37 protein-coding genes, 2 tRNA genes, 3 rRNA genes, 15 pseudogenes and 1 riboswitch (1 of these 58 running past the window's edge) are annotated in these 57,671 nt (G+C 41.5%); of the genes and pseudogenes, 44 read left to right on the top strand and 13 right to left on the bottom strand.

What is annotated here, in order from left to right; genetic code table 11:
* Positions 1-755: the 5' portion of a hypothetical protein gene (locus ACSLFW_RS00285; RefSeq protein WP_436554162.1), read on the bottom strand. 37 nt of this gene lie to the left of the window's left edge; only the first 755 of its 792 coding nucleotides appear in the window; its start codon is at positions 753-755; its stop codon lies beyond the left edge, outside the window.
* Positions 756-903: 148 nt separating this feature from the next.
* Between ACSLFW_RS00285 and ACSLFW_RS00280 the strand changes: the two genes are divergently transcribed.
* The 4 genes and pseudogenes from ACSLFW_RS00280 to ACSLFW_RS00265 all read left to right on the top strand — a co-directional run bounded on the left by ACSLFW_RS00280 (position 904) and on the right by ACSLFW_RS00265 (position 4,899).
* Positions 904-1,530 carry a GLPGLI family protein gene (locus tag ACSLFW_RS00280; RefSeq protein WP_436554161.1) on the top strand — a complete coding sequence of 209 codons (627 nt, stop codon included), beginning with the start codon at positions 904-906 and terminating at the stop codon, positions 1,528-1,530.
* Positions 1,509-1,868 carry a GLPGLI family protein gene (locus ACSLFW_RS00275; protein WP_436554160.1) on the top strand — a complete coding sequence of 120 codons (360 nt, stop codon included), beginning with the start codon at positions 1,509-1,511 and terminating at the stop codon, positions 1,866-1,868. The genes ACSLFW_RS00280 and ACSLFW_RS00275 overlap by 22 nt, the downstream gene beginning before the upstream one ends.
* A 68-nt stretch (positions 1,869-1,936) precedes the next feature.
* Positions 1,937-4,677: pseudogene (locus ACSLFW_RS00270) on the top strand (carboxypeptidase-like regulatory domain-containing protein).
* 30 nt (positions 4,678-4,707) lie between these two features.
* Complete coding sequence (locus ACSLFW_RS00265; protein ID WP_436554159.1) at positions 4,708-4,899, top strand: hypothetical protein; 192 nt, start codon at positions 4,708-4,710, stop codon at positions 4,897-4,899.
* A gap of 77 nt (positions 4,900-4,976) precedes the next feature.
* Here the strand turns inward: ACSLFW_RS00265 and ACSLFW_RS00260 are convergent, their stop codons facing one another.
* Both ACSLFW_RS00260 and metK read right to left on the bottom strand, forming a co-directional pair.
* Complete coding sequence (locus tag ACSLFW_RS00260; RefSeq protein WP_436554158.1) at positions 4,977-6,350, bottom strand: hypothetical protein; 1,374 nt, start codon at positions 6,348-6,350, stop codon at positions 4,977-4,979.
* Between the two features lie 85 nt (positions 6,351-6,435).
* A pseudogene (gene metK / locus ACSLFW_RS00255) lies at positions 6,436-7,686 on the bottom strand (methionine adenosyltransferase).
* Positions 7,687-7,923: 237 nt separating this feature from the next.
* Here metK and ACSLFW_RS00250 point away from each other — a divergent pair.
* From ACSLFW_RS00250 to metF, 7 genes and pseudogenes are all read left to right on the top strand, one after another.
* Complete coding sequence (locus ACSLFW_RS00250) at positions 7,924-8,580, top strand: hypothetical protein (RefSeq protein WP_436554157.1); 657 nt, start codon at positions 7,924-7,926, stop codon at positions 8,578-8,580.
* Between the two features lie 277 nt (positions 8,581-8,857).
* Positions 8,858-9,478: a T9SS type A sorting domain-containing protein gene (locus tag ACSLFW_RS00245; protein ID WP_436554156.1), complete on the top strand. Its 621-nt coding sequence runs from the start codon at positions 8,858-8,860 to the stop codon at positions 9,476-9,478.
* 464 nt (positions 9,479-9,942) lie between these two features.
* Positions 9,943-11,237 (top strand): annotated as a pseudogene (locus tag ACSLFW_RS00240) (O-acetylhomoserine aminocarboxypropyltransferase/cysteine synthase family protein).
* A 137-nt stretch (positions 11,238-11,374) separates the two neighbouring features.
* The gene (locus ACSLFW_RS00235) at positions 11,375-12,343 is read left to right on the top strand and encodes an alpha/beta fold hydrolase (protein ID WP_436557350.1); all 969 of its coding nucleotides are present in this window, start codon (positions 11,375-11,377) and stop codon (positions 12,341-12,343) included.
* 64 nt (positions 12,344-12,407) lie between these two features.
* Positions 12,408-12,511, top strand: a riboswitch (SAM riboswitch).
* Between the two features lie 272 nt (positions 12,512-12,783).
* Positions 12,784-13,788, top strand: a complete 1,005-nt coding sequence (locus tag ACSLFW_RS00230) for a homocysteine S-methyltransferase family protein (RefSeq protein WP_436554155.1) — start codon at positions 12,784-12,786, stop codon at positions 13,786-13,788.
* 82 nt (positions 13,789-13,870) lie between these two features.
* Positions 13,871-16,552: pseudogene (gene metH, locus ACSLFW_RS00225) on the top strand (methionine synthase).
* An 89-nt stretch (positions 16,553-16,641) separates the two neighbouring features.
* Positions 16,642-17,597, top strand: a pseudogene (gene metF / locus ACSLFW_RS00220) (methylenetetrahydrofolate reductase [NAD(P)H]).
* A 108-nt stretch (positions 17,598-17,705) separates the two neighbouring features.
* Here the strand turns inward: metF and gldA are convergent.
* Complete coding sequence (gldA, locus tag ACSLFW_RS00215; protein WP_436554154.1) at positions 17,706-18,602, bottom strand: gliding motility-associated ABC transporter ATP-binding subunit GldA; 897 nt, start codon at positions 18,600-18,602, stop codon at positions 17,706-17,708.
* Between the two features lie 209 nt (positions 18,603-18,811).
* Here gldA and ACSLFW_RS00210 point away from each other — a divergent pair, with 209 nt between their 5' ends.
* The 14 genes and pseudogenes from ACSLFW_RS00210 to kynU all read left to right on the top strand — a co-directional run bounded on the left by ACSLFW_RS00210 (position 18,812) and on the right by kynU (position 32,861).
* Positions 18,812-19,390, top strand: coding sequence for an outer membrane beta-barrel protein (locus ACSLFW_RS00210; protein ID WP_436554153.1), 579 nt, complete (start codon positions 18,812-18,814; stop codon positions 19,388-19,390).
* Between the two features lie 237 nt (positions 19,391-19,627).
* Positions 19,628-20,455: a prephenate dehydratase gene (locus tag ACSLFW_RS00205; RefSeq protein WP_436554152.1), complete on the top strand. Its 828-nt coding sequence runs from the start codon at positions 19,628-19,630 to the stop codon at positions 20,453-20,455.
* Positions 20,452-21,596 (top strand): annotated as a pseudogene (locus ACSLFW_RS00200) (pyridoxal phosphate-dependent aminotransferase). The gene ACSLFW_RS00205 and the pseudogene ACSLFW_RS00200 overlap by 4 nt, the downstream one beginning before the upstream one ends.
* Before the next feature lie 87 nt (positions 21,597-21,683).
* A pseudogene (locus ACSLFW_RS00195) lies at positions 21,684-22,765 on the top strand (chorismate mutase).
* 31 nt (positions 22,766-22,796) lie between these two features.
* Positions 22,797-23,777, top strand: coding sequence for a ribosome small subunit-dependent GTPase A (gene rsgA / locus ACSLFW_RS00190; protein WP_436554151.1), 981 nt, complete (start codon positions 22,797-22,799; stop codon positions 23,775-23,777).
* 3 nt (positions 23,778-23,780) lie between these two features.
* Positions 23,781-24,233 carry a D-aminoacyl-tRNA deacylase gene (dtd, locus tag ACSLFW_RS00185; RefSeq protein ID WP_436554150.1) on the top strand — a complete coding sequence of 151 codons (453 nt, stop codon included), beginning with the start codon at positions 23,781-23,783 and terminating at the stop codon, positions 24,231-24,233.
* 49 nt (positions 24,234-24,282) lie between these two features.
* Complete coding sequence (locus tag ACSLFW_RS00180) at positions 24,283-25,431, top strand: DUF3857 domain-containing protein (protein WP_436554149.1); 1,149 nt, start codon at positions 24,283-24,285, stop codon at positions 25,429-25,431.
* Positions 25,340-26,206, top strand: coding sequence for a DUF3858 domain-containing protein (locus ACSLFW_RS00175; RefSeq protein ID WP_436554148.1), 867 nt, complete (start codon positions 25,340-25,342; stop codon positions 26,204-26,206). Before ACSLFW_RS00180 ends, ACSLFW_RS00175 begins: the two co-directional genes overlap by 92 nt.
* Positions 26,203-26,715, top strand: coding sequence for a hypothetical protein (locus tag ACSLFW_RS00170; RefSeq protein ID WP_436554147.1), 513 nt, complete (start codon positions 26,203-26,205; stop codon positions 26,713-26,715). The genes ACSLFW_RS00175 and ACSLFW_RS00170 overlap by 4 nt, the downstream gene beginning before the upstream one ends.
* A gap of 21 nt (positions 26,716-26,736) precedes the next feature.
* A complete protein-coding gene (locus ACSLFW_RS00165; RefSeq protein WP_436554146.1) occupies positions 26,737-28,218 on the top strand; it encodes a transglutaminase domain-containing protein in 1,482 nt (493 codons plus the stop codon).
* 189 nt (positions 28,219-28,407) lie between these two features.
* Complete coding sequence (locus ACSLFW_RS00160) at positions 28,408-28,734, top strand: nucleotide pyrophosphohydrolase (protein ID WP_436554145.1); 327 nt, start codon at positions 28,408-28,410, stop codon at positions 28,732-28,734.
* Positions 28,735-28,941: 207 nt separating this feature from the next.
* A pseudogene (aroA, locus tag ACSLFW_RS00155) lies at positions 28,942-30,188 on the top strand (3-phosphoshikimate 1-carboxyvinyltransferase).
* 119 nt (positions 30,189-30,307) lie between these two features.
* Positions 30,308-31,357: a tRNA preQ1(34) S-adenosylmethionine ribosyltransferase-isomerase QueA gene (gene queA, locus ACSLFW_RS00150; RefSeq protein WP_436554144.1), complete on the top strand. Its 1,050-nt coding sequence runs from the start codon at positions 30,308-30,310 to the stop codon at positions 31,355-31,357.
* A gap of 191 nt (positions 31,358-31,548) precedes the next feature.
* Positions 31,549-32,861: pseudogene (gene kynU, locus ACSLFW_RS00145) on the top strand (kynureninase).
* 34 nt (positions 32,862-32,895) lie between these two features.
* Here the strand turns inward: kynU and ACSLFW_RS00140 are convergent.
* Both ACSLFW_RS00140 and ACSLFW_RS00135 read right to left on the bottom strand, forming a co-directional pair.
* Positions 32,896-33,207, bottom strand: coding sequence for a T9SS type A sorting domain-containing protein (locus ACSLFW_RS00140; RefSeq protein WP_436554143.1), 312 nt, complete (start codon positions 33,205-33,207; stop codon positions 32,896-32,898).
* 7 nt (positions 33,208-33,214) lie between these two features.
* Entirely contained in the window at positions 33,215-34,564 is a 1,350-nt protein-coding gene (locus ACSLFW_RS00135) for a fibronectin type III domain-containing protein (protein WP_436554142.1), read from the bottom strand.
* A gap of 258 nt (positions 34,565-34,822) precedes the next feature.
* Here ACSLFW_RS00135 and ACSLFW_RS00130 point away from each other — a divergent pair, with 258 nt between their 5' ends.
* Positions 34,823-36,160: an FAD-dependent oxidoreductase gene (locus tag ACSLFW_RS00130; RefSeq protein WP_436554141.1), complete on the top strand. Its 1,338-nt coding sequence runs from the start codon at positions 34,823-34,825 to the stop codon at positions 36,158-36,160.
* A gap of 39 nt (positions 36,161-36,199) precedes the next feature.
* Here the strand turns inward: ACSLFW_RS00130 and ACSLFW_RS00125 are convergent, their stop codons facing one another.
* The 3 genes from ACSLFW_RS00125 to ACSLFW_RS00115 all read right to left on the bottom strand — a co-directional run bounded on the left by ACSLFW_RS00125 (position 36,200) and on the right by ACSLFW_RS00115 (position 37,915).
* Positions 36,200-37,279: an NAD(P)/FAD-dependent oxidoreductase gene (locus ACSLFW_RS00125; protein ID WP_436554140.1), complete on the bottom strand. Its 1,080-nt coding sequence runs from the start codon at positions 37,277-37,279 to the stop codon at positions 36,200-36,202.
* Positions 37,280-37,301: 22 nt separating this feature from the next.
* Positions 37,302-37,463 carry an FAD-dependent oxidoreductase gene (locus ACSLFW_RS00120; protein WP_436554139.1) on the bottom strand — a complete coding sequence of 54 codons (162 nt, stop codon included), beginning with the start codon at positions 37,461-37,463 and terminating at the stop codon, positions 37,302-37,304.
* 83 nt (positions 37,464-37,546) lie between these two features.
* Positions 37,547-37,915, bottom strand: coding sequence for a DMT family protein (locus ACSLFW_RS00115; protein ID WP_436554138.1), 369 nt, complete (start codon positions 37,913-37,915; stop codon positions 37,547-37,549).
* Between the two features lie 434 nt (positions 37,916-38,349).
* Between ACSLFW_RS00115 and ACSLFW_RS00110 the strand changes: the two are divergent.
* The 11 genes and pseudogenes from ACSLFW_RS00110 to ACSLFW_RS00060 all read left to right on the top strand — a co-directional run bounded on the left by ACSLFW_RS00110 (position 38,350) and on the right by ACSLFW_RS00060 (position 46,468).
* Positions 38,350-39,189, top strand: a pseudogene (locus tag ACSLFW_RS00110) (MotA/TolQ/ExbB proton channel family protein).
* 51 nt (positions 39,190-39,240) lie between these two features.
* Entirely contained in the window at positions 39,241-39,858 is a 618-nt protein-coding gene (locus ACSLFW_RS00105) for an ExbD/TolR family protein (RefSeq protein WP_436554137.1), read from the top strand.
* Positions 39,859-39,876: 18 nt separating this feature from the next.
* Positions 39,877-40,411 (top strand): annotated as a pseudogene (locus tag ACSLFW_RS00100) (ExbD/TolR family protein).
* 22 nt (positions 40,412-40,433) lie between these two features.
* Positions 40,434-40,901, top strand: coding sequence for a hypothetical protein (locus ACSLFW_RS00095; protein WP_436554136.1), 468 nt, complete (start codon positions 40,434-40,436; stop codon positions 40,899-40,901).
* Between the two features lie 82 nt (positions 40,902-40,983).
* Positions 40,984-41,223 (top strand): energy transducer TonB, encoded by a 240-nt coding sequence (locus tag ACSLFW_RS00090; RefSeq protein ID WP_436554135.1) that lies wholly within the window; start codon positions 40,984-40,986, stop codon positions 41,221-41,223.
* 230 nt (positions 41,224-41,453) lie between these two features.
* Positions 41,454-42,397, top strand: a pseudogene (locus tag ACSLFW_RS00085) (PstS family phosphate ABC transporter substrate-binding protein).
* A gap of 11 nt (positions 42,398-42,408) precedes the next feature.
* Positions 42,409-44,121 carry a tetratricopeptide repeat protein gene (locus ACSLFW_RS00080; protein ID WP_436554134.1) on the top strand — a complete coding sequence of 571 codons (1,713 nt, stop codon included), beginning with the start codon at positions 42,409-42,411 and terminating at the stop codon, positions 44,119-44,121.
* 118 nt (positions 44,122-44,239) lie between these two features.
* On the top strand, positions 44,240-44,872 hold the full coding sequence (locus ACSLFW_RS00075) for a 7-carboxy-7-deazaguanine synthase QueE (RefSeq protein WP_436554133.1): 633 nt from the start codon (positions 44,240-44,242) through the stop codon (positions 44,870-44,872).
* A complete protein-coding gene (locus ACSLFW_RS00070) occupies positions 44,872-45,246 on the top strand; it encodes an energy transducer TonB (RefSeq protein ID WP_436554132.1) in 375 nt (124 codons plus the stop codon). The genes ACSLFW_RS00075 and ACSLFW_RS00070 overlap by 1 nt, the downstream gene beginning before the upstream one ends.
* A 55-nt stretch (positions 45,247-45,301) precedes the next feature.
* Positions 45,302-45,460, top strand: coding sequence for a hypothetical protein (locus ACSLFW_RS00065; RefSeq protein WP_436554131.1), 159 nt, complete (start codon positions 45,302-45,304; stop codon positions 45,458-45,460).
* A gap of 219 nt (positions 45,461-45,679) precedes the next feature.
* Positions 45,680-46,468 carry an aminotransferase class V-fold PLP-dependent enzyme gene (locus ACSLFW_RS00060; protein WP_436554130.1) on the top strand — a complete coding sequence of 263 codons (789 nt, stop codon included), beginning with the start codon at positions 45,680-45,682 and terminating at the stop codon, positions 46,466-46,468.
* A gap of 28 nt (positions 46,469-46,496) precedes the next feature.
* Here the strand turns inward: ACSLFW_RS00060 and ACSLFW_RS00055 are convergent, their stop codons facing one another.
* Positions 46,497-47,261, bottom strand: a complete 765-nt coding sequence (locus ACSLFW_RS00055; protein ID WP_436554129.1) for a membrane metalloprotease — start codon at positions 47,259-47,261, stop codon at positions 46,497-46,499.
* Positions 47,262-47,315: 54 nt separating this feature from the next.
* Positions 47,316-48,030: pseudogene (locus tag ACSLFW_RS00050) on the bottom strand (class I SAM-dependent methyltransferase).
* Between the two features lie 71 nt (positions 48,031-48,101).
* Here ACSLFW_RS00050 and ACSLFW_RS00045 point away from each other — a divergent pair.
* Positions 48,102-48,595: pseudogene (locus ACSLFW_RS00045) on the top strand (YkgJ family cysteine cluster protein).
* 80 nt (positions 48,596-48,675) lie between these two features.
* On the opposite strand, the gene ACSLFW_RS00040 reads toward ACSLFW_RS00045, so the two are convergent.
* On the bottom strand, positions 48,676-49,977 hold the full coding sequence (locus ACSLFW_RS00040) for an exo-beta-N-acetylmuramidase NamZ family protein (protein ID WP_436554128.1): 1,302 nt from the start codon (positions 49,975-49,977) through the stop codon (positions 48,676-48,678).
* A 91-nt stretch (positions 49,978-50,068) separates the two neighbouring features.
* On the opposite strand from ACSLFW_RS00040, the pseudogene ACSLFW_RS00035 reads away from it, so the two are divergent.
* A pseudogene (locus tag ACSLFW_RS00035) lies at positions 50,069-51,303 on the top strand (ABC transporter permease).
* A 171-nt stretch (positions 51,304-51,474) separates the two neighbouring features.
* Here ACSLFW_RS00035 and ACSLFW_RS00030 read toward each other — a convergent pair.
* Positions 51,475-51,696, bottom strand: coding sequence for a hypothetical protein (locus tag ACSLFW_RS00030; protein WP_436554127.1), 222 nt, complete (start codon positions 51,694-51,696; stop codon positions 51,475-51,477).
* A gap of 500 nt (positions 51,697-52,196) precedes the next feature.
* Between ACSLFW_RS00030 and ACSLFW_RS00025 the strand changes: the two genes are divergently transcribed.
* The 5 genes from ACSLFW_RS00025 (at position 52,197) to rrf (ending at position 57,343) form a co-directional block, all read left to right on the top strand.
* Positions 52,197-53,702: ribosomal RNA gene (locus tag ACSLFW_RS00025) — 16S ribosomal RNA — on the top strand.
* A gap of 94 nt (positions 53,703-53,796) precedes the next feature.
* Positions 53,797-53,869: transfer RNA gene (locus ACSLFW_RS00020), tRNA-Ile, on the top strand.
* A 121-nt stretch (positions 53,870-53,990) separates the two neighbouring features.
* Positions 53,991-54,064: transfer RNA gene (locus ACSLFW_RS00015), tRNA-Ala, on the top strand.
* A gap of 175 nt (positions 54,065-54,239) precedes the next feature.
* Positions 54,240-57,111, top strand: a 23S ribosomal RNA gene (locus ACSLFW_RS00010).
* A gap of 123 nt (positions 57,112-57,234) precedes the next feature.
* A 5S ribosomal RNA gene (gene rrf, locus ACSLFW_RS00005) occupies positions 57,235-57,343 on the top strand.
* The 16S, 23S and 5S rRNA genes sit together here with 2 tRNA genes alongside, the layout of an rRNA operon.
* The last annotated feature ends 328 nt before the right edge of the window (positions 57,344-57,671 follow it).

Raw genomic sequence — 57,671 nt, 5'->3', positions numbered from 1 at the left:
TCTGTAAAAATAGCTAAAATTTGTCCTTTGAGAAAAAAACTTTTGGCTGATTTATCAATATTATCAACAATGTAGGTTTTGTTGTTTTTCGGATCATTGAGGAATAATTTGCCGTCTTTTGAAAACAAAATCAGTTGTTCATTGGTAATTTGAATGGCATCAAAATCAGGCAATTTCCCTAAATTCGAAATCTTCCCAAATACATCACAACGGAACCAATTGTTGCTTTCATCAATCCATTGGAAATAATTAAAATCGGTCGTGTAATATTTGAAGTTCCCCTGAAAAGGCGGCGTTATAAAAGTGTAGGCATTTTTAAGGTAGTCGTATAACCCTAATTTCTGCGAAAGCGTATCGAAAATCCACAATCGGTTTTGCGACGCCATTCCGGTTGCCGAAACGATAATTGAAGGTTCAGTTTCGGACAGACTAATGCGTTGCGTTTCATTAAGCTGGTTATCAAGCGTAACAATCGTATTGAAATTTTCGTAAAAAAGCACGATTTTCAACGGATTGAGCAAATCAACTTTCGCTAATTTTCCATAAGACAGGTTCTTATATTCGACTGACTGACCATTTTTTAGCTTGAAAAATGCATTGTCTTTGATGAAGTAACTGAACCCGAATTCATCATTTCCGGCGAAGCTGCCTGCGTTAATTTTAAGTTCATCCATCGGCGAAACTAAAACCTGACGGGTTTGTCCGGAAACAAAATGAATCGTAAAGCAGATGAGGATGGCGAGTAGTTTTTTCATAAGTGCACCAAATTACGAAAAATCACGTAGATAGTAATTGGAAATAATTTCGAAGCGTAAAGATTTCCAATACATATATTTAACAAAACATTTGTAACAAAGCACGAGGCAATTCGTCATCTTTGTTATTGACTTTACAGCATTAATTATGAAAAAGATTGTATTCGTATTTATGGCATTTGCAGCAACAATGCACTTGCACGCGCAAAAGGATTTTCAGGGAATGGCGGTTTATGAATCAAAGACTTCCGCGCCAGATGTCAAGCAATTCATGGGTGGAAGGGAATTAACGCCCGACATGCAAAAAATGATCGAAGACCGCATGAAAAAAGCTTTGGAAAAAACTTTTATCCTCAATTTTGATAAATCATCTTCTATTTATAAGGAAGAAGAAAAACTCGACACACCCGGTCAGGATGGCGGAATGGGCGGCGGCCGAAGGATGATGATGTCATTCATGGGCGGCGGCGGCACTTTCTACAAAAATGTAAAAGACAAAAGCTATACCGTTGACCGCGAATTCATGGGAAAAGAATTTCTTGTAAAAGATTCGCTGAAGCATCTTAATTGGAAAATGGAAGCCGAAACCAGGCAAATCGGCGGATACACTTGTTACAAAGCAACGGCAATCGTTCCCGTAAATCCGACAGATTTCAGGAATATGCGCCCGAAAAAAGTCGAAGAGAAAAAGAAGGTGAGAAGGCAACGGAAAAGAAAGATGACAGCAAGACCAATTTCATGGATAATTTCGAAATGCCGAAAGAAACTACCGTAACGGCTTGGTATACGCCGGATATTCCGGTAAATCAAAGGCCTGAAACTTATTGGGGATTGCCGGGACTGATTTTAGAAGTGAATGATGGAAAGACTACAATTCTATGTTCGAAAATCGTACTCAATTCTAAAGAAAAAGCTGAAATCAAAGCGCCGAAAAACGGACAGGTCGTAAGCCAGAAAGAGTACGAAAAAATCGTCGCCGATAAAACTGCTGAACTCAAAGAAATGAACCAGGCCGCGGAGGAGGAAGAAGACCGATGGGAGGTTTTTAATATTAAAAATTCAAAGAATATTCAAACCATTAAGGCATTAAAGTTATTATGGATTTCTAAATGAAACTTAATGGCTTAATGGCTTTAAAAAATTACTTTTCGTAAAATCCCAAAGTTTACACTTATCCATTCATGAGAAAGATATTTTTACTGCTTTCATTTTTAACCACTGCAATCGGTTTTTCCCAAAATATAAAATTCGAAGGCGTCATCGAGGACAAGGATAAAAATCCGCTTGAAATGGCCAATGTCATGGCGGTAAACCTCGATACCAAAGCGATGGATGCCTACGCAATCACCAACGATAAAGGCAAATTCATCCTGAACCTGAACGCAAACGCGAATTACAGCATCAGGCTGAGTTTTCTGGGAATGAAAAGCCAGGACATCAGCATCGTCACGCAAGGTGAAAACATCAAACGCACCATTACCATGGAAGCAGGCGGCATCGATCTTGAAGGTGTTGAAATTGTTCAGGAAATGCCGGTTTCAATCAAAGGCGATACGATTGTTTACAACGCAGATTCCTTCAAAACCGGCACAGAGAAAAACTCGAGGACGTTCTTAAAAAACTGCCCGGAGTAGAAGTCAATGCCGATGGTGAAATTGAAGTCGAAGGTAAGAAAGTACAGAAACTTATGGTTGAAGGCAAGGATTTCTTCGATGGCGATACCAAACTCGGCGTCAAGAATATTCCGGCCGACGCGATTGATAAGGTGCAGGTTTTGCGTAATTTCAATGACATCAGCGCACTAAAAGGCCTCGAAAACAATCAGGACAACATCGCCATGAATATCAAATTGAAAGATGGCAAGAAGAATTTCTGGTTTGGCGATATGACCGCCGGAATAGGAGTAGGGCACGACGACAGCCGTTATGTGGTGAACCCGAAATTGTTTTATTACAGTCCGAAATACAGCGTCAACCTGATCGGGAATTTCAACAATATCGGCGAATTGCCATTCACGCCGCAGGATTATTTCAAATTTACAGGCGGTTTTCGGAATATGATGCAGAAAGGCGGGACGAATTTCAATATTTCTTCGAATGACCTCGGACTTTCGCTGTTGCGGAATAACCGCGCAAAAGAAATCGAAACTGATTTTGGTGCTACCAATTTCTCTTACAATCCAACAAAGGCCTGGACAATCAGCGGATTTGCAATCGGCTCTTCAACGTTGACAGATTTGCAGACAAAGACGCAGACTGTTATCCAGCAACCCGGTTCCGACGAAGTGGCGTCGACAGAAAATCGTAACCAAACTACACATCAAAAAAGTAATCTGGGACTATTCAAATTAAGTTCAAGTTATAAACCCAATACAAAATTGCAGGTTGATTACGATGCATTGTTAAAATTATCTTCTCAGGATGAAGACGGGCAACTGATTTCAGAAGTTTTTCCCGACACCAGCCAAAGCCAAAACGTCAATACAATCAAGAAGCAAAGTCCGGTTTCATTGAACCAGAATTTCGGATTATATTATACGATGGACGATAAGAATGTATTTGCTTTAGAAATGCAGCATTTGTACACCAATGAAGATCCGTTTTACAATCCGGATTTGGGTGTGAGTCCGTTTCCGGATGCGGCGGCATCGCAACTTGGCATCGTTTCGCAGGATAGATTTAATATCAACCAGCAACGTTTTGTCCGCACGAATAAACTCGATTCAAAACTCGATTATTATTACATGCTGACGCCGAAAAGCAACATTAACCTCACGCTCGGCAATACGAATTCGCATCAGGATTTCAATTCTTATATTTTCCAGATTTTGGATAATGGCAACCGTAACAATTTGAACCAGGATTTGACGACAAATGACGTGACTTATAGTTTTAATGATGTATTCCTCGGATTGCATTACAAATTCATCACAGGAAAATTCACGGTCAATCCGGGATTCAGCGTACACAAATTCAATACGCATAACGACCAGAAAGGAACAACCGTAAGTGATGATTTTTACAGAATTCAACCAGATATTTTTGCGTTATACCAAATCAAGAAATCAGAAACGCTGAGCTATAATTTTGCCATTACGAGTGATTTTACGGATATCAACCGCTTTGCTGAAAATGTGACGCTTTCCAATTATAATTCGTTGTTCAGTGGTAACAGAAATTTGGAAAGTGCGACTTTACAGGTGCATTCGCTGCGGTATTTCAAGTACAATATGTTCAACTTCACGAATATTTTTGCGAACATCAATTACACCAGAAGAGTGAATGCGATTAAGTCGAATTATTTATTTTTAGGCAACAATCAGGTTTCGACAGCCGAAAATATCTCTTCGAATTTCCCTGATGAAAGCCTTTCGGGTGCGGCGAATTACGGGCGTTCTTTCTTCAAATATTATAAAGCGTCGATTGGCGCGAGTGCCGCCTGGACGAAAGCTAATAATATCAGGAGAAACGCGGCTGATAATTCTGAATTCATAGAAACTAAAGAATCCTTTACGCACAGCTATACAATCAAGGCTTCGACGAATTATAAGACTTTACCGAATATTGAAATCGGTTACAATTTGGGAATTAACACTTATTCAGGGACAACTTTTTACACAGAAAGGCCTTTTGCAAGGCTTGATTATTACTTTTTTGACAGTCTGGCTTTTGTTGCCGATTACAGTTTTTACCACTACACCAACAATAATAATGACACTCCGGTTGACAACGAATATGATTTTCTCGATGCCAGCCTTGTTTTTCAAAAGAAAGACAGCAAATGGGAATATAAAGTTGGCGTGACGAATTTGCTCAACACGACATCATTAAATGACGACAGCTTTTCGCCGCCGGTTGTGAGTACATCACAATATGTCGTGCAGCCACGCTATATCATTTTCTCGATGAAATATAATCTGTAAGTTTTGTATCTTTAATGAAAAATCCACACGATGCAAGTTACCAAAGAAGACAGAATATTTAAATCGCTCGCGCTATTGTGCGTGTTCTCCGGTTTTTTGATGAATTATTACACAGCAATCGGCGCGAAATATAAATTGATGATTTTGCTTCCGATGGTTACAGCATTGATTGTACTCGGTGTAAGAAAATACATTCGTGATAAAGAGACGGAAAACGCCTGACGCAATATTATATGGCTTTGGGTTTTATGTTGCTTTCAGTGTTGCTGGCGCTTTATATGATTTATCGCGCTGGATAATTACCAATAACATTTATTGGCGCCTTCCGGTTGGATCTTCCGGAAATACACATACTTATACCACCATTCTGATTTTGAAAATTCTGATTTGTGCAGGTCATCGATGGCGATAGTATCGTTTTTATAGACAATACGGCAGGGTAATTTGATGTCATGGTACTTTTCACACCATTGACTCGAAAGAAACCGGAATTCTATCAACGGCAATTTATAGCCTTCGAATTTGTGTTTTTTAAGGGGTTCAGGTAATTCAACTACCAATAAGTTGTCTTCTTCAAAATTAAAAACCTTTGTTTTTTTAGTGTCGATAAACAAATGGTTGGAACGACTTTTTTCGGTAACGAGGTTGCTGTACATCGTAAGATTGGCGGCATTCCCCAGGCCGATATAACTTTTAAGTGTCCAGCAACTGATCAAAACGACAACCGTTGCTAATATCCATTTTTGCCGCAAAGGGATATTACCGATTTGTTTCTGCGGATAATTCTTAATGATGAAATAAAAGAAAATCGCGTAGCCGATATTGAATATGCTGCCGTTGATGAAACTTATCGTATACACATTGGCGCCATATCGGATCAGGCAGAATTTCGTAAAAAATCCACACAGGATGAAACTCAGATAAATCCGGAAAGCTTTTACGGTGCTTTCTTTCATTTCAAAACTGCTAAAATCAAGCAAACATCCTAAAATCATAAAGGCTGCAAACGCGCCGAAAGCTGCAAAAACAGTGAAAGAAAGATAAAAGTGAAAGGCGAGAAAGATGATTGCTGTCCACTTTCTTGTGGTATGGAAAAGTAATCCAAACGGCAAAATCATTTCTAAAAACAGTGTGGCGAATTGTGAAATCGTCGAAACATAATGTGGAAATTCATAATCGACTCCGCTAAAATTCAAAACGACTGTTTCGTTGATAGAATTGACGCAACTCACTTCAGTATCCATAAAAGCCGTGTTAAGTTTGTGAAATCCGGTGTAAAAGTAGACCGTCACCAGCGTAATCCGGAAGAGTGCATTGACCAAATGTGGCGGAATGGAGAATTTCCTATTCAGTAATTTATAATAAAGCAATCCCAGAATCAACGGATACAATAGCACTTCAATGTTGCAATGGTTCGGTATCCGTGGAAATCTCGGCGTAAAAATATACGAGCTGATAAAAATCGTCACAACGCCTGCCCACCACAACCTGTAATTGATCAAATTGAAGATTACCATTAATAATACCGCTATCGTAATGACCTTCCGGTTCAATACCTGATCGTGAAAATTCATCAGTAAAGCCGCATTGAAAACCGCGAGTAACAATAAATAGTTCGGATTTCGGATAAGCGGATCTTCAGGTTTAAATAAAAGCGGGTAGATTTTCTGCATTCTTTAAATGTAATGTTGAAGTAAAAATAATAAAAAAAGCCTGACAGGTTATTGCTGTCAGGCTTTTTATAAATGAGGTTTCGAATTACAATCCGAATGCCGTTTTTACTTTGTCTACAAAATCAAGCTTTTCCAGGTGAATAAATCAACAGTCAAGGTTTTTACTTCTCCGGCAGGCGATTTGAACGTTTTGGTAACGGTTTCCGGTTTTCTGCCCATGTGGCCGTACGCTGCAGTTTCGCTGTAAATCGGGTTTCTCAGTTTTAGTCTTTGTTCGATGAAATACGGACGCATATCAAAAATCTCTTCGACTTTCTTGGCGATTTCACCATCGGCGAGGTTTACTTTCGATGTGCCGTAGGTTTCTACGAAAATCCCCATCGGTTTTGCAACACCAATTGCATAAGAAACCTGTACCAAAATTTCATCGGCAACGCCTGCAGCAACAAGGTTTTTTGCGATATGACGTGTTGCGTAAGCAGCACTTCTGTCAACTTTACTTGGGTCTTTTCCTGAAAAAGCACCTCCGCCGTGCGCTCCTTTTCCGCCATAAGTGTCAACGATGATTTTTCTTCCGGTCAATCCGGTGTCTCCGTGCTGGCCCGCCAATAACGAACTTTCCGGTCGGATTAATATGGTATTGGATTTTGTCATTAAACAAATGCGCATATTGCGGATTCTTTGCGATAATGCGCGGAATAAGGATTTCAATAATATCTTTCTTGATTTTTGACAGCATGGCCGCTTCTTCATCAAAATCGTCGTGTTGCGTGGAAATCACGATAGCGTCAATCCTTGAAGGTTTGTTGTTGTCGTCATATTCTAATGTAACTTGTGATTTTGCGTCAGGGCGCAGATAAGTGATTTCCCTATTTTCTCTTCTCAAATCTGCTAATTCCTGTAATAATTTATGCGACAAGTTTAACGCTAACGGCATTAAATCTTCGGTTTCATTAGTTGCATATCCAAACATCATTCCTTGATCGCCGGCACCTTGCTCTTCTTTGCTGGCACGATCTACGCCTTGATTAATGTCTTGTGACTGTTCGTGGATGGCAGAAAGCACGCCGCATGAATTGGCTTCGAACATGTATTCGCTTTTAGTATAGCCGATTTTACTAATAACGTCTCTTGCGATTTGCTGTACGTCGAGGTAAGTTTTTGATTTCACTTCGCCGGCTAATATGACTTGTCCTGTAGTAACGAGCGTTTCGCAGGCCACTTTTGATTCCGGGTCGAATGCCAGGAAATTATCGATTAATGCATCTGAAATCTGGTCTGCAACTTTGTCCGGGTGGCCTTCGCTGACGGATTCTGACGTAAATAAATATGCCATGATTACTATATATTTTTAATTAATTTTTTTGGAATAATAAGCAAGCTTGCAGGAAAATACTAAAGGAGAAGGTCTGCTTTAGCATTTTTTAGTGAGGTTGCAATCAGTCAAATTTTTCCTCTTTTATTTTCGCTTGCAAATATAGAAAACGATTTTGTTATTAAAAGTAAAAATAAGTTTTTTAGTATTGGTTTTTTTTATATTTTTACCCATCAATAATCTATTAATAATAAAATTATGAAAAAACTTTTACTTTTTGTTGCCTTGGTATTTAGCGCTGCTGGTACTTATGCACAAACTTCATGTGCTAATGCGGTAAATATTACTACAAATGGCACTACTGTAGTTCCTACGATCACAGGTGCTTATCCGGGGAACTTGTGTTTTAATTCAAACAGTTCAGATGTAGATCCAGACAATCCTATTCCACCAAAGGGTATGTGGTACAAATATACACCTAGCACACCTGGGATTATTACAGTTTCATCTGCTATCGCTGCAAATCCTTCCGGCTCAACCGGAACAGATACACGTTTGTCTATTTTTACCGGAACATGTGGTACTCTTGTTTGCGCGGCTTTTAGTGACGATGTTGACCCTAGCAACCCAAACGATGCGTTAAAAGATTACCGTTCTAGAGTTGTTGACTTTTCAGTAAATGCTAATACCACTTATTACATTTTCTGGGATAACATGTGGAGCGCCGCTTCATTTTCATTTTCTTTCGCTTTTACTCCTCAGACTTGTTTTAAAGCTACTGGTTTTCAATTCCTTGAATTGCCAACAGAAACAACTGCTAGTATCGGATGGACTGCTCCTACAGGAGGATCACCTCAAGGTTATCAGGTTGAGTGGCAGCACAAGGCTTTACACAAGGTACAGGAACAATCGTAAATGTTTCAACTCCTGAGATAACTTTTGACACTTTATCACCAAGTTCAGTTTACACGTTCTACGTAAGAACTTTTTGCGGAGGAACTGATTATAGCATTTGGTCTAATGCGCTTAGCTTTTCAACGCCATTCAACCCGGTTACCCCTGAATACGTAGAAAGTTTTGAAACTCAGACAAATTTAGACTTTTTAGGTTCAGACCAGCTCCGGATGCTCTTACTAACGGAGACTGGTTTATTAATACAGGTGCTGCTTTAGCACAGGATGGATCACGTGAATTGGTTTCTTTAGGAAATACTAACGGAGATGCAGATGGTTTTGTATTTACAAGAGGTATAAACCTTACTGCAAACTTGACCTATACAGTTTCTTTTTACATTAGACAATACCGTCCTAATCCTGATGATTTTGGAACATCAAGTTATGTATTCGCTGTTGGTACTGCGCCTGATGAGGCATCTGTCACAGCTAACTTATTAAGTGAGAGCGGAATTGAAAATACAGATTATGTAATGAAATCAGTAAACTTTACGCCAACTGCAACCGGAACCTATTTCTTCTCTTTGCTTAACAATTCTCCGGTAAATGATGGTGCGGGTGACTTAGGACTTCTTGTTGACAATTTCAAAGTGTCTTCTCCTCTTAGCGTAGGAGATGTATTGGCAGGTAAATTCTCAATCTTGCCAAACCCTGCAACTAGCCTTATTTCAATCTCTAACACTGAGAACATTAACATCACTTCAGTTTCTGTTACAGATTTGAACGGAAGAACTGTTAAAAACATCACTGCTAACGGTGCAGAAGCTAAAGTAAATGTTTCTGATCTTGCTACAGGTATGTACATGGTTAATGTAAACACTGACCGTGGTACAGTAGTTAAAAAAATAATGAAAAAATAATCATTATAGTTTTCACTAAAAGCCTCCCAGGAATGGGAGGCTTTTTTATTAGTGTTAAAATTCAAAATCTGTTTGGTAAATCCGGAAATAGTTCAGAAGTTTGTTGAACTAAAAAGCAATAAAAATGAAATTTACAATTTGCAATATGTGCTGTATGATGTGGATAACTTCCACAGAGAACACTATTGCATAATTTTAAATCATTAAAATATACAATTGAACCTCTGCCAACCGCAGGGGTTTTTTTATTTCAAATTAGTTCGTAAACAGAAATTAAACAATGGTAACAATAGTAAAAATGACAATGTGTTGTATGGCGTGTATCTGCGCCGAAATCGAATGTTGCCATATGTGAACGATTAATCAGATTATATATCAGTGTTAAAAGTCCTTTTGGCAGCCATCCAAAAGGGCTTTTTTTTATTTCAAAAAAATTCCAATTCACAATAATAAAATATAATATCATGAGCACACTAAAATTTTCAACAAACGCTTTACACGCAGGGCACGATGTAACTAAAAACGCCGGAACCAGAGCCGTTCCAATTTATCAAACGACTTCTTATGTTTTTAACAATGCTGATCACGCCGCAAATTTATTCGGACTTGCAGAACCCGGTTTCATTTACACACGGCTTAACAATCCGACCAATGATATTCTTGAGCAAAGATTCAGCAGCTCTTGAAGGCGGAATTGGTGCTGTAGTAACTGCCTGCGAAACTTCTGCCTTAACGACAGCATTATTAGTATTGCTTAAAACCGGCGACCACATCGTTGCTTCCAATAGTTTATACGGCGGAACCTATAATTTATTGAATGTTACCTTGCCCAGACTCGGCATCACCACCACTTTCGTAGACCCGTCCAACCCGGAAAATTTCAAGAATGCTGCACAGGAAAATACACGCGTATTTTTCGCTGAAAGCTTAGGTAATCCAAAGTTAGATGTATTGGATTTGAAAGCAATTTCAAAAGAAGCAAAAGCTTTCAAAGTTCCATTTATCGTTGACAATACAGTCGCAACACCCTTTTTGCTAAACCCAATCGAGCATGGCGCAGACATTGTTATCCATTCCCTGACAAAGTACATCACCGGAAATGGAACTTCGCTCGGCGGCGCAATCATCGATGCCGGAAACTTTGACTGGTCAAACGGCAAATTCCCTGAATTTACAGAACCTTCAGCCGGTTATCACGGACTGAAATACTACGAGGCTCTCGGCAATGCAGCATTCATCGCAAAAGCAAGAATTGAAGGACTTCGCGACTTCGGGGCGGCTTTGAGTCCGTTCAATGCATTCCAAACTATTCAAGGCTTAGAAACACTCGAGATCAGAATCAAAAAGCACAGCGAAAATGCACTTGCTCTTGCAAAATGGTTGCGAACCCAGGAAGCAGTCTTATGGGTAAATTATCAGTCGTTTGGAAACATCTCCACACTTTGAGCTTGCAAAGCAATATTTGCCGGAAGGACAAAGCGGTATCGTCACGTTCGGGCTGAGAGGCGGCTATGAAGCTGCGAAAAAAGTAGCCGATGAAACGAAATTATTTTCATTGCTGGCGAATATCGGTGATACAAAATCGCTGATTATACATCCGGCGAGCACCACACACCAACAGCTCACGGAAGAGCAGCAATTAAGCACCGGAGTGTCCAAAGATTTGATTCGCCTTTCCGTCGGATTGGAAGATATTGAAGACCTGAAAGCCGACCTGAAAGCGGTGTTTGAAACCATTAAATCGCCTCAACTGATTTAAAGTAAAGTAATATTTGTTTTTTGTTTGTTTGTCAAGGGCTGCCAACGTTTTTTCGGCGGCAGCCTTTTTAAAACCCATTATGGAAACACAATTAAAAAAAATAGACATTTTCAACTTCGAATTGTCTTCAGGAAAAAATATCTACGTACCGTTATTTTACCAGAAATTCGGCCAAAATCGGAACAGCTCCGGTAGTACTAGTAAATCATGCCCTAACCGGAAATTCAAATGTCTCAGGCGAAACCGGCTGGTGGAAAGATTTAATCGGCGATAATAAAACAATAAATACCAGGAATTTCACAGTCATTGCGTTCAATATTCCCGGAAATGGATTTGACATTAATCCCGACAATTTGATTTTCAACTACAAAGATTACACTGTACGTGATATCGCAGGAATATTCTGGGAAGGATTGCGCAGGCTAAAAATTGAAAATCTTTTTGCCGTAATCGGAGGAAGCCTCGGTGGTGCCATCGCATGGGAAATTTCAGCTTCGCAACCTAAAAAAGTAACCCATTTAATCCCAATTGCAACCGATTGGAAATCGACCGACTGGCTCATCGCCAACGTAAAAGTTCAGGACAACATCCTTAACAATTCTGACCAACCGATTGCCGATGCGCGCCAACATGCCATGCTTTTGTATCGTACGCCGCAATCCTTCAACCAAAAATTTCATCGGCAGCAGGAATACGGAAATTACAGCATTGAAAACTGGCTGTTTAATCACGGCGAAAAACTTAAAAGCCGCTTCCGGCTTTCTTCTTATAAATTGATGAACCATTTGTTGAAAACGATTGACATCACCCAAAACCGTACAGACTTTAAATCGCTATTACAAAAAACAGAAACCAATATTCACCTGATTGCTGTCGATACCGATGCGCTTTTCACCGCTGACCAAACCCTGGAAACTTACGAAATCCTCAAACCCATTAAGAAGAATATAACTTACCACGAAATAAAATCCATTCACGGGCACGATGCTTTTTTAATCGAATTCGAACAACTGTCGTCAATCTTGAATCCAATTTTCCAAATCCCGAAACAGCAGAACGGCCACTACCGCCTGACGCCTCACATAGCGAAAACGTTATCGCTATAATTTCGCTCCATCCTTGCAAAAACCAAATCTATTGCCGTAATTTGCAGTGCTCATAAACTTATTGCCGTTATCACGAAAGGCCGAGGGAATAGACCCGTTGAAGCCTTAGCAACCCTACAGTTGTAGAAGGTGCTACATTCTACTCGGCCGCGCCGGGACAGATAACCACGAGAATTTCTCTCCTTTCACGATAACATATTTATTTTTTTGAAGCAAATGGCCTGGGCATTTTCAGTTGTCCATGTTCCCGTTATCTGTTGCAATCTTTTAAAATTATCCGTAGCGAAGCGTAGGGAAGTTTTAAAAGATTTCCACTACAAATGCCTTTTGGCATTCATCGAACTCCTATGAAATTAGAAGCGAGTTGAGATAATCGGGCTATATTAAAAACTATTTTTACAAATTGACTTCATGTCTTAACACCTTCGTGGCAAAAAACTATGTCTAAAATAACAGAAGAAATCGGCAAAAGAATCCTCGTGCTCGACGGCGCAATGGGAACGATGCTGCAACGCCATAATTTTTCCGAAGAAGATTTTCGTGGCGAACGTTTCAAAGATTTCCCGCACCCGCTGAAAGGCAACAACGATTTGTTGTCACTTACGCAGCCACAGGCAATCCGACAAGTGCATGACCAATATTTTGAAGCCGGCGCCGATATCGTAGAAACCAATACTTTTTCCGGAACCACAATCGGTATGGCCGATTACCACCTTGAAGATTTGGTATATGAGCTCAACTACGAATCAGCAAAAATCGCCCGCGAATCTGCTGATTTTTATACCGCCAAAAATCCGGAAAGACCACGTTTTGTAGCCGGTTCTATTCGGCCAACGAACAGAACGGCAAGCATGTCGCCGGATGTCAATGATCCTGGTTTCCGCGCCGTAACTTTCGATGATTTGCGTATTGCTTACAAGCAACAAGTTGAAGCCTTGATTGATGGCGGCTGCGATGTTTTACTGGTCGAAACGATTTTTGATACACTAAATGCCAAAGCTGCGCTTTTCGCCATCGAAGAAGTCAAGGAAGAGCGCAATCTCGATATTCCAATCATGGTTTCCGGAACCATTACTGATGCTTCAGGCCGTACGCTTTCCGGGCAAACCGTCGAGGCTTTCCTGATTTCAATTTCGCATATTCCGCTTTTAAGCGTCGGATTTAATTGCGCACTCGGCGCCGACCAGCTCAAGCCGTATTTAAAAAGATTATCAAGAAATACCTCGCTCAATATTTCAGCACACCCCAACGCCGGATTGCCAAATGCTTTCGGCCAATATGATCAGACTCCGGAAGAAATGCAGGTTTTGATACGTGAATATTTGCAGGACAATCTTATCAATATCATTGGCGGCTGTTGCGGCACGACGCCTGAGCATATCAAATTAATTGCAGAAGTGGCAGCCGAATTCCAACCAAGAAAAATTTTAGAGCCTCAAAATTAAACACAGATTTCACAAATTTCCACAAATTCAGAGAAAATCAATTGGCGTAAAATCTGTGAAATTCGTGTAAAACAAAATAAAAATGCCAGAAGCTGACTGTAAAAAATACCTGAAATTATCAGGACTAGAACCTTTAATCATCACGCCCGAAACCAATTTCGTCAACGTCGGCGAACGCACCAATGTAACCGGTTCGCGAAAATTCCTTCGGTTAATTAAAGAAGAGCGTTACGAAGAAGCATTAGATGTTGCCAGGCAACAGGTAGAAGGCGGCGCGCAAATCATTGACATCAATATGGACGAAGGCATGCTCGATGGTGTGCATGCGATGACAACTTTCCTCAACCTGATTGCCTCAGAACCAGATATCGCCCGCGTTCCGTTGATGATTGACAGTTCGAAATGGGAAATCATCGAAGCCGGACTCAAAGTCGCACAAGGCAAAAGCGTGGTCAATTCAATTTCATTAAAAGAAGGAAAAAACGCATTTATCAACCACGCCAAACGCATCAAAAGATATGGTGCCGCGGTAATCGTAATGGCATTTGACGAAGAAGGGCAGGCTGATACTTACGAAAGGCGTATTGAAATCTGCAAAAAATCATACGATATTTTAGTTGATGAAGTTGGCTTTCCTGCAGAGGATATCATCTTCGACCCGAATATTTTTCCCGTCGCAACCGGCATGGAAGAACATAAGCTAAACGCACTTGATTTCTTTCGCGCCACAAAATGGATCCGTGAAAACCTGCCTTACGCGCACGTCAGCGGTGGCGTGAGCAATGTTTCATTTTCATTCCGCGGCAACGACCGCGTTCGTGAAGCGATGCATTCTGCGTTTTTATACCACGCAATAAAAAACGGCATGACAATGGGCATCGTTAATCCCGAAATGCTCGAAGTCTATGACGAAATTGACAAGGAATTACTCGAACGCGTAGAAGATGTTTTGTTAAACCGAAGAGAAGACGCTACTGAAAGATTGCTCGATTTCGCCGAGAATGTAAAAGGCGACGTCAAATCAAACGAAAAAGCAATTCAGGAATGGCGCTCACTTCCCGTTCAGGAACGACTAACACATGCGCTTGTAAAAGGCGTCGACGAATTCATTGAAATTGATGTTGAAGAAGCGCGCCAATTGGCCTCAAAACCAATCGAAGTCATCGAAATCAACCTGATGGCGGGCATGAACATCGTTGGCGATTTATTCGGCAGCGGGAAAATGTTCCTCCCGCAAGTCGTAAAATCGGCACGTGTCATGAAAAAAGCGGTTGCCTATTTGCTTCCTTATATTGAAGCACAAAAAAACGGCAAATCTTCATCGGCTGGAAAAGTTTTGATGGCCACCGTAAAAGGCGACGTGCACGACATCGGAAAAAACATTGTCGCAGTCGTTTTAGGTTGCAACAATTTCGAAATCATTGATATGGGCGTAATGGTGCCGCCCAAAAAATCATCGAAACCGCCATAAAAGAAAATGTTGACATCATCGGCCTCAGCGGATTGATTACGCCTTCGCTCGACGAAATGGTTTATCTGGCTAAAGAACTCGACAAACTCAACATCAAAATCCCAATCATGATTGGCGGCGCAACAACTTCGCGCGCGCACACTGCCGTGAAAATCGCTCCGGAATATAAAGAAACCGTGGTTCATGTCAACGACGCATCACGCGCGGTAACTGTGGCAACCAATTTATTGCAACAGGAGACTAAACTTGATTACGCCTCAAATCTTCGGGAAGAATACGACAAGCTGCGCGAAGGTTATCTGAACAGAAGCCGGGACAAAAATTTCCTTTCTATTGAAGAAGCCAGAAAGAACAAATTAAAACTCGATTGGGATAATTTCACGCCTTCTAAACCCAATTTCATCGGCACGAAAATCATCGAAATACAACTTTCAGAACTGGTTGACTATATGGACTGGACGCCATTTTTCAGTTCGTGGGAATTGTATGGAAAATATCCGGCAATCCTGACTGATAAAGTTGTAGGCGAGCAGGCGACATCACTTTTCAAAGACGCACAAGAAATGCTTTCGCAAATCATCAGTGAAAACTGGCTCGAAGCAAAAGGAATTCTCGGTATTTTTCCCGCCAATCAAATCAACGATGACGACATCCTGGTTTTCGGATGAAAGCGGAAAAGAATTGGCAAAATTCCTGACCTTACGCCAGCAATCGCAAAAAACAGCCGGAGCGCCGAATATTGCTTTAGCCGATTTCATTGCGCCGAAAGATTCAGGAAATCAGGATTACTTTGGTTGTTTTTGCGTGACGACCGGTTTCGGCGTAGAAGAAAAAGCAAAGCAATTCGAAGCCGAATTAGACGATTACAATTCCATTCTTATAAAAGCGTTAGGCGATCGTTTTGCAGAAGCTTTCGCGGAATATTTGCATGAGAAAGTCCGCAAGGAAATCTGGGGTTACGCCTCAGACGAAATCTTATCGAAACAGGATTTGATTGAAGAGGAATACAAAGGAATCCGCCCGGCGCCGGGTTATCCTGCCTGTCCTGACCATTTAGAAAAGCCAACCATCTGGAAATTATTAAATGTCGAAGAAAAAATCGGCGTTACCTTAACCGAAAGCATGGCGATGTGGCCCGCATCATCCGTTTCAGGATATTATTTCGGAAATCCCCAAAGTAAGTATTTCGGACTCGGGAAAATCAAAAATGACCAGGTTGAAGATTATGCGAAACGCAGAAATATAAGTACAGCAACAGCGGAAAAATGGCTTTCGCCCAATATAGCAGATTAATATTGGTACAGGGTTCTGGGTTTAGGGTAAAAGGTTTTACCCAAACTGAGCACCCTGAACCTTAAACCTAACACCCTGAACCCAAAAAAATGAAAGTAACCGAACATATACAAAACGCCGCAGGAAAATCATTATTTTCTTTCGAAATTTTACCGCCTTTAAAAGGACAAAACATCCAGTCGATTTTTGACAGCATCGATCCGCTGATGGAATTCAATCCGCCATTCATCGACGTGACATATCACCGTGAAGAATACGAATTCAAGGAATTGCCGAGCGGTTTATTACAAAAGAAAATCGTAAAAAAACGACCCGGGACAGTCGGAATTTGTGCCGCCATCCAAAATAAATATTCCGTTGATGCCATTCCGCACATCCTTTGCGGCGGATTTACGAAAGAAGATACTGAGAATTTTCTCATTGATATCGATTTCCTCGGCATCCAGAATGTCGTGGCCTTACGCGGCGACGCTATCAAAAGCGAGATTTATTTCCGCCCTGAAAAGAAGGTCACCATTATGCGTCGGAGCTCGTTTCGCAGATTTCAGATTTGAATAAAGGCGTTTATCTCGACAGCGATTTGCAAAATTCGCACAACACCAATTTCTGCATTGGCGTTGCTGGTTATCCCGAAAAGCACATGGAAGCGCCGAGTATCGACAGCGATTTGCATTTTCTGAAGCAAAAAATCAAAAACGGCGCAGAATACATCATTACGCAGATGTTTTTCGACAACAAAAAATTCTTCGATTTCGTGGCGAAATGCCGCGCAGCGGGAATCACTGTGCCGATTATTCCGGGATTAAAACCAATTGCGACTAAAAAGCAACTCAATTTGGTGCCGCACCGTTTCAGCGTCGATTTACCAGATGATTTGATCATGGAAGTCGTAAAAGCCAAAGATAATGATGCCGTAAAACAAATCGGAATCGAGTGGTGCACGACGCAAAGCAAGGAATTATTGCAAGCCGGAATTCCGGTTTTGCATTATTATTCGATGGGAAAAGCGGAGAATATCAAGGCGATTGCGAAGGAGGTTTTTTAATTTTTTTTTGAAGCTAATCCGGCTATCCATTCCAATCTTTTGTCTCGTTAAAGAAACGAGACAAAAGGATTTCCATTGCTATCCGGGCTAGGGCAGAAGTGCTTTCAATTACTTTTTCGTCACATCCCTGAAAACCGCTTCCAGATTCTTATTCTTCTGGTTCAGTTGCAAAGTACGCAATCCATTCGCCTGAGCGAAATCAAAAACCGCAGGGCGCATGTCTTTTTCAGTAGTAAAAGTCAGCTCCCAAGTCATATCGTGGATGTTTTTGCAGGATGTCAATTGCGGAATTGTAGCAATCAATTGTTCCTCAACCTTAAAATCAAATTCGACTTCAATAACCTGCGTTTTTTCTTCTTTAAGATTATCGAGTTGTTTGTCTGTTACAATTTTTCCCTGATTGATAATGATGACGCGGTCGCAAATTGCCTCAACTTCCTGCATGATGTGTGTTGAAAGGAAAACGGTTTTGTCTTTTCCGACATTCTTGATGACATTCCTGATTTCGACCAATTGGTTTGGATCTAAACCTGTCGTTGGTTCGTCCAGAATCAAAACATCAGGATTGTGTAGAAGTGCATTCGCGAGTCCGACACGCTGGCGGTAACCTTTCGATAATTGCCCGATTTTCTTGTGACTTTCGGCTGTTAATCCTGTTAAAGTGATGACTTCTTCGATGCGCGATTGGTCTACATTATACACATCTGCATTGAACGAAAGATATTCCTTTACATACAAATCCAAATAAAGCGGATTGTGTTCCGGCAGGTAGCCAACCGATTTCTGTACTGCTTTTTCCTGTGTATTGACATCGTTGCCGTTTACAGAAGCAGTTCCTTCATCTGCATTAATATAAGTCGTCAGAATTTTCATCAACGTTGATTTTCCGGCACCATTCGGCCCTAAAAAACCTACGATTTCACCTTTCTTTACAGAAAATGAAACATTATCAAGCGCTTTCTGCGCACCATAACTTTTTGAAATATTACTGACTTCGATTGACATATAAATGAATTTGGAACAAAAATAACAAATTTAAACTTGGAATCCGTTGTGCAACTTCCAAACTCAAATACGCAAAAAATATTGCAATAAATTTTACTGATAATCAACTTATTAGGATTGCAATGCTGTTAGCACTTTGTTAAATTATAATTTGTAAGAATTATCGGCATCGTTGTTGTATCTGCAAAACAAACTAAAACATATTAATCATGAAGAAAATTATCTTTGTCGCCATGTTGGCGATTGCAGGTTTTGCCAATGCGCAAAAAGGAACTTATCTCGTAATGGGCAGCGTAGGATTTTCTACGAACAAAACTGATGACGGTGCGAATGAAAATAAATCAACGACATTCAGCTTTGCACCAAAAGTGGGTTACCAATTTACAGACCATTGGACGCTCGGACTTGTTGCCAGCTACAGTCACAATAAGAATGAAACCAATAATGTTGCCACCAATGAATCTACATCCAATGCTTATTCATTTGGAGTATTTGGACGTTACACACAGCCTTTGACCGACATTTTTTCTGTGTATGGCGACTTGTCGACTTCGTTTAACAGTACAAAAACGGAATACGATCCGGGAAGTACTGAATATAAAGCAAATGGCTTCGGCATTGCTTTTACACCGGCAGTTTACGTGAATCTGAAAAACAATTTCGGACTCAATTTTGGTTTCGGAGGTATAAACTACGGACACAGTTCTATAGATGGCGGCTCCGACTCAAGCGGTTTCAATTTAGACTTCGGCAATAGTTTTACTATGGGAGTTTCAAAAAATTTCTAGGATTTTTGAGAATTTCATAAAAATCACCCGAAAGCAAAATCTTTTGTAAAACCGACAACAAAATTTTTTACTTTAGCCAATAACAAAAAACGAAAATGTTCAACAACAGTTTTTATTACAGCAATTCATTTTATTTCTTCTGTACAGAAGAACGGGACTGCTGTATTGTTATTTGATTGGTTATTAATTCAAAATATACACAAATCCCGATGCAAATCGGGATTTTTTTTTGTGCGTATGGAAACAAAAATTGCAATTCAGGGTATAAAAGGCTCGTTTCACCATCAGGTGTCGAAGGAATATTTCAACGAAGATTTTCCGCTAGACGAATGCATGTCGTTTGAACTTCTCGTGAAAAGCCTTTGTGAAAACAAGGCGCAGAAAGGCGTAATGGCTTTGGAAAATTCAATTGCCGGTTCAATCATTCCGAATTACGCGCTCATCGATAATAATAATCTGCACATCATCGGCGAACATTATCTTGACATTCATATGAACCTGATGGCGCTAAAAGGACAGAAAATCGAAGATATTAAGGAAGTGCATTCGCATCCGATTGCACTGTTGCAATGTGCGGTTTTCCTGAACCAACATCCGCATATAAAAGTTGTGGAAAGTGCTGATACGGCAGAAACGGCGCAGCGGATACAGCGCGAAAATTTGCTGGGAATTGCAGCAATTGCGAGTCCGATTGCGGCGACTTTATACGATTTGGAAATTCTCGCCGGTGGTATTCATACCGTGAAAAGCAATAAGACGCGTTTCGTAATTGTGAAAACGCAGAATAAGGAGATCCCGAAAGACGAAATCAACAAAGCTTCTGTAAAATTTGAACTCGACGACACGCCCGGAAGCCTTGCAACGATTTTAAATGTAATGAACAATTGCAAATTGAACCTCACTAAAATCCAGTCGATGCCGATTATTGAAACGCCATTTCAATATTCATTTTTTGTCGATGTCGTTTTCGAAAAATACAAGCATTACGAAAAAGCCAAAAAAATCCTCCAATTGATGACCACACATTTCAAAGTTTTAGGCGAATACAAAAAAGGACAGCAATGATTACAACAGCCAACAGATTAAATACCGTCGAAGAATATTATTTTTCATCCAAATTGCGGGAAGTGCGCGAACTGATTGCCGCCGGAAAACCCATCATTAATATGGGCATCGGCAGTCCGGATTTAAAGCCGTCGCAAGCCGTAATCGAAGCGATTAAAAATGCAATGCACGATGAAAACGCACATCAATATCAGAGTTATCAAGGTTTGCCTGAACTTCGAAAGGCGATGTCGGATTTTTATCAGCATCAATTTGGTATAAGCCTGAATCCAAATTCAGAAATCCTGCCGTTGATGGGTTCGAAAGAAGGCATCATGCACATTTCGCTGGCGTTTCTGAATGAAGGCGATGCGGTTTTGATTCCGAATCCGGGTTATCCGACGTATACTTCAGTTACCAATCTCGTTGGAGCTCAGCCAATTTTTTACGATTTAACCGAAAAGAATAATTGGGAGCCTGATTTTGAAGCGCTTGAAAAAACCGATTTATCGAAAGTAAAACTCATGTGACCAATTATCCGCACATGCCGACCGGCGCAACCGGAAGTTTGCAATTGTTTGAAAAATTGCTGGCTTTCGCTGAAAAGCATCAGATTTTACTCATCAATGACAATCCATATAGTTTTGTGCTTAACGAGAATCCGATTTCGATTTTGCAGGTTGAAGGCGCAAAAGAGGTGACTTTAGAATTAAATTCCTTAAGCAAAACCTTCAATATGTCTGGCTGGCGTGTTGGAATGGTTTCGGGAAATGCCGAAATGATCAACGCAGTTTTAAAGGTAAAAAGCAACATGGACAGCGGAATGTTTTACGGCATTCAGAAAGGAGCAATTGAAGCTTTCAAATCTGATGAAACCTGGTTTGCAATGCAAAATAAAATTTACAGCAAACGACGCGATTTAATTTTTCAGTTGGCTGATAGACTCAAATGCACTTACGATAAAAATGCCGTCGGAATGTTCGTTTGGGCGAAATTACCGGAAAATATTACTGATGCAGAAGTATTTGTTGATGAGTTGCTTTATGAAAAAGATGTATTCATCACGCCGGGAACTATTTTTGGGAGCAATGGCGCAGGATATATCCGTTTTTCGCTTTGTATTGCTGAAGAAAGAATTCTTGAGGCATTATCCAGATTTTAAAAAATTAATATAACCCAAAACAACAATAATCATAGCTTTGTGAACTTTGCGAAAACTTAGTGACTTTGCGGTAAAAACCAACTTAAAATGGAAAATAATAAAGATTTAGGACAATGGCTCGAAGCTTTCAAACTCGACCATCCACTCGTAATAGCCGGCCATGCAGTGCCGAAACCGAAGAACAGGTGTTAAAAATAGCACATGAATTAAAAGATTCTGATGTCAGTATTTTTCGTGCGGGCATCTGGAAACCAAGAACGCGTCCGGGCGGATTTGAAGGTGTCGGTGCCATCGGACTCAAATGGCTCCAAAAAGCAAAAGCAGAAACCGGACTTTTAATGGCTGTTGAGGTTGCCAATGCAACACATGTAAAACTCGCTTTGGAACATGATATCGACGTATTGTGGATTGGAGCAAGAACGACTGTAAATCCTTTTGCGGTGCAGGAAATCGCCGATGCGCTTCAAAATACAGATAAAATCGTTTTGGTGAAAAATCCTGTAAATTCGGATTTGGCGCTGTGGATTGGCGCTGTCGAAAGATTGCACAATGCCGGAATCAAAAAGCTTGGCGTGATTCACCGTGGCTTTTCCACTTACGAAAAAACAAAATACCGCAACATTCCGGAATGGCAGATTGCCATTGAATTGCAGAGTCGTTTTCCCGATTTGCCGCTGATTATTGACCCTTCGCACATTACAGGAAAACGTGACATGATTCAGGAAGTGGCACAACAGGCTCTCGATTTGAATTACGATGGGATGATTATTGAAACACACAATGATCCCGACAATGCCTGGAGCGATGCCGCACAACAAGTCACGCCGGCGGCTTTGAAACAGATTTTCCGCGATTTGCGCATCCGTCAATTGACGACAGAAAAAGATGATTTTAATACAGAAATGATAAAGCTGCGTGCCAATATCGACGTTGCCGATGCGAAACTGCTCGAGATTTTGGGTAATCGGATGAAAGTTTCAGAGCAAATCGGCGCACTTAAAAAAGCCAACAATGTCGCGGTTTTACAAAATAAGAGATGGAATGAAATCTTAGGAAAAATGATTCTCGATGGCGAACAGAAAGGGCTCAGCGAAGAATTTATCCTTCGGTTATTCAAGGCAATTCATCAGGAAAGCATCGCGCACCAGCAGAAAATCATCAATGGCTGATTTTCAAATCTAAAAATCGTAAATTTGCCGCATGACAGGAGTGGTTTATAAATCGACAGGAAGCTGGTATACTGTAAAATCTGATGATGGCGATTTTATGGAATGCCGCATGAAAGGAAAATTCCGCATGAACGGCATCAAGAGCACCAACCCGATAGCGGTGGGCGATATCGTCGATTATGAACTTGATAAAACTTCTGATGCCGTTACCGGAACGATTAACAAAATCCATGAAAGGAAGAATTATATCGTAAGGAAATCGGTCAACCTTTCCAAGCAGCTGCATATCATTGCGTCTAATATTGACCAGGTTTTTTTGCTCGTTACGATTAATAATCCGCCAACCACGACGAGTTTTATCGACCGTTTCCTGGTAACCGCCGAAGCGTATGGGATTGAAGCTGTCATCGTCTTCAACAAAATTGATACTTTTGATGATGCTACGCTCGATGAACAACTTTATCTGCAGCATATTTATCAGGAAATAGGCTACAAATGCCTGAGAATTTCTTCAATTGAACACAAAGGAATCGATAAATTGAAGGAAATGATGATTGGAAAAGTCAGCATGTTCTCAGGGCATTCAGGCGTAGGGAAATCAACTTTGGTCAATGCGCTTGAACCGAATCTGAACCTGAAAACAAAAAATATTTCCGAGCAAAGCAAACAAGGACAGCACACAACTACATTTGCAGAAATGTATGATTTGTCTTTTGATGCAAAAATTATCGACACGCCCGGAATCAAAGGATTTGGAGTCGTTGATATCGAGAAGGAAGAATTAAGCGGTTATTTTCCGGAATTCTTCAGAAGGCAGGGCCAATGCAAGTTCAACAATTGCCTTCACAAAGACGAACCGCACTGCGCCATCAAAAAAGCATTGGAAAATGATGAGATAGCCTGGTCGCGTTATAGAAGTTACCTGCAGATCCTTGAAGGCGACGATGAGCATTACCGCACCGACATTTATAACGACGACCGTATCGCCAGCGACGAATCACGCAAAAATTAAGCTATGAAAGCGGTTCTTCAAAGAGTTTCACAGGCATCGGTAACTATAGATGGCGAAATTGTAGCTGCAATCGGCTCAGGATTATTGATTTTAATCGGCATTGAAGAAACAGACAATCAGGAAGATATTGATTGGCTTGCAGCAAAAATCGTAAACCTCAGGATTTTCGGGGATGAGCATGGGGTGATGAATCTGTCGGTCAAAGAAATCAACGGCGATATTATTACAGTCAGCCAGTTTACGCTGCATGCACTTACCAAAAAAGGCAATCGCCCGTCTTATGTAAAAGCGGCAAAACCCGAAATTGCCATTCCGCTTTATCAAAAATTCATAAGCAGAATCGAGACTGAATTTGGCAAAACTATCGGCACAGGACAGTTCGGTGCAGATATGAAAGTCGGCCTTATCAACGATGGTCCCGTAACAATACTTATCGATACTAAAAATAAAATGTAAATGTTAATGTTTTCTAAAAATTTTATATATTTTTGGTAAAACTTCATTTATGAAATCGCTTTTTTATTGTTGCCTATTCATAGGTGTCACCCTTTCTGCCATTGGGCAAAAGCCCGAATATACTGCATTACTCATTCCGGAGGAGCTTAAAGAAAATGCAAATGCGGTCATCAGGCTCGACGAATTGAATGTGAACATCTCTTCTCAAAGAGACATGACCATTACGTCAAAAACCGTAACCACTATTTTGAATGAACAGGGTATGCAAAACCTTGATTTATCTGCGTATTATGATAAAAACAGAAAGGTGTCGAAAATTGAAGCCAAATTCTACGATGCTTTCGGAAAAGAAATTAAATCGGTCAAAAGGAAAGATTTCAGAGATGTAAGCGTTGGCGATGGTTTTTCTATTTTTAATGACAACCGCACGTTATATTACGATTACACTCCTGTAAACTATCCTTTTACGGTTGTTTTTGAAACGGTAACGGAAACTTCAAATACAGCGTTTTTACCTAAATGGCTGCCCGTTGACGGCTATTACGTAAGCACTCTGAAGTCTAATGTCACTGTTACTTTCCCTGAAAGTCTTGGTTTTAAGGCGAAGGAAGTTAATTTCGCCCCAAAATACAACATTCAAAAAACAGAGAGCAGCGGCCAATTGAGCTATACGGCGTCTAATGTGCACGCGATGAAAGGTGAAGAAAGCAGCCCCGAATTCATGGCAATTGCGCCCATCGTTTATATGAAACTCGAAAAATTCAACCTTGAGGGCGTTGATGGCGAAGCCAAAAACTGGCAGGAATTCGGCAAATGGTATTATGACAACCTTTTGGTCGGGACTGATGAACTGCCCGTTGAAACGCAGAATAAGGTAAAACAGTTGGTAGGCGCCGAAAAAGATCCGGTTGCAATTGCCAAAATCATCTACAAATATGTACAGGACAAAACGCGTTATGTCAGCGTTCAAATTGGTATCGGAGGATTTAAGCCGATGTTGGCTAAGGATGTCGATAAACTCGGATACGGAGATTGCAAGGCACTGTCAAATTACACCAGGGCATTGCTGGAAGTTGTTGGCGTTCCGTCGTATTATACAGTTGCTTATGCCGGTACCACTGACCCGAAAAGGATTACAGGAGGATTTCGCTTCTGTTCAGGGAAATCACGCTATTCTTGCCATTCCGGTAAAGAATGATTTGATTTGGCTGGAATGCACAAGCCAGATTCACCCTTTCGGATTTCAGGGCAATTTTACCGATGGAAGACAAGTTTTACTCATAAAACCGGACGGCGGGGAAATCGTAAAAACAAAATCATTCCTCGAAAAAGACAACAGCCAGTTAACCAATGGCAATTATGTGATTGGGCCTGACGGCAGTCTTTCAGGTAAAATGTCGATTGTATCGAAAGGGTCGCAGTATGATCATATCTTTACAAAAGAAAGATTGTCGGAAACAGACAAAGAAGCTTTTTATAAAAATTATTTCGGAAACATCAACAACCTGAAATTAGAGAAAATCAGCTTCAAAAACAATGCAGATGATGTTACTTTTACCCAGGATATCCAAATTTCGGCTGCCGGTTATGCAGCCAATAGCGGAGGCAGGATGATGTTTGTCCTTGATGCGTTTAATGTAAATGGCAATACGCCGAAAAAATACCGTACCCGCGAAAATCCGTTTGAAGTAAGCAGAGGCTATTATGATTATGATGAAATCACAATTAATTTGCCCGAAGGATACGACATTGAGGCGCTGCCGTCAAATTTCGAATCGAAAAACAAATTCGGTGAATACAGTACGCAAATCGTCAAAAATCAGGACAATACATTGCTCTATAAAAGATCATTGCTGATAAAAGACGGCTACTACGACAACAAAGAATATGAAGATTACAGGCTCTTCCGCGAGCAAATCGCTAGAAACGACAATGCCAAAATAGTACTAACCAAGAAAAAGCTGAAATTATGAGAATAAGGATTACAAATTTAATTGCCCTATTGTTGATGACTGCGTTTACCGTAAATGCCCAGAAATTCGAACTGGGGAAAGTTAGTATGGAAGAGCTGCAGGAAACCAGACATCCACGAGAAGCAGACGCCCCTGCAGCGATATTATTTGAAAGAGGAAGTACCTATTTCTCCTATAACGATAACAGAGGCGGCTTTACAATGACTACCGAAGTGGAAGTGAGGATTAAGATATACACCAAAGAGGGTTATGATTGGTCGAACAAAAAAGTATTGTATTTCAGCGGAGAAATTCCCGGAGAAAAAGTTGAATTCTCAAAAGCCTATAGTTACAACATCGTAGACGGAAAAATAGAAAAGACAAAATTGAAAAGTGACGGTGAATTCAATGAAAAGGTCAATAAATTATGGTCTTTCAAAAAAATCACAATGCCCAATGTAAAAGAGGGCACCGTTATAGAATACAGGTACACTATAGAATCGCCTTATGTGAGCACGCTTCCTGACTGAACCTTTCAGGAAGATATACCTGTGAACTATTCAGAATTTAAGGTGGCAACTCCAGAATACTATACTTATAATGCTGCCTTCAAAGGCTTTATTATTCCGGTAACTACAAAAACCACTGCGAGCCGCAGTTATACCACCACCAGTAAAGAACGTACGGGCAATCGCGTCGTAAAGACCAATTTTACTACTGATAAAACCGATTACCGCGAAAACATAATAACTTATGTAGAGAAGGATTTGCCGTCAATGAAAGACGAGAATTTCGTTAACAACATTGATAATTATACCTCAAGCGTTTCGCATGAACTTGCAATGGTGAAATGGCCCGACAGTCCGATGAAAATGCTTTCTACTGATTGGGAAAGTGTTACCAAGTCTATTTACGACAGAGACGATTTCGGTCCTGAACTCAATAAAACCGGTTATTTTGAAGACGACATAAAAGCGTTGACTGCCGGATTGTCCAGTGACAACGAAAAAGTAGCCGCCATTTTTAACTTTGTAAAATCAAGCGTCAAATGGGACGGATTTTATAGCTATGGCTGTAACGAAGGTGTAAGAAGGGCATACAAAGATAAAACCGGCAACGTTGCCGAAATCAACCTTATGCTCACTGCAATGTTGCGCAATGTTGGCTTGACCGCCAATCCGGTTTTGGTCAGTACAAGGTCAAACGGAATTCCGCTTTTTCCTTCGAGAAGTGCTTTCAACTACGTCATTGCAGCCGTTGAATTGCCAGGCAGTGTTGTACTGCTTGATGCCACCGAAAAATATTCGTTGCCCGGAATACTGCCGGTGCGCGACCTGAACTGGTTTGGAAGGCTGATCAGGAAAGATGGCACATCTGCTGAGATTAACCTGATTCCGGATATGCAATCAAGAGAAGTCGTCAATATGATGTTTACAATCAGGCCGGACGGCGAAATCAACGGAAAGATCAGGAATCAGTTTTCCGACCAGAATGCGCTGTATTTCCGCCAAAAAAATGTCGGACTTACACAGGATTCTTATCTTGAAAAACTCGAAAACAATAACAATAAAATTGAAGTCTCTGACTATGTCCGCGAAAATGAACTCGACCTTAGCAAGCCGGTAGTAGAGTCTTTTTCTTTCAAGGAAACAAAAGCCTCAGAAGTCATCGGCGATAAAATTTACTTTTCGCCTTTATTGTTCCTTACTGACAGCGAAAATCCTTTCAAACAGGAAACGCGCGAATATCCGGTTGATTTTGGTTATCCGACGCAGTATAAATATAATGTCAGTATCGAAATTCCTGAAGGTTATGCAATCGAATCACTTCCGCAGCAAACAAGCATTGGAACAGAAAATAAAATGAGCGCTTTCAAATATACCATTGCCAATACCGGAAACAAAATCCAGCTTGCGATAGTAAACGATATGAATGAAGCCATTGTGCCTTCTGAAAACTATCAGATGCTCAAGGATTTTTACCAGAAAATGATTGACAAATTAAAGGAAAAGATAGTCCTTAAGAAAGTATAATTGGGAAGTTAAATCCTGTATTTCAACGCTAAAATAGTTTCTATTAAATACACAAAATCGTTCTTTAGAAATATAGAATGAAACCATTACTTTTACATCGTAAATTATTAAAACAATAGACGATTAAATTGTAATTGTTTCTCCTGAAATCATGCAAACTGGAAAAATCGTTCTTTTAAAAATATAAAAATGAATTTAAAAAACGCACAGCTCGACGTTGACAACTGGATAAAAGAACACGGCGTCCGCTATTTCAATGAACTCACCAATATGGCACAGCTTACCGAAGAAGTAGGCGAAGTGGCGCGCATCATCGCCCGTCGTTACGGCGAGCAATCAGAAAAAGAAAACGATAAGAATAAAGATTTGGGAGAAGAATTGGCCGATGTGGTTTTTGTAGTCTTGTGCCTGGCAAACCAAACGGGAACCGATTTGCAAGTGGCTTTCGATAAAAAAATGGACTTGAAAACCAAGCGCGACCACGATCGCCATCACAACAATGACAAACTGAAATAATGAAAACAAGAAAGTTTCTCCAACTGTTTTTAGTCACTGCAATTGTCACATTTTTGATTTTCTATCTTTTCGAAGAAGATAAAAATTGCGTTCTCGATTTTGGGTCAAAATGTTCTGACAGATTTATTTTGCGCTGCGCTGTTCAAACAATCATAATGACGATAATATTTTATTTCTCCGGTAAATCTGCAAAAAATGAGCAATAAAATGGAGGTAAATCTGCAATTATCACGAATCAATTCTAAGTCAACTATCAACATTTCCGGCTCCAAATCAGAGACCAACCGGCTGTTGCTTTTAAAGGCATTATTTCCTGAGATCACGCTCGAAAATACCTCCGGTTCTGATGATTCCGAAGTGATGGTCAAAGCTTTAAAGAGTAGTGATGCTGTGATTGATATTCATCATGCGGGCACTGCAATGCGTTTTCTGACGGCTTTTTTCGCTTCCGCAGAAGGGCGCACGGTTACTTTAACCGGTTCTCAAAGAATGAAGGAAAGGCCGATAAAAATCCTGGTCGATGCGCTGCGTCAGTTGGGCGCGCAAATCGAATACACCGAAAACGAAGGTTTCCCACCAATTACAATCACCGGGAAAAAACTTTCTAAAAATAAAGTCGCGCTAAAAGCCGATGTCAGCAGCCAGTACATTTCGGCACTTTTGCTGATTGCTCCAAAACTCGAAAACGGCATAGAAATCACGCTCGAAGGCGAGATCACTTCTGTTCCTTACATCAAAATGACTTTAGGATTGCTTGAAGAAATTGGTGTAAAAACTTCTTCTTCCGGAAATCTTATAGTTGTGCACCCTGCACCCCGCACCCTGCACCCTGCACTTATTACCGTCGAATCCGATTGGTCGTCTGCATCGTATTTTTATTCCGTCGCCGCACTTTCGCCGCAGGAACGGAAATCACGTTGTCATCTTACAAAAAAAACAGCCTTCAAGGCGACAGCGCTTTGGCAGAAATCTATGAAAATTTCGGTGTAAAAACTGAATTCCTCAGAAATACAATCGCCCTTAAAAAACAAACCCTAAATCCTGAACCCAAGACCCTGAACCCTGAACCCAAGACCCTGAACCTAAATAACACGCCCGACATCGCCCAGACCATTGCCGTCACCTGCTTCGGATTAGGAATTGGATGCCATCTGACAGGCTTACATACTTTAAAAATCAAAGAAACCGATCGCCTCGAAGCTTTAAAAACTGAACTTAAAAAACTAGGCGCAAATATTTTTGTAACCAACGACAGCCTGACTTTACAGCCTTCTGTAAATATAAATACTGAGGTAAAGATTGCTACTTACAACGATCATCGCATGGCCATGGCTTTCGCACCGTTAGCCTTAAAGACCTCAATAGTCATCGAAAACGCTGAAGTAGTCTCTAAATCTTATCCCGCTTTTTGGGACGATTTAATAAGCATCGGTTTCCGAATTCAAAAAAAATAAACTTTACTTCTTTGTGCTTTCGCGCCTTTGTGCCATTGACTTTTCAAAAATAAACCGCAAAACACTTGACAACGCCTATCGCGCAATCGTATATTTGCAGCCTAAATAAAAGAGCCTAAATGAAATTATCCAATTTTCAGTTTAATTTACCAAAAGAACTTCTTGCAGAATTCCCGGCCGAAAACAGAGACGAATCCCGTCTGATGGTCGTCAACAGAAAAACAAAAACCATAGAGCACAAAATGTTCAAAGACGTAATCGATTATTTCGATGAAGGCGACGTTTTGATTCTCAACAATACCAAAGTTTTCCCGGCGCGCCTTTACGGCAACAAGGAAAAAACCGGTGCGCGCATCGAGGTTTTCTTATTGCGCGAACTCAACGCCGAGCAACGCCTTTGGGATGTTCTCGTAGATCCGGCGCGTAAAATCCGTATCGGAAATAAATTGTATTTCGGCGACGACGATTCGCTCGTAGCTGAGGTTATTGATAACACGACTTCCCGCGGAAGAACGCTGCGTTTCCTTTACGACGGTTCTTACGACGAATTCAGAAATAAGCTGACGGAACTTGGTGAAACGCCAATCCCAAAATACATCAACCGCGAGGTAACGCCGGAAGATGCCGACCGTTACCAAACCATTTATGCTAAGGAAGAAGGCGCCGTTGCTGCTCCGACTGCCGGTTTGCACTTCTCAAAACACCTTTTGAAAAGACTTGAAATCAAAGGCGTAAATTTCGCTGAAGTCACACTCCACGTAGGTTTGGGAACTTTCAACCCGGTTGAGGTTGAAGACTTGTCAAAACACAAAATGGATTCTGAGGAGTTAAAAATCACCCAGGAAGCCTGCGATATTGTTAACAAGGCAAAAGCAGATAAAAAGAAAGTCTGCGCTGTGGGAACGACTTCAATGCGTGCCATCGAAAGCTCGGTTTCTTCGGCAAAAACACTGAATCCTTATGACGGCTGGACGAACAAATTCATTTTCCCGCCACACGATTTTAGTATCGCAGATTGCATGATTACGAATTTCCACACGCCAAAATCAACATTGTTGATGATGATTTCTGCATTCTGTGGCCACGATTTGATGCGAAAAGCCTACGACGAAGCAATCAAGGAAGAATACAAATTCTATTCTTACGGCGACGCAATGCTGATTTTGTAATCAGAAAAGAATCAAGAATCAAGAGACAAGAGTCAAGAATCCTGCTTCACGGCGGGATTTTTTATTGATATCGAAAAAAATCTGCGAAAATCGCGCCAATCTGTCATCCGCGTTCCCATTTAACTTTGCGCCTTTGCGTCTTTGCGAGAATCCAAATAATCCCTAAATTCGCCAAACAAACAAACTATAACATGACCTTTCAAAATACCCGCGAATTCGCACAACAACTCGACACACAAGACGAACTGCGTGCCTACCGCAATGAATTCATCTTCCCGAAGCACAACGGCAAAAACGTCATCTACTTCACCGGAAATTCCCTCGGATTGCAGCCAAAGCGCACCAAAAAATATATAGATGAAGTCATGGATGACTGGGCGAATCTCGCCGTCGAAGGCCATTTCTACGCCGATAAGCCATGGTGGGATTATCACGAAAGATTCGCTGAACCGCTAAGCAAAATCGTCGGTGCGAAACCATCCGAAGTTACAGTAATGAATACGCTTACCGTAAATCTCCACCTGTTGCTGGTTTCCTTTTATAAACCAACCAGAGAGCGTTACAAAATCATCTGTGAAGAAAAAGCATTTCCGTCAGACCAATATATGTTTCAAAGCCAGGTTGAATTTCATGGTTTAAAAAAGAAGATACAATCGTTGAAATCAAACGCCGCGAAGGCGAACACAACATCCGCTTAGAAGACATCATATCCAAAATTGAAGAAGTAGGAGATGAACTGGCTTTAGTCTTAATCGGTGGCGTCAATTATTACACCGGACAGGTATTCGATATGAAAGCGATTACTGAAGCGGGTCACAAAGCCGGCGCAAAAGTAGGTTTTGACCTGGCACATGCCGCCGGAAACATCAAGCTCGAACTGCACGACTGGAATGTCGATTTCGCCGCGTGGTGCAGCTATAAATACATGAATTCGGTCCCGGAAATGCGTTTCGGAATTTTCGTTCACGAGAAATTCCACAACGATAAAAGTTTAGTGCGTTTTGCCGGATGGTGGGGTCACAACAAAGAACGCCGCTTTAAAATGGAACCCGATTTCGATCCGGTTCACGGTGCCGATGGCTGGCAGATAAGTAACCTTCCAATTTTAACATTGGCGCCTTACTTGGCATCTGTAGAAATGTTTGCCGAAGTAGGTATGGACAAATTGATTGCCAAAAGAAACCAAATTACGGCATATCTTGAATTCATTTTACACGAAATAGATAAAGAGGTTGACAGTACTTTTGAAATCATTACGCCTTCAAACCAGGAAGAACGTGCTTCCCAACTTTCTGTTTTCCTGCATGGAGAAGGCAGAAGTTTGTTCGATTATCTAATGAAAAATGGGGTAATTACAGACTGGCGTGAGCCAAACGTAATCAGATTGGCGCCGGTTCCTTTGTATTGTTCTTATGAAGATATGTATGATTTCGGGCAGATTCTAAAAAAGGAATTCTGGGAATTAATATCAGCATTCCGATTTCACACCATAAAAAAAGCCTGAAGGAATTCAGGCTTTTTACATTTATAGAAAAAATTTAGTCTTTAATCACATTCATCGTTTTCACGCCTTTGTCAGTCAAAACTTTTAGTAAGTAAGTACCTTTTGCAAATGAACTGATGTTCAATTGAAGCAATTTATCGCTTCCGTCATTGTTCAGGATTTCCTGTCCGAGCATATTGTACATTTTTACATTCGTGATATTTTCCTCAGCCGAAACATTCAATACATCATGTGTCGGGTTCGGATAAGCCTTAAACAAATTTTTCTGGTTATCTGCAATTCCGAGTGCCGGCTCATAAGTGATCGTTACCGTCCAGGTATCCCCCAAGACCCTGTTATAATCCATATTACAATCACTTGAACCATACGTTCTCCAGGGCACGAAGCTCGAATTGCACTTCGCCTGTCAATTCGTTAGCGATGTCGATATTGTTGCGTGAATAGGTGTAAGTTCCGCCTGTGCCTCCAACACCTGAAGTGATTTCCGGTTCTGAAATCCCCGAAGTATTACAAACCAAAAGCGAACGCTGCTCAGACATCCAGCCATTGCTCGCTGTCTGCATTTGGTAAGAAGTTGAAGTCGATGCAATCTTATAGCCCGTAGGTACGGTTACAGTCATGAACCCGGGACAAGAGTTTTCAGAGTCAATTGTAATGGTGTCTGTAGTGGTATACAGCGTTGCAATATCCCCTTCGCCATAGGGAAAGCCCAATTGTCCGGTTGTAAAAGTAACCAGTTTCCATGCGCCCTGATCACTGGCGCTGCAGTGTGATCTTACCCAGACATAATAGGTCTGACCAATCGGAAGATTTGAAATCGTCACCGTATTTGTTGCTGATGATACGTTTCCGGTTGGCGTTTGTGCTGCTGAAGGTTCTGTTTCGTCTGTTGAATAGTAATAGTCATAGCCTCCTGCTGGTGTCACAACAGCTGCTTCCCAGTAAACCGTACCACTGTTTTCAGTTGCAGTAGATTCAAGTCCGGTTGGAGATGGGCAGGTCGGCAAAATTTTAGCACTTACACCCATAATATTGATAACGCCTTCGGCAGCGGAGGTTTTAGTTACATATACGCTGGTTATGGTTTTTGCTTGATTTTCAGGTAAAATAGCTATCGCCAATTGGTAAAGGCGCGGATTTCCGAATGGATTTTCAACCACGTCGTTTTCCCGGTTCACGCGGCCAAATCCCGAAGTGATGATAGGTAATGCATTGCTGTAAAACCAATCCGGAACAGTGCTGTCGGTTATTTCCTGTGAAGAATTATCCGAAAAATAAATGGTTCCTGCAAAAGTAGCTTGTCCGCTTCCTCCGGTAACCATGAAATATAAATCTGTTGCCGTTACCGGGTTGCCAAAAGTCAAAGTTTCTCCGTCTCCAAATTCATGAAGCTGCAGTGAATTATTTTCATAAAATGGTGCCATTTGATAAGAAAGCCCCGAAATCTGAGTGCTTTCGAAGTAGCCTTCAACAGGCAAGGCATAATCATTGGTTGGTACATCTTCAGTTACCTGATAATCATTCGACATGAAATTAAAATTGGCATTATCCACTGCTGATGTTGTTGAAAAAGCAGCCGGATTCAACCCATCGGCCACGACATCCGCGTTGTAACCGGAAGTGACCTGAAGTGGCGTGTATTCCTGCGCCTGGATTGTAAATGCGATGAGCAGAACGGAAATTGATAGTAAAGTTTTTTTCATTGAATTTGGTTTAGTTGGTTATAATAATCTGTTGCTTAAAATATTGCCATAAATTTATATTTTTTTCTACTTGTATGAACAGATGTTTATATTTTTCACTAATTAGTATAATTATGTGTTGGTTTTTATAAAAAGTTCGATTTTATTCAAAATTAAAACAATTTTGTCAGAATTATTGCAATCAAAAATTTAGGGAGTTAAAAACGCAAACCCATATTTATTCTTTAATTTTGCAATCCAATAGTTTATTTGAACTGCATGCAGAAATCTCAAAAAATTGCCATCGTTGGTTCTGGTTTAGTCGGATCCCTCCTCGCTATTTACCTGAAAAGAGCCGGGCATACAGTTCATGTTTTTGACAGAAGTCCCGATATCCGAAATATTAATTTCTCCGGACGCTCCATTAACCTGGCCATGTCACACCGCGGCTGGAAGGCACTTGACGGAGTAGGCGTAGGCGATGAAGTGCGCAAAATCGCAATTCCGATGGACAAGCGTGCCATTCATGTGAAAGACAAAATCAACTTCCAGCATTACGGAAAAGAAGGCGAAAGCATTTATTCGATTTCACGCGGTACTTTGAACCGTAAGATGATTGATCTGGCAGAAGCGGCAGGTGCCGAATTTTTCTTCGAACAAAGAATCTGGGATGTTACGCTCGCAACCGCCACTTTGCATATCGGAGAGACCGAACGCGGACAGTGGCAGGATTTACAATACGATATGGTTTTTGGTGCAGATGGCGCTTTTTCAAGAATTCGCCACAGGATGCAGCGCCAGAGCATGTTCAATTATTCGCAGGAATTTCTGAATACCGGTTACAAGGAACTCAATATTCCTGCTAATGCCGATGGAACCCATAAACTTGATAAAAATTCTTTCCATATCTGGCCGAGAGGTTATTATATGCTGATTGCGCTTCCTAATCTTGATGGAAGTTTTACCTGTACTTTGTTTATGCCTTTTGAAGGTGAAAATTCATTTGCTTCGCTTAAAGAAAGAAAGGATGTCGAGGCTTTCTTCGAAAAAAACCTTCCCGATACGATCGATGTAATCCCGGAACTGGCCGAAGATTTTTTCAAGAATCCAACCAGTACATTAGTGACGATGAAATGCTTTCCGTGGACATATGAAGATAAAATTGCCCTGATTGGTGATGCCTGCCACGCTATTGTTCCGTTTTATGGACAAGGCATGAATGCCGGTTTTGAAGATATCACCATTTTGTATGAAATGATTGAAAAGTACGGCGATGACTGGACGAAGATTTTCTCAGAATACGAAATTTCGCGCAAGCCCAATACCGACGCGATTGCCGAATTGTCTTATCGCAATTTTATGGAAATGAGTACCAAAACTGCTGATGAAAAATTCCTTTTACAGAAGAAAATTGAAAAGCGCTTTTCCGATAAACATCCTGATAAATGGCTGCCAATGTACAGCCGCGTAACTTTCAGCCACAAACCTTATACGGAAGCACTCGCCATTGGCGACCAGCAAAACGCCATCATGGATCAGGTCATGAAAATGGACAACATCGAGCAACTTTGGGATAGCGAAATCGTTGAAAACAAAATCCTGGAATTTCTTCGGTAATAATTGCTGTTGCCATTTATAACCTGTTAACTGTAAACTTTATTTAATTTTCCTCGCCGCCGGTTTCAAAATCACGCGTAAAGTACTGTCGTTACTAAAATAACTGAACATCCAGTCGATAAAAATGCTGATTTTATTTTTGATGCTTAAAATGAGCATTAAATGAACAAGCATCCATGTCAGCCACGCCAATCTTCCCTGAAAGCTGAATTTCGGCAGGTCAACGACCGCTTTTCGTTTTCCGACTGTTGCCATTGAGCCTTTGTCGTGGTATTCAAATTCCTGTTGGGGTTTATTTTTCAATCTTAATTTGAAGTTTTTTGCCAACATTTTTGCCTGGTCATTTGCAACTGCAGCCAATTGCGGATGTCCGTTTGGGTATTTTGGAGTCACCATCGAACAAATGTCGCCAATGGCAAAAACGTCATTCATTCCCTGTATTTCATTAAAACGATTGACGAGCATTCTGCCGCCGCGGATAACACTTGTTGTCGGAATTCCATCCAAAGTATTTCCTGTTATTCCTGCCGCCCAGATTACATTTCTGGCTGCAATGGTTTCGCCGCTTTTTAAACTCACTATTTTGCCGTCGTAATTGCTGACGTAAGTTTCGGTGCGTACATCAACGCCCATTTTCGTCAAATATTTTCGTGAAGCTTCGTGCGATGCATCACTCATCGGATTCAGTAAATGCGGCGAACTTTCAATCAGATGGATGCGCAGGCTGGCAAAATCTTTATCGGGGTAATCTTTCGGAAGGACATTGGTTTTCATTTCGGATAACGCGCCGGCGAGTTCAACTCCGGTCTGGCCGCCGCCAACGATTACAAAATTCATCAGTGACGGAATTTCTTCAGGCGATGCCACCAAAACATCTTCAAAAGTCTGTAAAATGCGGTTGCGCAACTGGATCGCTTCGGGAATTGATTTCATTGGGAAAGCGTGCTTTTCAAGCTCGGTATTTCCGAAATAATTCGTTGTGCATCCGAATGCTATTACGAGAAAATCATATTCAAAATCAGCTATGGATGTTTTCAGGATTTTATTTTCGGTATCTACACTTTTCACATCGGCTATACGGATGCGTACATTTTTCGAATGCTGGAAAACTTTCCGCAAAGGAAATGCTATGCTGGCAGGCTCAAGTCTGGGCCGTTGCGACCTGATACATCAAAGGCTGAAATTGGTGGTAGTTATTTCTGTCGATTAATAAAACGTCATAATCGGAATTTTCAAGATGGCGGGCGAGTGTTAGTCCGGCAAATCCGGCGCCGACGATCACGATTCGTTTCTGGGTTCCCATACAAATAAATTAGTATTTAAATTTACGAATTTTAAAGTTGGGAAAGTTATTTCTTAACTTTTTTGTGGGAAAATTTGTGCGGATTATTTTTTAAAAATAAAGTAAACAGCAAGTACGAGAAACAGCATTCCAACAGCGTGATTCCACTTGAAAGTTTCATTTTTGAAGAAAAGCATCGAGAAAATCACGAAAATAACGAGTGTTATGACTTCCTGAATGACTTTGAGTTGCATCAATGAAAACGGGCTGCCATTGCCTTCATATCCGATTTTATTCGCGGGAACCTGAAAACAATATTCAAAAAGTGCCAATCCCCAACTGATTAAGACAATTGTGATAAGTCCGGCATTTTCAAACCATTTCAATTCCTTGAATTTAAGATGACCATACCACGCGAGTGTCATAAAAATGTTGGAGAGAATCAATAATCCGATGGTGAGATAAGCTTTCATAATGTAAAAGTCAATATTAGTATGGCAACAAATATAAGACGGTTTAAATCATCTGGATTTTTCGAAATAAAATTCCTGAAGCATACTATGTAAATTTAAGGTTAAGCAACAATAATATTAACAAGAATGCAGTTATTAAATTATATCGATTTCGCGGTTATCGGATTAACAATGAAAATGACAATATCAGAAGTCAAATTATTGATAATTTAAAAAATCAAACCGATTATAAAATATTCTTGAAAATAAGCGCCAGATATTGATAATACTGACTTTTTAACGCCGTCAAAAATTCGTGTTAATAATGAATAAAAAGTTAAAATATATTTTTTTATATGCGCTAAAAATTTAAATTTGTCGTTCTGATAATAAATTTTTTTAATCAATCTGACTATTAAAACTATTAAAATTTAAAAAAACTAAAATTTAAAAAAATGGCAAATGCAACTAACGCTAGTGTAGCGAAGAAAGAAAGTGGTTCTAACGGTGGTAACATGTTCTCCGGGATTGTAATCGTATTATGTATTTTTATCGGCTGGTTGATCTGGAACTTTATCATGGGTGCCGGAGCAAACTTTGAAGGAGGCGTGAATACAGGCCATCCGCTGCCAGGCAACTATCTTGCAATGGTTTATAAAGGATGCCTATCGTACCTGTACTTATGGGACTGCTTTTAATGGTAATTGTTTTTTCTTTCGAGCGTTTCTTTGTAATTTCCAAAGCTACCGGAACAGGAAATCTTTGATAAATTCATGAAAAATGTTCAGGCCAACATTAATGGTGGAAATATTGAAGGTGCAATTGCAGATTGCGACAAACAAAAAGGTTCTGTAGCCAACGCAATTAAAGCTGCATTGATTAAATATCAAGAAGTGAAGAAAGAAGGATTTGATAGTGAAGCTGCTTCTGAAACAATCCAAAAAGAAATCGAAGAGGCAACTTCTTTAGAAATGCCGATGTTAGAGAAAAACCTTACTATTATTTCTACTTTGGTATCATTAGGTACACTTGCAGGTCTTTTGGGAACAGTAACAGGTATGATCAAAGCGTTTGGTGCATTGGCATCTGCGGGAACTCCAGATCAGGCTTTGCTTGCAAATGGTATCTCTGAGGCCTTGATTAATACTGCTACCGGAATCTCAACTTCTGCTTTGGCGATCATCATGTACAATTTCTTTACTTCTAAAATTGATACGCTTACTTATTCAATCGATGAGGCTGGTGCTACAATCGTGAATACTTACAGAAGATTCAGAGGGAGTTTAAGAAGTTAATTAGAAAAATCAAATTTCGGGAATTCGTTTTCCGTAAATCAAAAAATAAGTATGGCTAAAGTAAAAATGTCCAAAAAAATGACATCGATCGATATGACGGCGATGTGTGATGTGGCTTTCCTTTTGCTTACGTTCTTTATCCTCACCGCAACAGCAAAACAACCTGAACCGTTGCCAGTTGATACGCCGGCATCAACAGTTCAGACCAAATTACCGGAGACGGATTTGGCAATGATTACTATTGGTGACAGCGGCAGGGTGTTCTTCGGAATAAAAGGTACAGACGTGAGAAAAAGAACTGTGGAAACCATCAATGATAAATACAAACTGAATCTTACCGAAGATGAAAAAACCAAATTTAGTCTCATCGACGAATTTGGAGTTCCGGTAAATCAGTTGAAGGTTTTGATTTCGATGAATTCTACACAGCGAAATAAAAAAGGCCAACAGATAGGAATTCCAAAAGATTCGCTTGATGACCAATTGTCTGACTGGGTTCGCGCGGCAAGAGATGCCAATGCTGAATTGCATGAAAAACAATTAAACTTTGCAATAAAAGGAGACGCGAAGGAAAAATATCCTCAAATCAAAAAGGTAATGGATATTCTCATGAAACAGAACGTAAACAAATTCAATTTGGTTACGGGTTTAAGAAACGATAATTTTTAATACATAAAAATATAAGAAATGGCTGAATTAAATACTGGCGATGGTGGCGGTGGTAAAGGCGGTAAGGTAAGGAGTAAAAAGCAAAACTCTAAAGTCGATTTAACGGCGATGGTAGATTTGGCTTTTCTTCTGATTACCTTCTTTATGCTTACCACATCGTTGTCTAAACCCCAATCCATGGATTTGGGTATGCCAAAGATGTTCCGGATCAGGAGCAGGTTAAAATTGCCCAAGAGCAAACCATGAACATACTCATAGCTGCCCTGACAATAAACTTAAGGTTTACATGGGGCAATTTGACACGCCAATCGAGGCGCCAAAAGACATTGCCTATGGTAAAAATGGAATTCGTAAGGACATCATTGAGAAATCAAAGTCAGTGCCAATTTTCATGGGAGATCCTAAAAAAGGACTGATTGTATTAATCAAAGCCGCAAAAAAATCTACATACAAAAATATGGTTGACATTTTGGATGAAATGGCCATTAATAAGGTTAAGCAGTATGCAATTGTAGATATTACAAAGGACGAAGAAAAATTATTCGACAAGTAATTGTTGCTTTAAAAATAATATTATGAAATTAGATATTTATAGAGACAAATGGATTGATATGGTTTTCGAAGGGCGTAATAAAAGTTACGGTGCCTACGAACTTCGCAAAAAAAATCCACGCACTACATTGATCGCATTGGTCATTGGTTCTTTTATCTTTTCAAGCCTTTTAGCTTTGCCTTTGATTAACTGGCCAAGTTCAAATGATGAAGATAAAGAAAAAGTTACCATGGTCGATATGTCAAAACTGGCGCCGCCGCCACCAGATGTTCCAAAAATTCCACCGCCGCCACCGCCGCCACCTGCACCAAAAATCTCAGAGGTAAAATTCGTTAAGCCAAAAGTGGTAAAAAAGGAAGAAGTGGTTGAGGAAATGAAAACCATCGAAGACCTAAAAGACAAAAATGTTGGTGCAAAAGATGTAGAAGGTCGTGATGACGGAAAGATTGTTTTGGACGAGCCAGCCGGAGAACTAACCTGCAGATGCTAAAATCGTTGAAGATAATACCATTTATAATGCTGTAGAAGTTAAACCAGATTTTCCGGCGGCAATCGCTAAGTTTTATGCTTATGTGCAAAAAAACTTCAGAACTCCGGATGAAGAGGTAAAGGGAAAAGTTATCGTTCAATTTGTTGTTGAAAAAGACGGCTCTCTTACAGATATTAAAGTAGTAAGAGATTTGGGTTACGGTACAGGAGCAGAAGCCATAAGGGTTTTGAAAAGTGCACCAAAATGGAAGCCTGGTATTCAAAACGGACGCGCTGTAAGAGTATTGTTTTCATTGCCAATCTCGATACAATCAGGAGGTTAATGTACAACAGAGAAAATACGCATGAAAGATTACAGAAATCGCTTAAAGGGCGATTTCTGCTCGTTATAGGAATACTGTTTTTTTTAGTTTATCTGACTTTAGGCTTACTTGTTATTTTCTGGGATAAATTCCTGAATAAAATTCCACATCAATACAGATTGCCTTTTGGAATATTACTGATTATTTATGCCGTTTTCAGATTTATACGTGTATTACAAAAAAAATAAATCATGTCAGGACAAATAAAATTACCGATAATTAAGATTTCTGTTCTTTTTGCTATAATTTTTGTCATTTTACTGGCTTGTAAGAATACAAAACAAGGAGATTCAGATGAGCCTTCGGTACTTGAAGGTAAGGCAACAATTTTGGTTGATGAAACTGTTGAACCAATTGTAGAAGATCAGGCAATTGTTTTTGAAAGTCAATACAACGCGAAGTTAGATTTAATCAGCAAATCGGAAACAGAAGTTGTTAATATGCTGATTACTGGCAAAGCGCAAATCGCGGTATTGTCTGTAAACTTACAGCGTCAGAATCTAAAGGTTTTGAATCCAAGAAAATTATTCCCAGAATAACACCTTTCGCTACTGATGCCATTGCGTTTATCTCTAACAAATCAATCAACGATTCCATAGTCGACCTACAAGAAATCATCAATTTTTTACAGCAAAAACCAAGTAGAATTAAAGGCTTGGTTTTCGATAATCCAAATTCAAGTTCAGCTAGATATATGGACAGTATCTCAGGAATGAAATCTGTAGATGCGAAAAATGTTTTTTCATTAAAATCACATAAGGAAGTCATCAGGTATGTGGCTGAAAATCCAGGTTTGATTGGCGTGGTCGGACTTAATTCAATCGTGCAGGCTAATCCCGATTGGCAGTCGGTAATGGAAAAAATTACTGTCATGGCAGTCCGAAATGTTAAAAATAAGAATAACGATTTGAAGTACTATAAGCCTAATCAGTCCAATATTGCTACAGGTTCATATCCTTTAATACGTAAATTGTATTTGTTAAATTATCAGGGAAATGCCGGTTTAGGTATGGGTTTTGCTTCTTTTGTTGCAGGTGAGATCGGGCAAAGAATAGTTCTTAAGTTCGGATTGATGCCGATTAGAATTCCAAGTAGGAATCTTAATATCCGAAAGGAAATTACAAACAATAAATAAAATTAATTAAAATGAACAAACTAAAAATTTTCAGCGTTGCTTTAGTGTTATTCGGAGCTGGAACTTATGCGCAGGATATAAACCAGGCGAACAAAGCCATTGACGCCGAACAATACGAAAAAGCAAAAACCATTTTAAAGAGCCTCGTGGCTTCAAAGCCAGATGAAGGAAAGAATTTTTTCATCCTCGGGAATTTATACCTGACACAGAAATATCAAGATTCCGCTAAAATGAATTTTGACAAAGGACTTGTAGCCAAAAACGGCATGCAGTTCAATTACATCGGGTTAGGGCAGATCGAACTTGAAAATGGCAACAAAGCGGCCGCTTCCACTAATTTTGACAAAGCGATTGCCAATGTAAAGAAAAAAGATTTCGAAGAATACCTGTATATCGGGAAAGCTTACATGAATCCGGTCAATCCTGATTACAAGAAAGCACTCGAAAATCTTAACAAAGCAAAACTGGCAGCACCAATGAATGCAATGGTTTCTTTGTATTTGGGAGATGCTTTCGTAGGAGATAAAAATGTCAACGAAGCCTATTCTGCTTACAGGAATGCTTATGATGCAGATAAAACTTTATTAAGGGCGAAATTACAACTTGGTGTGATTACCAAAGGTTCAAAAGCTTTCACAGAAGCTGAAGCAGAATTCAATAAAATCCTTGCTGAAAATCCTAATTACGGACTAGCTTACAGAGAATTAGCAGAAACTTATTACCTGAGAGCACTTAATGAAAAAGACCAGACGAAATATCCTGAGCTTAACAAAAAGGCAATCGAGTACTATGAAAAATACATGACGCTGACAGATTATTCGTTAGATTCACGTATGCGTCACGCCGATTTCTTGATTCTTACGAAAGATTACAAAGCACTCGAAGCAGAAGCGACAGCCATGCAAAAATTGAGCAAAGTAAATCCAAGAATCTTGCGTTACCTGGGTTATTCAGCTTACCAAAACGGAAATTCTGATGCAGCGATTAAAGCTTTGGATGAATTCTTCGCAAAAGATAAAGCAAAAATCATTGGTCGTGATTATTTGTACCTTGGACTTGCAAAAACGCAGAAAGCGCTTACGCTTACAACCGGTGCCGATGGCAAACCGTCTGGAACTGTCGACAAAGCGTTATATGATCTTGGTATCGCAGACATTAGAAAAGGTGTAGAACTCGACCCAACAATGGCTAATGAACTTAATGACTTCGGAAAAAAATTCTTCGACTTAAAATTGTACAAAGAAGCTGCCGGAATCTACGAAATCGCAACCACGAACCCGAATTCAAGGAATTTCCTTTACGACAATTTCTATTTAGGTTACGCGCTTTACTACGACAATGCATATAAAGCAGAAGGGGAAGCGGTTGATGCCGTAGCTTTGAACAAAGCACTTGTAGCTTTTGATAATGTAATCAAAGACAGACCAAAACAGCAAGACGCTTACTTGTATAAAGCCCGTGTGAACAGCCTGATGCAAACTGATGCCGTAGCACAGGAAAATATGGTAAAAAGCTATGAAGATTATGTAAGAGTAGTAACAGACAAAGGCCCGGAAGAAGTGGCTAAGCCTGAAAACAAAAAGAAATTCATCGAAGCTTACAATAATATCGCGATTCATTATTTGAAAACAGATAAAGTAAAAGCCAAAGAGAATCTTGATAAAGTACTCGCTTTAGACCCGGCAAACGAAGATGCGCTTGCAAATATGAAATTTGTAAAGTAATAATATAAAGATTACCCCTTAAAACCGATAGCCAACAACTATCGGTTTTTTGTTTCGGTAAGTTTCAGAATCCAATCCGGAAATAAAATGTTTATCTTTGCAGCCTGATTTAATGAAAATGCTAGCGAAAGAAATACAATCGGCGGTTGAAAAAGGCACAATGCTGCCGCTGATGGAAGAGTTTTATACCATCCAGGGCGAAGGTTACCACACCGGAACTGCAGCCTATTTTATAAGAATCGGCGGTTGCGATGTGGGTTGCCATTGGTGTGATGTGAAAGAAAGCTGGAATGCCGCACTGCATCCGCCCACTCATGTCGACGCGATTGTTGAGAATGCTTCAAAATATTCTGAAACGGTTGTGGTTACCGGTGGTGAGCCATTAACCTGGGACATGACTTTGTTGACTTCAAAACTTAAAGAAAGAGGCCGTAAAGTGCATATCGAAACCTCCGGAGCATATCCGTTGACTGGAACCTGGGACTGGATTTGCCTTTCTCCAAAGAAAAACAAACTGCCTACGCAAACCGTTTATGACAACGCCAGCGAGCTAAAAGTCATCATTTATAACAAACATGATTTTATTTTCGCCGAAGAACAGGCCGAAAAAGTCAACGATAACGCCATTCTTTTCCTACAGCCCGAATGGAGCAAAAAAGAAGAAATGACGCCGCTCATTGTTGATTATGTCATGAACAACCCAAAATGGCGCGTTTCCTTACAGACACACAAATACCTAAATATTCCATAATGAAAAAAATACTCGTATTCGCTTTCTTTTTTATTAGTTTTATCGGCTATTCACAAGAGGCGGGAGATGCTGATGATGTGCATCCCTCAGATGTAATCGAACCAAAGTTCAATGGCGGCGGCATAGATAAATTCTACGATTACATCAAAGCAAATTTTGATTTTTCGAAAGTCACCAAAAAAGGCAATATTACGGCTTCATTTACAATCAATGAAGAAGAAGAACTCACCAATATCAGAATCGTAAAAGTACTCGATGACGCTTCGGCGATGGAATTCATAAGGGTTTTACAAAACGCCCCGAAATGGGAAAGTGCCAAACGCGGCGGAAAACCTTTCAGCGTGACCATTAAAATCCCGCTCGATTTCAAATAAGAACAATATCAGATCCCAAAGTAAAATTTGGGATTTTTTATTTATTTTCGTCATTATGAAGCCACAATTCCTTATCGACCCGCAAATCACCTATCTGAACCACGGTTCTTTCGGCGCCTGTCCGAAACCGGTTTTTGAAGATTACCAGAAATGGCAGCTCGAATTAGAAACTGAAGCCGTTCAGTTCATTACCAAAAAAGTTCGGAATATTTAAAACAATCCAAGTTGGCATTAGCTGAATTTGTCGGCTGCGACGCATCGGATTTCTTTTTGTGCCAAATCCTACGGTTGCAGTCAATACCATCATGCGCAGTTTGGAACTCAATGCAGGTGATGAAATCCTGACAACCAATCATGAGTATGGCGCGATGGACAGGACATGGCATTTCTATTGTAAAAATCCGGTGCGAAGTATATCCAGCAGGAAATTACGTTGCCAATTACATCAAAAGAACAAATCATTGAAGATTTCTGGAAAGGCTATAATCCGAATACAAAAGTCGTCTTCCTGAATCAGATTTCAAGTGCCACAGCATTGATTTTTCCCGTTAAGGAAATCTGCGAAAAGGCAAAAGCCCTCGGATTGATTACAATTGTCGACGGTGCACACGTTCCCGGGCACATCGATTTAAACATCAGCAATCTCAAAGCCGATTTTTACACAGGAACCGCACACAAATGGTTACTGACGCCGAAAGGAAATTCATTTTTATATGTAAGTAAGGATTTTCAGCAAAACCTCGATCCGTTGGTAGTGAGTTGGGGATATGAAAGCCTCGCGCCAGGCGAAAGTCAGTTCCTGGATTATCATGAATATCAGGGAACGCGTGACATTTCTGCTTACCTGACGATTCCGGCGGCATTAAAATTTCTAAACGATAATAACTGGAAAGCGCAATCTGTCATTTATAAAAAACTGATTCTGGATAATTATGAAAAGTTTTGTACGCTTCTGAATTCGAAACCAATTTGCCCGGTTACTTCAGAGTTCCTGGGTCTGATGTGCAGTATTCCCGTGAACACTTCCAAACCTGCCGAACTGAAAGAACGATTGTTCAATAAATACAAAATAGAAATTCCGGTTATGGCGCTCAACGACAAAGTTTACATCAGGATTTCAGTGCATTTGTATAACTCGCAACAGGATTTAGATGAATTGTATAAAGCGCTCGAAGACATCATTGCAACAACAGATTATATTTCAATAAAAAATCCCGGTTAAGAGCGGGATTTTTATTTTTATTAAGAGATTATTTTCCTCCATTCGCCTGCAGATCCGCAAGACAATTCGCATCAAGTGGCGCAATATGGTTGGTTGTATTGTTCATCATATTATTTTCCGTTTGCCAGTACATCAGGCAGTTTTCATTGTCACAGTGTTTGCCATGTGCTTCGTCACGGTGCTCGGTTTGCATGGTGGAACCCAAATCTACCAACCCGAGTAAATGGCAAAGCTCGTGCAAAAGTACCGTAGTTTCTAAATTGACGCGCGTCGGCAAATTAACACCACTGCTCAGATGCCGCACAGAATTTTCATAGATGACGCACGAAGTATTCCTATATGCTGTTCCCAAAGTGAACGTTGTGGCCGTGTCGGTATTGAAATTCCCGTCGACGAACAAAACGCACAAAGTCAAAACATTTACATCATTATATAAAGTGCGGGTGTCTGATTCAAGATCAGAAATTTCAGCAATGGTGTAAGGTGAAGTTCCCGGACTTGCGATTTGCCTTTGCGTAATCGTAATGCCGCCAGGTTTGTTTAATCTCGCAGCCATAAAATTCTGAAGATTCGTAAGAACAGCCGCGTCCGGCTGGAATCCTGCAACATATAAAATTTCAATATGCAGTGCATCATAATCATCAGCAGACAGGAAATCATGTGCACTGCTTCCCGTAGCTTTAAGGTTGGGCGCTTTGTTCACGCCGTTTTCGACATCAGAACTATTGTCGTCAGAGGAACATCCTAACGCAAAAACAACTAAAAACAAGAGTAAAAATCTTTGCAATTTCATAGTTTTTTTGTTTAAAGTTACTTGCTGAAAAGGGATAATCGTATTAAAATTATATTAATTTTTGACGGTAAGCCGGGCAAGATAATCAAAATGCTCACCTTCGGCAACCAATTCAGCAGTCAGGCCGTTGGCAATTGCTGCGTTATGGAGCGTATTAAAATCGATATACATCCAGTCAAAAGGCAGTTCTTTTTCGCCTTTGTAAGCGATATTGAAAACCACTTCCCCATAATAATCATTGTCGGTCGGAATCCACTTGCCGCCGTCTTCATCTTCATCGAACATATAAATGATGTCGGAACTGTCGAGTAAAATCTGGCCGTTTTCATTTAAAAGCGATTTCAGTTTTTGCAGGAATTTCGGAACGTTCTTTAGTTTTCCGCACATCCCGGCGCCATTCATAAGCAATAAGATGGTATCGAATTTTTCATTTTCCAAACGCATCACGTCCTGAACTTTCGCATTTTTCAGTCCACGTAACTGGCAGGCCTGAATCGCATTCACAGAAATATCGATAGAAGTGACATCGGGATTTTTTTCATTCTGAAGAAAAAGACTATGGCTTCCTGCACCGCAACCCACATCGAGAATTTTGCCTTTCGCCATCTGAAGTGCCTTTTGTTCAATAGCCGGCATTTCATCATACGAGCGAAAAAGATAAGCAACCGACATTTCATCTTCTTCAGGAAATGCTGGTTTCGGTAACCAAATCCTGCGGATTGTTGTTGGTCTGGTAATCTAATATGGCTTTTCCGAAAAGGTCTTTCATGTTTTTTGGTTTAAAGTTTAAAGTTTAAGGTTGGATGTTTGTTACTTTTGCAACAACTTTAAACGTTAAACTTGAAACGGATTTTAGATAATCTTCCTAAACTCGCCAAAGATAAGCATATCGAAAACAAAAAGTATTTCGACAAGCTTAAAAAGAAAACGCCCAAAAATCTCGATTATGTGATGCAGGAATTGCACGATACCGAGTTCAGGCGCACCGATTGCCTGAAGTGTGCGAATTGCTGCAAGACTACAGGCCGCTTTTTACGATTGCCGATATCGAGCGAATTGCGAAGCATTTTCGGCAAAAGCCCCAGCAGTTTATTGACCAATATTTACGCATTGACGAAGACAACGATTATATACTGAAAAGCGTTCCGTGCACGTTTCTTGACAGCGAAAATTACTGCATGATTTATGATGTGCGTCCGAAAGCCTGTCGCGAATTCCCGCATACCGATCGCAAGAAATTCCAGCAGATATCAAGTCTTACGTTGCAAAATGTTGCCATTTGCCCCGCGGCTTTTAATATTGTGGAGGAGATGAAGAAGCGATTGCCGTTGTAGACCACCCCGCCTTTCAGGCACCCCTCCGGAGGAGGGGAATCCAAAATTTCTAAGACAAATAAAATCAATCCGAAATAATCTCAAATTCGGCCGTAGGGATAAATCAGGTATTTCTGTCGCATTTCCCTGAACATGATGAGTCCGGTTTCCCAACTGGCGCGGATTTCAGGTGCGGTCATTCCGGATTCGATCTGCTGCTGCAGTTTTTTGGTGCCGGCGAGTTTTGTAAAATACGAATTGAAGAATTTCTGTCTTTCCGAAGTTTCTGCGTAAGCCTTTACAAGCCATTGCAGGTCAAGCCTGTCAAGTTTCGGGTAATTCGATAAATCCTCGCCGAAACAATCTTTGCCTTTTTGAGGCGGATCTGTTGAACCTTCATTCGGCATCGGGATAAAGCAGAAATCAATATTGGGCAGATAAGGCGAACCGTAAATCTGGAATTGTTTGTTCGTGCCGCGGCCTACGCTTACGTTCGTTCCTTCAAAAAAGCACAAGCTGGCATAAAGATTTATCGCCTGGTCGTTTGGCAAATTCGGTGACGGTTTTACCAAAAGGCTGTAAGGCATTTCTCTTGTGTAGGCGGAGCATGCAACTACGGTCAAATCACATTGAATGCCGTTTTTAAGCCACTTTTCACCATTGATCATTCTTGCATATTCGCCAATAGTCATGCCATGCAGTACCGGAATCGGGTGCATTCCCACAAAACTCGAATATTCAGGTTCTAATATCGGTCCGTCAACAATACTGCCGTTCGGGTTCGGGCGGTCAAAAACAATCAGCGGCACATTGTTTTCAGCACAGGCCTCCATCGCATAATGCAAAGTAGAAATATAGGTGTAAAAACGCGCGCCGACATCCTGCAAATCAAAAATCAAAACATCAATTCCGGCCAATTGTGCCGCAGTTGGTTTTTTGTTATCGCCGTATAAAGAAATAATCGGCAATCCGGTTTTGACGTCTCTTCCGTCGGCAATCAACTCGCCGTCTGCAGCCGTCCCGCGAAATCCGTGTTCAGGTGCGTATATTTTGGTGACATTTATACTTTTGGAAATCAGGAAATCAACAATACTTGTCTGGTCAAAAATGATTCCGGTCTGGTTGGTGAGCACGCCAACTTTTTTATCCTTAAGCAAAGGTGCATAACCACCGTAGTTATCGGCGCCGCGGCTGAAAGTCAGTTTCTCAGGATTAGTGACGACCACTTCAACTTTGTGTGTTTTCGGATGCTCTGATTTCGTTTTTGCTTTCAGGGCGACAGGCTGGTTGACCGCATTCTGGGCAGGTTTACACGAAAATATCAAAATCGAAAATAAGAAGGCTGTAGTATATCTTGAAAATTTCAAAAAGGAAATCGCATTCAATCGGGAAAACTGGGTCATAAGTATCGTCTGAAAATATTAAATATCCGAATCGCTGAAATTAGTGGCTAAAACCGTATTTTTGAGGCATAATCCCAAGATACTAACTCCGTTGAATTTAGAATATTTCATCGCCAAAAGGCTGATTACTGCTAAAAGCCGTAAAAGTAGTATATCTGCACCAATTATAAAAATTGCGGTTTCGGCCATCGCTATCGGGATGATTATGATGATCGTTTCTGTTGCGACCGGATTGGGTTTACAGCAAAAGATACGCCAGAAAGTATCTGCTTTCAATGGGCACATCATTATTTCTAATTTCGACAACAATCAGTCAGATATAAGCCTCGAACCCATTTCGCTGCATCAGGACTTTTACCCCAAATTCAAATCCGTCGACGGCATCAGCCACATCCAGGCAGTTGCGGCCAAAGCCGGAATCATCCGCACGGCAGAAACTTTCGAAGGCATAATTTTTAAAGGCGTCGGTAAAGATTACGATTGGGACGATATTAAAGAGTATGTCAAATCCGGTAAAATTCCTGATTTCGGAGGCAAATTGAATGCGCAGGTGCTCATTTCAGAATATCTCGCCAACAGACTGCATTTAAAAGTCGGCGATAAGTTCAGTACTTATTTTATGAAGGAAGATACGAACCAACTGCCCAATCTTCGTGTTTTTGAAGTCGCAGGTATTTTCAACTCCGGTTTACAGGAATTCGACAGTACTTATATAATAGGTGACATCCGCCACGTGCAGCGCATCAACAAATGGAATCCTGATCAGGTCGGCGCTTTTGAAGTCTTTGTTTCCGATTTCGACCAAATTCAGGCCAAAGGCAACGAAGTGTATTCGCAGACGAGTTCTACGCTCAATTCCCAGACCATTGTCGAGAAATTCGCCTACATTTTCGAATGGATCAAATTATTCGATTTCAACATCCTCGTCATCATCACGATTATGATTGTCGTAGCGACTATTAATATGGTGGTCGCGCTGCTGGTGCTGATTCTCGAACGCACACAAATGATCGGCGTGCTCAAATCGATGGGAGCCGGCAACTGGATGGTGCGTAAAATATTCCTGTACAACGCTTTTCATCTTATTATCCGTGGCCTATTCTGGGTAATTTCATCGGCATCGGATTGTTATTGCTGCAAAAGTATTTCGGGATCATCAAGTTGCCGCCCGAAAATTATTACGTTAACGAAGCCCCTGTTTATTTCGACTGGCTCTATATCATCATGCTAAATATCGGTACGGTCGCCATTTGCCTGCTGGTTTTGCTGATACCTTCCTATATTATTACAAAAATTTCTCCGGTTAAAGCCATTCGTTTCGATTGATTCCGGGCGTGTCGCTGCTGCTGAGGGTTTGAATCCGCCGGAAGCATTCAGTAGCAGCACCGCCGGGCTGTCCTTCCAAGTCCTCGCGGGAGCTATCGGTGAAACCCGGGAACAGTTGTTTCGCTGCGGGCTTTCCATCCCATCCCTCACGCGTCTGGTTTCCAGAACGCCTTAACCTGCACAATGGGCGCTGCCTTTTCCAAAACCCAACAAGAGCTTGTACAAACCCAACAAGAGGTTGTGCGAATCGAACAAGAGGTTGTACAAACCCAACAAGAGCTTGTACAAACCCAACAAGAGGTTGTACAAACCCGACAAGAGGTTGTACGAATCGAACAAGAGCTTGTACAAACCCGACAAGAGCCCGGAAGGCAAAAAAACTTTCCCCTCCAAAAAACACCCTTTCAGCGACTTACGCAAAACCGATAAAATTCCGTAAAAAAAAGTTGCGTAAAAGTTTGCACAACCCGAAAAGCGGTGTACTTTTGCACCCGCATTGAGGCAGACGTTCCTACTTATTTACTGAAAAGGCGGTTGAAAAAAATATTACAGAAATGTGCCCTTAAATTTGCCGGTTTTGAAATAAGTCTTAACTTTGCCGTCCCGAAAGGGGAGCGACAGGTTCTTTTGAAATGATGGAAAAAGCGCGGAGAAAATAAAATTAAAATTTATTTTCAAAAATGCTTGCCGGATAAAAAAGAAGTTGTACTTTTGCACCCGCTTTGGGAACGAAGCGGAGAAGAGAAGAAGACACGTTCATAGACATATTGGATTGACAGCCGTTACGGGAGAGATTCCGTAACAAAGAAAAAAGAGTAAGGTGAATCGGAAGATTTACGAAAAACGTTAGCTATTCGTCTAAAAATTAGCTGAAGAGATTCAGCAAACAATATACGATGAAGAGTTTGATCCTGGCTCAGGATGAACGCTAGCGGCAGGCTTAACACATGCAAGTCGAGGGTATTGCAGCAATGCAAGAGACCGGCGCACGGGTGCGTAACGCGTATGCAACCTACCTTTCACAGGGGGATAGCCCAGAGAAATTTGGATTAATACCCCATGGTGTATCAGAGTGGCATCACACAGATACTAAAGTTCCAACGGTGAAAGATGGGCATGCGTCCCATTAGCTGGATGGTAAGGTAACGGCTTACCATGGCAACGATGGGTAGGCCTGAGAGGGAGATCCCCCACACTGGTACTGAGACATGGACCAGACTCCTACGGGAGGCAGCAGTGAGGAATATTGGTCAATGGGCGCAAGCCTGAACCAGCCATGCCGCGTGCAGGATGAAGCATCTATGGTGTGTAAACTGCTTTTGTACGGGAAGAACACTGGTTCGTGAACCGGCTTGACGGTACCGTAAGAATAAGGATCGGCTAACTCCGTGCCAGCAGCCGCGGTAATACGGAGGATCCAAGCGTTATCCGGAATCATTGGGTTTAAAGCTGCCCGTAGGCGGCCAGGTAAGTCAGTGGTGAAAGCCCATCGCTCAACGGTGGAACGGCCATTGATACTGCCAGGCTTGAATTCTCGGGAAGTAACTAGAATATGTAGTGTAGCGGTGAAATGCTTAGATATTACATGGAATACCAATTGCGAAGGCAGGTTACTACCGGTGGATTGACGCTGATGGACGAAAGCGTGGGTAGCGAACAGGATTAGATACCCTGGTAGTCCACGCCGTAAACGATGGATACTAGCTGTTCGGGGCAACCTGAGTGGCTAAGCGAAAGTGATAAAGTATCCCACCTGGGAGTACGGGCGCAAGCCTGAAACTCAAAGGAATTGACGGCCTGCACAAGCGGTGGAGCATGTGGTTTAATTCGATGATACGCGAGGAACCTTACCAAGGCTTAAATGTAGATTGACAGGACTGGAAACAGTTTTTCCTTCGGGCAATTTACAAGGTGCTGCATGGTTGTCGTCAGCTCGTGCCGTGAGGTGTCAGGTTAAGTCCTATAACGAGCGCAACCCCTGTTGTTAGTTGCCAGCGAGTCATGTCGGGAACTCTAGCAAGACTGCCAGTGCAAACTGTGAGGAAGGTGGGGATGACGTCAAATCATCATGGCCCTTACGCCTTGGGCTACACACGTGCTACAATGGCCGGTACAGAGAGCAGCCACCTCGCGAGGGGGAGCGAATCTACAAAACCGGTCACAGTTCGGATCGGAGTCTGCAACTCGACTCCGTGAAGCTGGAATCGCTAGTAATCGGATATCAGCCATGATCCGGTGAATACGTTCCCTGGGCCTTGTACACACCGCCCGTCAAGCCATGGAAGCTGGGGGTGCCTGAAGTCGGTGACCGCAAGGAGCTGCCTAGGGTAAAACTGGTAACTAGGGCTAAGTCGTAACAAGGTAGCCGTACCGGAAGGTGCGGCTGGAACACCTCCTTTCTAGAGAAAGACGCAATACTAACGATGTTAATCGGAAGTTCAAATTACTCTTTGCTGTTGATTCAAATAATACAATCCAAGAAAAAAAGTACAGAGTCTCGTAGCTCAGCTGGTTAGAGTACAACACTGATAATGTTGGGTCCCCAGTTCGAGTCTGGGCGGGACTACTATTTTTATTTAAGATTTTAGAATTCAGATTTTAGAATTGAAAAGGCTTGGGAAAGGAAATTCTGGAAGTTGAGGGATTCAATCAATCTGAATTCTGAAATCTAAGATCAGAAATCAATTGGGGGATTAGCTCAGCTGGCCAGAGCGCCTGCCTTGCACGCAGGAGGTCATCGGTTCGACTCCGATATTCTCCACTATCCGAGAGACGGATAGATAAAAGACACATAGATAAAAGACACAGCGTCTATCATCTTCAGGTCTGTCATCTATCGTCTGAAGGAAAACGTTCATTGACATATTGGGATAAGAAAATATTTAAAAAGTAGAAAGACACAGTTTTTCCATATTCGTATGGAAGAACAAAAAGTACAATAAGCAAAATAAGGGCGTATGGGGGATGCCTAGGCTCTCAGAGGCGAAGAAGGACGTGATAAGCTGCGAAAAGCGCCGGGGATGAGCACACATCAGTTGATCCGGCGATATCCGAATGGGGCAACCCAATGCATTGAAGATGCATTACCCGATAGGGGCAAACCCGCTGAACTGAAACATCTAAGTAGGCGGAGGAGAAGAAAACAAAAGTGATTCCGTAAGTAGTGGCGAGCGAACGCGGATTAGCCCAAACCAATGTTGTCACGGCAAGATTGGGGTTGTACTGACCACGAGATTGAATGCAAAGTGAACCGGAATTACCTGAAACCTCGCCATAGAGGGTGATAGCCCCGTATGGGTAAGCGATGATATTCATAGTGGTATCCTGAGTAGGGCGGGGCACGTGAAACCCGTCTGAATCTGGCGGGACCATCCGCTAAGGCTAAATACTCCTGAGAGACCGATAGTGAACCAGTACCGTGAGGGAAAGGTGAAAAGAACCGTGAATAACGGAGTGAAACAGATCCTGAAACCATACGCCTACAAGCGGTCGGAGCCCATTCGTTGGGTGACGGCGTGCCTTTTGCATAATGAGCCTACGAGTTAACGTTGCCGGCAAGGATAAGGACTTCAGGTCGGATCCGTAGCGAAAGCGAGTCTGAACAGGGCGCTTTAGTCGGTAGTGTTAGACGCGAAACCGTGTGATCTACCCATGGGCAGGATGAAGCTGTGGTAACACACAGTGGAGTGCCCGAACCGGTTGACGTTGAAAGTCTTCGGATGACCTGTGGGTAGGGGTGAAAGGCCAATCAAACTCGGAAATAGCTCGTACTCCCCGAAATGCATTTAGGTGCAGCGCTGGATATAGTTATATAGAGGTAGAGCTACTGATTGGATGCGGGGGCTTCACCGCCTACCAATTCCTGACAAACTCCGAATGCTATATAATGTTTACCAGCAGTGAGGGCTTGGGTGCTCAGGTGCAAGTCCGAGAGGGAAAGAACCCAGACCATCAGCTAAGGCCCCAAATATATGCTAAGTTGAAAGAACGAGGTTTGTCTGCCCAGACAGCTAGGATGTTGGCTTGGAAGCAGCCATTCATTTAAAGAGTGCGTAACAGCTCACTAGTCGAGCGGACGAGCATGGATAATAATCGGGCATAAGCATATTACCGAAGCTATGGATTGATAGCAATATCAGTGGTAGGGGAGCATTCCATCAGGGTTGAAGGTGTGTCGTAAGGCATGCTGTAACCGGATGGAAAAGAAAATGTAGGCATAAGTAACGATAATGCGGGCGAGAAACCCGCACACCGAAAGACTAAGGTTTCCTCAGCTATGCTAATCAGCTGAGGGTTAGTCGGCTGAAGGCGAACCCGAAAGGGACAGTCGATGGCCAACGGGTTAATATTCCCGTACTACTCATTACTGTGATGGGGTGACGGAGTGATGAAAGCGCCGCGAACTGACGGAATAGTTCGTTGAAGGCTGTAGCTATATTCTTTACAGGCAAATCCGTAGAGAATGGCAAAGGCCGATAGTACACGGAGTCTTCGGACAAAGTGATAGTGCGCCTAAGGGCTTCCAAGAAAAACCTCTAAACTTCAGGTAGTGAGTACCCGTACCGTAAACCGACACAGGTAGTCGAGGAGAGAATCCTGAAGGTGCTCGAGAGATTCATGGCTAAGGAATTAGGCAAAATAGACCTGTAACTTCGGGAGAAAGGTCGCCCCGTGCAAACGGTGCCGCAGTGAAGATGTGCCCAGGCGACTGTTTATCAAAAACACAGGGCTCTGCAAAATCGTAAGATGAAGTATAGGGCCTGACACCTGCCCGGTGCTGGAAGGTTAAGAGGAGATGTTATCTTCGGAGAAGCATTGAATTGAAGCCCCAGTAAACGGCGGCCGTAACTATAACCTGCTGAAGGTAGCGAAATTCCTTGTCGGGTAAGTTCCGACCTGCACGAATGGTGTAACGATCTGGACACTGTCTCAGCCATGAGCTCGGTGAAATTGTAGTAACGGTGAAGATGCCGTTTACCCGCAGTGGGACGAAAAGACCCTGTGCACCTTTACTATAGCTTAGTATTGACTTTGGATAAGTGATGTGTAGGATAGGTGGGAGACTTCGATCCTGCGTCGCCAGGCGTAGGTTAGTCATTGTTGAAATACCACCCTTTGCTTATCTGAAGCCTAACCCCATAATGTGGGGGACATTGCTTGGTGGGTAGTTTGACTGGGGTGGTCGCCTCCAAAAGAGTAACGGAGGCTTCTAAAGGTTCCCTCAGTACGCTTGGTAACCGTGCGTAGAGTGCAATGGCATAAGGGAGCTTGACTGAGAGACATACAGGTCGATCAGGTACGAAAGTAGAGCATAGTGATCCGGTGGTTCCGCATGGAAGGGCCATCGCTCAAAGGATAAAGGTACGCCGGGGATAACAGGCTGATCTCCCCCAAGAGCTCATATCGACGGGGGGGTTTGGCACCTCGATGTCGGCTCGTCACATCCTGGGCTGGAGAGGCCCAAGGGTTGGGCTGTTCGCCCATTAAAGTGGCACGCGAGCTGGGTTCAGAACGTCGTGAGACAGTTCGGTCTCTATCTACTGCGGGCGCAAGAAATTTGAGTGGATCTGATTCTAGTACGAGACTAACCGAATTCGGACTCACCGCTGGTGTATCTGTTGTCCCGCCAGGGCACCGCAGAGTAGCTACGTCGGGAAGGGATAAGCGCTGAAAGCATATAAGCGCGAAACCCACCACAAGATGAGATTTCTTTTAAGGGTCGTGGAAGATGACCACGTCGATAGGCTACAGGTGTAAAGGCAGTAATGTCATAGCCGAGTAGTACTAATAACCCGTAAGCTTATGCGCGCTCCTCCCGCCCGCAAGGGCGGGAAGAAACTTTCTTTCAAATGAATATTTACTTTATCCCAGTACGTCAAAGATATTAGTGATTGTTGGCAGATTCAATCTGCCACCCTTCGCAAAACGACTTAAGGTGGTTATTGCGGCGGGGCTCACCTCTTCCCATCCCGAACAGAGAAGTTAAGCCCGCCTGCGCAGATGGTACTGCAGTTTGTGGGAGAGTATGTCGTCGCCTTTCTTTAGTGAAGCCCAGCTTGAAAAAGCTGGGCTTCTTTTTTTATAGGTGCGACGCAGTTCGGGCATAGCCCTCGGGTCGTCGCCTTTCTTTTGAAAACCCTTCATGGAAACATGAGGGTTTTTTGTTATAACAACGTCCCAACCTTCGGGGTTGTTTGGCAGTGTAGTTGATTGAATTCTGCGCGTTAGGGATGGGAGTGGAAAGCCCGGAGCCGATTTATAGCTCAATCAATGGTGGGATACCGTGGCGAGGACTTGCAGCGACAGCCCGACGGCGCTAACCATAAGTTCATTCCAAACAGGAAGTTCCTGCGCCGGAACGCCAAAAA

This window comes from Flavobacterium sp. 3HN19-14 (assembly GCF_051373205.1).
GTDB lineage: Bacteria > Bacteroidota > Bacteroidia > Flavobacteriales > Flavobacteriaceae > Flavobacterium.
The sequence above is the reverse complement of the archived record's forward strand: the minus strand, read 5'-3'. Positions and strand labels throughout refer to the sequence as shown.

Bases quoted from the DNA above. Each gene is read 5' to 3' on its own strand.
- ACSLFW_RS00140 (WP_436554143.1), bottom strand. From the start codon at position 33,207: ATGGATTATAACAGGGTCTTGGGGGATACCTGGACGGTAACGATCACT.
- ACSLFW_RS00115 (WP_436554138.1), bottom strand. From the start codon at position 37,915: ATGAAAGCTTATCTCACCATCGGATTATTGATTCTCTCCAACATTTTT.
- ACSLFW_RS00280 (WP_436554161.1), top strand. From the start codon at position 904: ATGAAAAAGATTGTATTCGTATTTATGGCATTTGCAGCAACAATGCAC.
- ACSLFW_RS00180 (WP_436554149.1), top strand. From the start codon at position 24,283: ATGAAATCGCTTTTTTATTGTTGCCTATTCATAGGTGTCACCCTTTCT.
- ACSLFW_RS00105 (WP_436554137.1), top strand. From the start codon at position 39,241: ATGGCTAAAGTAAAAATGTCCAAAAAAATGACATCGATCGATATGACG.
- ACSLFW_RS00230 (WP_436554155.1), top strand. From the start codon at position 12,784: ATGTCTAAAATAACAGAAGAAATCGGCAAAAGAATCCTCGTGCTCGAC.
- ACSLFW_RS00170 (WP_436554147.1), top strand. From the start codon at position 26,203: ATGAGAATAAGGATTACAAATTTAATTGCCCTATTGTTGATGACTGCG.
- gldA (WP_436554154.1), bottom strand. From the start codon at position 18,602: ATGTCAATCGAAGTCAGTAATATTTCAAAAAGTTATGGTGCGCAGAAA.
- ACSLFW_RS00070 (WP_436554132.1), top strand. From the start codon at position 44,872: ATGAAAAAAATACTCGTATTCGCTTTCTTTTTTATTAGTTTTATCGGC.
- queA (WP_436554144.1), top strand. From the start codon at position 30,308: ATGAAATTATCCAATTTTCAGTTTAATTTACCAAAAGAACTTCTTGCA.
- rsgA (WP_436554151.1), top strand. From the start codon at position 22,797: ATGACAGGAGTGGTTTATAAATCGACAGGAAGCTGGTATACTGTAAAA.
- ACSLFW_RS00250 (WP_436554157.1), top strand. From the start codon at position 7,924: ATGAAAAAACTTTTACTTTTTGTTGCCTTGGTATTTAGCGCTGCTGGT.
- ACSLFW_RS00275 (WP_436554160.1), top strand. From the start codon at position 1,509: ATGCCGAAAGAAACTACCGTAACGGCTTGGTATACGCCGGATATTCCG.
- ACSLFW_RS00095 (WP_436554136.1), top strand. From the start codon at position 40,434: ATGAAATTAGATATTTATAGAGACAAATGGATTGATATGGTTTTCGAA.
- ACSLFW_RS00055 (WP_436554129.1), bottom strand. From the start codon at position 47,261: ATGAAATTGCAAAGATTTTTACTCTTGTTTTTAGTTGTTTTTGCGTTA.
- ACSLFW_RS00205 (WP_436554152.1), top strand. From the start codon at position 19,628: ATGGAAACAAAAATTGCAATTCAGGGTATAAAAGGCTCGTTTCACCAT.
- ACSLFW_RS00080 (WP_436554134.1), top strand. From the start codon at position 42,409: ATGAACAAACTAAAAATTTTCAGCGTTGCTTTAGTGTTATTCGGAGCT.
- ACSLFW_RS00260 (WP_436554158.1), bottom strand. From the start codon at position 6,350: ATGCAGAAAATCTACCCGCTTTTATTTAAACCTGAAGATCCGCTTATC.
- ACSLFW_RS00120 (WP_436554139.1), bottom strand. From the start codon at position 37,463: ATGGGAACCCAGAAACGAATCGTGATCGTCGGCGCCGGATTTGCCGGA.
- ACSLFW_RS00265 (WP_436554159.1), top strand. From the start codon at position 4,708: ATGCAAGTTACCAAAGAAGACAGAATATTTAAATCGCTCGCGCTATTG.
- ACSLFW_RS00075 (WP_436554133.1), top strand. From the start codon at position 44,240: ATGCTAGCGAAAGAAATACAATCGGCGGTTGAAAAAGGCACAATGCTG.
- ACSLFW_RS00135 (WP_436554142.1), bottom strand. From the start codon at position 34,564: ATGAAAAAAACTTTACTATCAATTTCCGTTCTGCTCATCGCATTTACA.
- ACSLFW_RS00040 (WP_436554128.1), bottom strand. From the start codon at position 49,977: ATGACCCAGTTTTCCCGATTGAATGCGATTTCCTTTTTGAAATTTTCA.
- ACSLFW_RS00160 (WP_436554145.1), top strand. From the start codon at position 28,408: ATGAATTTAAAAAACGCACAGCTCGACGTTGACAACTGGATAAAAGAA.
- dtd (WP_436554150.1), top strand. From the start codon at position 23,781: ATGAAAGCGGTTCTTCAAAGAGTTTCACAGGCATCGGTAACTATAGAT.
- ACSLFW_RS00175 (WP_436554148.1), top strand. From the start codon at position 25,340: ATGCCGGTACCACTGACCCGAAAAGGATTACAGGAGGATTTCGCTTCT.
- ACSLFW_RS00210 (WP_436554153.1), top strand. From the start codon at position 18,812: ATGAAGAAAATTATCTTTGTCGCCATGTTGGCGATTGCAGGTTTTGCC.
- ACSLFW_RS00130 (WP_436554141.1), top strand. From the start codon at position 34,823: ATGCAGAAATCTCAAAAAATTGCCATCGTTGGTTCTGGTTTAGTCGGA.
- ACSLFW_RS00065 (WP_436554131.1), top strand. From the start codon at position 45,302: ATGAAGCCACAATTCCTTATCGACCCGCAAATCACCTATCTGAACCAC.